Here is a 56,984-nt window from a genome sequence, read left to right as displayed (position 1 = left end):
GCGCCGCTCGGCAGCAGGGCCGGGCGCCCGTGCCGCAGCAGGCCCCCGGGTCCGGTGGGGACCCGCTGCCCGCCGACACCCCGTCCCACGCTCCCGGTGCACCCGCGCGCCCCCGGAGCCAGGAGCAGCGCACCAGCGCCGCGCACGCCGGGCGGGCGGGGCGGTCCCGCAGCGCCCCCGACTCCCGGCCCGTGGTGGAGGCGGAGCTTGCCGCGACCTCGCGGAAGGCCCGGCACGGCGAGTCGTGGGCGGCCCGTGCCACGCGCGGTGTCCGCAGGCTCCTCTCCTCGTCGGCCGCCCGCGAGGTCTCCGAGATCACCCGCACCGCCGAGATGCTCCAGCAGCCCGTGACGACCGGCCGGCAGATCGCCGTCACCTCCATCAGGGGCGGTGCGGGCAAGTCGACCGTCGCCGCACTGCTCGGCACCACGTACGCGCACTACCGGCAGGATCCGGTGCTCCTCGTCGAGGCCGACCCGGCGCTCGGCTCCCTGCCCCTGCGCCTCGGTGCCGAGGCGCTGCGCTGGACCACCGGCGACCTGGCGGACATCGTCGAACCGCAGATGTCCCTGCTCGACGTCACCGGCTATCTCGTCCAGCTCCCCGACAACGCCTGGCTGCTGCCCGGCAGTCAGGGGCGGATCGGCGCGATGCTGGACGCCAGGGCCTACGAGCGGGTGATGGTCTCCCTGCGCCGCTACTTCGGTGTGACGGTCGTCGACTGCGAGACCCTGCCCGCCGAGGTCGCCCGGGTCGCGCTCTCCGCGTCCCAGGCCCGTGTGCTGGCCTCTCCCGCCACGCTGGAGGGCCTCACGAGCACGTACAACGTGCTGACGTGGATGAAGGGACTGCCCCGGCATGTGATCGAGGGCACCGTCGTCGCCGTCACCGCGCAGGTGCCGCACACGGGCATCGACCTCGACCGGGCGGCACAGCGGCTGGAGTCCACCGGCGCCCGGGTCACGGTCCTCCCGTACGACCGGCACCTGGCGGCGGGCGGCGCCATCGACACCGGACTGCTGGCCCGCCCGACACGGCTGGCCGCGACACAGCTCGCGGCGGACGTCTTCCAGCTCTCCCAGAAGCGCCGCTGATCCATGCCGAGCCCGACCGTGAGTGACGGACGCCCATGAGCACCCGCCTGATACACCGCCCGGCCAGGACCACCCGGCCGCCCGCCGACAGTCCCGCGCGCACCATCGAGGCACCGCCCAACCTCCCGGAGGGGAAGGCGGGCAACATCGCGATGTCGCTGCTGCCCGTCGCCGGGGTCATGTCGTCCGTCGTCATGATGACGGTCGTCCGCAACAGCCAGTTCGCCGCACTCGGCGCGATCATCCTCGTCGTCACGGTCCTGGGCTCCCTCGCGCTGCTCTTCTCCCAGCGCGGCAAGGCCCAGCGCACCCGGCGCACCCAGCGCGAGGCCTACCTCGCCTACGTGGAGGACCTGCGGGAGGAACTCTCCGCCGAGGAGCGCGCACGCCGTGAGCGCGCCGACGTGCTGAACCCGCCGCCGCACGCCCTCTACGACATCGTGCGCGATCCCGCACGTCTCTGGGAGCGGCGGCGCGTCGACACGGATTTCCTGCGCGTCCGGGTCGGCACCGGTGAGATGCCCGTGCGCGACCTGCAGATCGCCGATCAGGGATCGTCGGTCCTCACCCCGCCGGACCTGTTCATGCTGAACGAGGCGTCGGCCCTGATGAGCCGCTTCCGCACCGGCACCGAACTCCCGCTCACCGTCCCCCTCGACCGGGTGGGCAACATCAGCGTCATCGGTCCCCGCGAGGACTGCCTGCGCGTGGCCCGCGCCCTGCTGGTGCAGGCCGCCGCGACGCACGCTCCGGACGACGTGGCGATGGCGCTCGCCGTGCCCGGCGAGCGCATCGCCGACTGGGAGTGGGCGAAGTGGCTGCCGCACCTGCTGGACGCCGAACAGCTCGACGGCCCGGTCGCCGCCCGGCGGACAGCGCCCTCCACGCCCCAGCTGGCCCGGCGGCTCGGCCCGGAACTGCGCCGCCGTGCGTCCTACGCGGCCGAGGTGCGCCGGGGACTGGCCGGCCAGGACGCCCTGTCCATGTCGTCCCGGCTCCTGGTCGTGGCCGACGGACACGGGGAGGACGCGGTCGACCTGCCGCGCCCCGACGACGCGGTCGGCCTCCGGGAGATGGGCGTCACCGTCCTGCACCTGCTGGAGCAGCGCGTCCAGGAACCCGGGGACGTCGGTATCAGGCTCACCGTCGAGGGATCCGAGGTGCTCATCGAGGACCTGCGCGGAGCGGAACCGGTCAGCGCCCACGGCACGGTGGACGAGGTGGGTGTCCCGTTCGCCGAGAGCCTGGCCCGGATGCTGTCGCCGCTGCGCCTCTCCGCCGAGTCGCTCGTCGACGCGCCCCTGTCCGGCCCGGTGGACTTCGCCGGGCTGCTCGGGATCGACGACGTGGCACGCCTCGACCTGGCGCGCCTCTGGGCACCGCGCGGCGAACGCGCCTTCCTGCGTGTGCCGATCGGTGTCAGCGACGCGCGCGAACCGGTGCTGCTGGACCTCAAGGAGTCCTCCGAGCTCGGCATGGGTCCGCACGGCCTGTGTGTCGGGGCCACCGGGTCCGGCAAGTCGGAGCTGCTGCGCACCCTCGTGCTCGCCCTGGTGACCACGCATCCGCCGGAGGACCTCGCCCTGGTCCTCATCGACTACAAGGGCGGCGCGACCTTCGCGCCGTTCGCCGAACTGCCGCACGTCGCGGGTGTCATCACCAACCTGGAGAACCAGGCGGGCCTGGTGGAGCGGGTCCACGCCTCCCTGGCCGGTGAGGTGAAGCGCCGCCAGCAGGCGCTGAAGGACGCCGGGAATGTCGCCGACATCGGCGACTACGCCGCGCTGCGCGCCGAGAGGCGCCCCGACCTGGAACCGCTGCCCCACCTGTTCGTCGTCATCGACGAGTTCGGCGAACTCCTCACCGCCAAGCCCGACTTCATCGACCTCTTCCTCTCCATCGGCCGCATCGGGCGCTCCATCGGCGTGCACCTGCTGCTGTCCAGCCAGCGCATCGAGGGAGGCAGGCTCAAGGGCCTGGACACCTACCTCTCCTACCGGCTCGGCCTGCGGACCTTCTCCGCCGACGAGTCGCGCACGGTCCTGGACACCACGGACGCCTTCCACCTGCCGCCGCTGCCCGGTTTCGGCTACCTCAAGGTCGACACGAGTCATTACGCGCGCTTCAAGGCCAGCTACGTGTCGGGGGGTTACCGGGGTCCCGTCGAGCGGGCCGGCGAGGAGGACACCGGACCGCTCGCCCTCCCCTACGAGGCGTTCAACACCCTGTCCGCACCCGACGGTTCCGGTCTCCAGGAGCCCTCGTCGCGCCGCCGGGAGACCGGGCCGACCGAGATGGGTGTCGTCGTCGGGCAGCTGGAGGGCGCGGCCGCGCCGGTGCGGAGCATCTGGCTGCCGCCGCTGCCCGGCGCGATCACCCTGGACAAGGTCGCGGGCCCGCTGGACGCCGGGCCGCGCGGTATGCAGCTCGCCAAGCGGCGCGGGCCGCTCCAGGTGCCGCTCGGTCTGCTCGACGACCCGACGAAGCAGTGGCAGGGCCAGTGGTACCTGGACCTCACGGTGGCGGGCGGCCATGTCGCCGTCATCGGCGGTCCGCAGTCCGGCAAGACGACGCTCCTGCGCACGCTGGTCCTCTCACTCGCGCTGACCCACACCCCCCGGGAAGTGGGCGTCTACGGCCTCGACCTGGTCGGGGGCGGCCTCCAGGCGCTGGCGGGCCTGCCGCATGTCGGCGGGGTCGCGGGCCGTGCGGACCGTGAACGCGCCGGGCGCACGGTCGAGGAGGTGCGGAACATGCTCGGCACACGCGAGCACCTCTTCCGGGAGCACGGCATCGACTCCGTCGAGCAACTGCGCACCCTGCACGCGGCGGGGCGGCTGCCCTCGCTCGCCTCCGCCGAGATCGTGCTCGTCGTCGACGGGTTCGGCGCGCTGCGCGACGACTTCGAGGACCTGGACGAGGCGGTCGTCGACATCCTCAAGCGCGGCGGCGGCTACGGCATCCACGTCGTCGCGGGCATGCTGCGCTGGAACGACGTGCGCATCGCCTCCCAGTCGGCCTTCGGCACCCGTGTCGAGCTGCGGCTGAACGACCCCGGCGAGTCGAGCGTCGACCGCAAGCTCTCCGCGACCCTGTCGCCCGACGAGCACGGCCGTGTGCTCACCGACGGCAAGCTCTTCGCGCAGGCGGCGCTGCCGCGCACGGACGGCCTGGCCGACACCACCGGCCTGGGCGCCGTCCTGGAGCGCACGTCCCGTACGGTCCGGGCCGCGTGGAGCGGGGAGGTGGCGCAGCCGGTGCGCGTGCTGCCGTCCGTCCTGGAGCCGCATCTTCTGCCGGGTCCGGTGACCGAACCCCACCGGGTGCCGATCGGCCTCGACCAGACGGCCCTCGATCCGGTCCTGCTCGATCTGTTCGGCCATGACCAGCACCTGCTCGTCATGGGAGACAGCGAGTGCGGGAAGACGAACCTCCTCAAGAGCGTCGCCGCAGGCCTGATCGACCGCTACGGCGAGGACGAGCTGGTGTTCGCCGTCATGGACCCGCGGCGCAGCCTCCGCGGGACGATCCCCGAGGAGTACCGGGGCGGCTACGCGTACAACGCCAAGCTGTGCGCAGGTCTCTCGGCCGGGATCGCCACCGAGCTGGAGAGGCGGCTGCCGGACGAGGACACGGGCATCGAGGAGCTGGAGCCGGGCAGTTGGGGTGGCGGGCCGCGGATCGTGGTCCTGATCGACGACTACGACGTGCTGACGACGGCCGGCCTGTCGCCGCTCTCCCCGTTCCTGCCGTACATCCCCTCCGCCGTCGACATCGGTCTCCACTTCGTCCTGACCCGGCGGGTCGCGGGCGCCTCGCGGGGCATGTACGAGCCCCTGGTGCAGGGCCTGCGCGAGTCGGGGGCCTCGGCCGTCGTCATGGACGGTGACCGCAGCGAGGGCCAGCTCTTCCCCGGTGTGTACGCGAGCAGGCAGCCCGCGGGCCGCGGTGTGCTCGTGCGCAGGGGACAGCCGAACCGCCTGATCCAGACGGTCCACACACCCGAATGACAGCCGGCACACCGCCACGGACGGCGCAGCCACGGACCACGAAGGACCGGACGACTCCATGACCAAGGACGTCATCGCCCTCACCACCCGCATGCCCGACCCGTGGACCGTGCTCGTGGGGCTGCTCTCCGGAGGCCCCGACAAGCTGGTCGGCACCCACGGCGACGGTGCCGTCGTGCAGCTCTGCGACCCGGAGGGCCGCCCCCTGGTGTCCGTGGAGGCACCGCTGCTGGTCCAGGTGCCGGGTGAGGCGGAGCGCCTTCTCGGGGCCGCGGCACCGCCTGTCCCGTTCTGGTGGACGGAGGCCCGTGCCACCACCGGTGTCGCCGAGGCGGAGCAGCTCGCGGGCACGTTCGCCGCCCGGCTCGCCCACCTCGCCGGAGGCTCCGCCTGGCCCCCGGAGGCCGCCGGCTCGCTCGCCGTGGTGGACACCGGTGGGGTGAGCGTCGCCCCGGTCCCGGCGGCGGCGGTACCCGCCGTCGACGTACTCACGGAGAAGGTCGCCGTCGTCATCCAGGACCGCCCGGTGGTCGCCCTGACGGCGTGGCTGGCGGACGCCTACCGGGCCGCCGTGGAAGCCGGCCTGGGGCTCCAGGTCGTCGCACCGCCCGGGACCACGCTCTCCCCCGCCGCACGCCACATGCTCGGTACCTGGCCGTCCCGCTGGGTCGTCCAGGACGAGCGGGACGGCTACTACGACGGGTTGTCGGGAGCCGTGCTGCGCTGGCAGGACGGCCTGTTCGCGCCGGTCGAGGGGCCCGGCGCGACGGTCGACGAGCCGAACACCCCGGTCGCCACGTCGTACGGGGAGGTGTCGGACACCGGCGAACGGCAGCTGGCGCTGACGTTCCGCTCCATCCACCCCGCCGATGACCGGCTGGTGCTCGGCGGCGGTCTGGAGTCGGTGTGGCGCGAGCTCACCGGCGCGCCCCCGGCGGGCTGGGGGACGGCCGAGCCCGTGAACCTGCCCTGGTCACCTCAGCGCCTCACCGATCTCGCCTTCGAGCGGTCCCCCCGGCCGACGTTGGCCGTGGTCGTCGGCGACCGGGACAGGCCCGGGCTCGCCACCCTGCGCGTCACCCGCACGACGGCGGGCGTCGAGGAGGAGGTGACCCTGGCGTTCGGCTACGGAGCCGACGAGGAGCTGCCGCTGGACGCGCTGCCCCGTGCCGCCGAGGTCCTCGCCACCCGCCACCGGCTCCAGTCGATGCTCGTACAGGTCCGCGGAGCCCGTCGGGATCTCGCGGTGCCGCCGCGTTTCGAAGGGCCCGGCGTCCCGCTGGCCTTCGTCCTGGGCGCCGACGAGGTCCGCGGGCTGCCGGGCGACCGTGCCCGGCGTACTCCCCTGCCCGCGAAGCCCGTTCGGCTGGGCCCGGCGGCCCGTCCCGCGTGGTACTACCCGTTGCCGGGTGACCCGTCGGACCTGTCCGGCTGGCAGGACTACGAGCGGCTGATGCGGCATCTGAAGGGTGCCTGAAGAAGGCTGCCGCGGGAGCGCACCGGCCGGAATGTATTGGCATGGTCACAGTGACCGGATAGCCGATTGCATCGGCGATGTCCGGGTTGATAGACATGGTTGTTCGTACGATTGTTCAGCCTGACGGGGGAATCTGATGAAGTTCGATATGGGGGCATCGGTTCTGACGAACCTGATGTCACGTTCCTCGGAGTCGAGCACCGATCTGGGCACGCTGATCAATCAGCTGATCCAGGCCGCGCAGCCGCTGGAGGGCAAGTTCAACGGCGCGGGCAAGGTGGCGTTCGACTCGTTCAAGACGCGTTCGGACGAGATCACCGCAGCGCTGAACGGTTCGCTGGCCGCACTGCTCGGCGGGCAGTCGGGGATGGACGCCGCGTTCGGCGAGGGTGATCAGGAGCAAAACGAGAACGCGAAGACGCTGATGGCTTCGGCGAACTTCGACGCCGCCCGCTTCTCTGGTCGCGGCTGACCTTCCCGCTTTCTCCTTTCACGATCTTTCAACGGCTTCGGATCTCATTCCACGGGGAGTAATCGGTTATGGCGACGGACAGTGACCGCCGTTCGTACGACACGGGTGCGTCGAACGAGGCGCAGGGCAACATCCAGGCGGTGATCGCCCGGCTGGAGCAGGTGATCGCCGCGCGGGACGCACAGGTGAAGGCGGCGATGCTGGACTTCGCGGCCGACGGGGTGGCGGACGAGTACCACGGCAAGGAACTGCGCTGGAACAAGGCCTCGAACGAGGTCAGGAACATCGTCCAGCTGCTGCGGACGACGCTGGAGAAGAACGACGGCACCGCGCAGCAGACGCTCTCGCGGGCGAAGGCCGCGGTCGACAACATCGGCTGACGCGCTGCGTGCACGGACCGGGAGGAACGTTCCCCCCGGTCCGTGCGAGGCAGTGGAGCGGGTCGGTGGTACATCGGTGGTACGGGGGTGGGGCTTTCATGACGGCGTGGGACATCAAGCCGCAGGGGGTACAGGGCCAGTTGAAGGTCACCGGCACGCATGCGGGTGACCTGGAGAAGGCTCTGAACGCTCTGGTCACGACGATGTCGGAGGCGGCGACGGCGGCGGGGACCGCCGTGCCGGGTTCGGAGGCCTCGGTCCCGCTCCAGGGCCCGGTGCCGGTGGGAGCGGCACCGTTGTCCAAGCCCACGCTGGGACCGGTGGCCTCCGCGCTGAGCCAGTACCTGGAACAGCGCCAGGGCTATCTGAAGTCCATGGCTGAACGTATCCAGGCCGCCGTCCTGGGGGCGGCGAAGGCCACCAACGAATACGTGGCGGGCGACCTGGACGCGGCCAAGCACGCGCAGGACGCGGCCAAGGCCGTGCGGCTGGACCTGCTGCAGGACGCTCCCGGGGGGCGCAAGTGAGCGACGACAAGCCGATACCCCTGGAAGGCATACCGGTCTTCACGGGAAACCTCGCGACACTGGACGTGAAGGTCACCGAGCTGACCTCGGCCGCGGAGACGATCGCGACCACCACCGGTGACGTGCACAGCAGCTTCGGTGGACTCCGGGCCTTCTACCAGGCGCCCGAAGCGGACCAGTTGTTCGCGACCACCAAACCGGTCGAGACCTCCGGGCAGACGCTGAAGTCCGACCTCAAGTCCATCGCCGGGGCACTGGGCACGTATTCGGACGAGGTCTACCCACTGGTCGAGAAGCTCAAGGAGATCAAGCGGGACGCCGGCGCGTTCCTCGTGAAGATCAACGCGGACGACACATGGCGCGAGGACGGCGACCTGGTCGAGGAGAACAACCAGCGCCGCGACGAGATCGCCGAGACCCTGGCGGCGTTCCAGGCGGCGGAGGTCGCCTGCTACAACAAGATCGTCGCGCTGGTCTGCCTCCTGCCCCTGAAGACGAGCGACGGCTCGGACAGCAAGAACCAGTACGGCTACGACGCGGAAACCCTCAAGCACGCCGAGGGCCTCCCCTGGGGCGACCCCGTCGTCGAGTCCGTCCCGGGCTGGCAGGTGTGGGAACACGCCTGGGACTTCACCAAGGGCTTCTTCGTCGACGGAGTCTGGGGCACGATCAAGGGCCTGGGCACCCTGGTCGGTGTCGACGGCTGGGACGCGGCCGGGCAGGCCTGGAAGGGGCTGGCCCAGCTCGCCACCGGTGTCGCGATCAGCCTCAGTCCGGTCACGGCGGTGCAGTACTGGACGGCGAAGGACGAAGACCTCCCCACCTGGCTGCGTGAGTCCCGCACGGCGGTGAAGGAGACCGGCAAGGCGCTGATCGCCTACGACCAGTGGGGCGAGAACCCCTCCCGGGCGGCCGGCGCGGTCACCTTCAACGTCGTCACCACCGTCTTCACCGGCGGCACCGGCGGCGCGGTCGCCGGCGGCGGCAAGGCCGCCCTCGCCGCCAAGGCCCTCTCCGCTGCGGGCAAGGTGGGCCGCTTCGTCGACCCGATGACGTACGTCTTCAAGGGCGCGGGCTTCGGCCTGACCAAGATCGGCGACGTCATGACCGGCCTCAAGGGCCTGGGCACCATCGAGATCCCGCCACTCCCGGACAACGTCTTCACCCTCCCCGAAGGCGCCGTACGCCTGGCCGACGGCACGATCGACCTCCCGGCGGGCGCGGCGATCCCGGAGGGCGCCGTCCGGCTCGCGGACGGCACGGTCAAACTCCCGGAAGGAGTGATCGCCCTCCCGGAAGGCACCCTCAAGAACCCCTTCGACGAAGGCGCCGCCTACGCGGACCGCGCGGGCAACCTCTACGACGAGAGCGGCAACCTCGTCCAACGCGCCGATCAAGCCCGCGTCGAACCCGGCAAAGCCGACTTCGACGCGGACACCCCGGACCACGCCCGGGTGGAGACCCCGGTGCGGCAGCCGGTGCTGGTGGGGGCGGGGGCGCGGGTGGGCGACGAGCTGGGCGATGTCGGCCGGGCTGCGGACGACGCGCAGGGTGGCGAAGCTGTCAACCAAGCGCCCGGCGGCGGTGTCGACAAAAATGGCCTGCCGAGCAACAGCCTTTCCAGCGGTAACGCCGGCGACGGACTGCCCGGTGGGCGAACAGAGACGCCCGGCACAGGTCCTGCGAACAACCAAGACCTGCCCGGCAGCCACGCAGCCGACAATGACCCTACCGGCGACTCCAGGCGCCCCGCGGCACCGAGCACCGGCAGCCTTGACAGCGCAGCCCATACAGGGAACGACGCGATCACTCCGGCTGGCGATAGTGCTGTTACGCCCCAGCCCCTACCGCGTCCTCGCTTCATGCGTGAAGGGCCCAATCCATACGGCCCTCCTGGTTCACTCACCTTGGAGCAGATCGAAGACATCCAGGTTTACCGTGCCAATGAAGAACCAGGCTATTTCGATCACCACTACCGGAAAGACGGCACTCGAAAAAACCTGGAGACCTACGACACGAGCGGGCTCACTCCACCGCAACTCACCCGACTTTCGGAAAATTCCCCCTGGATCCGCGCCAAGGATGCGCCGGCACCGCCCTCTCCCCACTACCTAGATGCCGCTTACGTCAAGGTGAGTGCGGACACCGTCACGAGCGATGCCAGGCTTGCAATTCTTGACGAGGCCGCCCAGAAACGCCATTTCGCCGTGCAATGGGACAACCTTATTACCGACTGGAAAGCGGAAGCCGGAAGGGCTCACGCTAGCCAGCCTACCCACGAATCGGCCGGGCTCTGGGGTGAATCAAAGGGCGCTTACAAGGAATCACACACCGAGATGAGTAAGGCGGCTGAGGCCTTCGGGGAGAAGGTCGCCACACACCACTACATTGCCGAGCGCCACTTGGGCTTCGACCGCCAGCCTCTCCTCGGTCCGAAGAATGGAAATGATCAGTTCGATCAAGTATGGAGACATGACGATGGACGTGTCGTCGTTGTCGAGGCCAAGAGCAGCCCTGGGACAGAGCTCGGTAGGCGCACGCTTTCAAATGGTAGGCAAGTTTCCCAAGGGAGTAGAGAGTACTTCCTTGACATCATGAAAGCTATGTCGAAACGCGGCGAAGACGAAGCCGTTCGTGCTCTGAGGGATGCACTCAGGGACGGAAAGCTGGAATACGTCGTAGTCAAGGGGGAGAAGAACGCGGGCAGGTACACTGGATATCAGTACCGGCGGTTCGACATCACCAAAAGGACTCTTCCGTGATCGAAAATATCACCCGTCACGACATGCCCGGTGGCCCTGATGCCGAAAATTTTGCAGATCGGCTAACCAGGAGCCAAGCAAAGGACATTGATGAGCTTGAAGAGTCAGCAGACCTGATCGACTTCACATTTACAACATCCCTTTTGGCGCTGCACTCCCGTTGCGTCATTGACCCCCGCGCCGCAGCGGTTGAAACATGGGAAGCCGCGGTCAACGCGATGCAGTTGGGATCGGCGCTTTTCGCCGTGACCAGTGCGAGCAATGGGACCGTCGAGTGCCGTATCGATCGAAAGTTGCGGTCCATTCCGGCGCTCGGACCCATGTCAACTGCCGATGCAGGTAACTGGCTGACGGCTTTCTGGCTTGCTGTTATCTGTCGCGAACAGCAGCGGATGACGCAACTTTGCGAGATCCCGTTGGAAACACTTCGGTCACCTGATGGTTCCTACGACGAGTTCGTCTACAACTGGGTAGATGTCCTGCAGACCTACTGGCTGCGGCGCCCGGGACTGGTGGACAAACTAATTGCCACGATCGAGGCGTCGGATCCGTCAGCGACCCGGATCACTCCGCGTGACATGCTGCAAGGTTTGCTTTATCCGCCGATCAACCTCTTTTACCACTTCGTACGCAAGGACGAAGAGGGCTTCAGTCCCGCTCTGGCTGACGCGTTGAAGCTGCACAAGGCTTACTGGACCATGAACGAGGAACGGGATAAGGACATCGACGGAAGTTTCGCTCTGGGTCCGCTCGCCATCGCCTGCCTCGCATACGACGGCGGGTTCACAATCGGAGTCGAATCCGAGTACCTGCCCAAGCACCTCCTCCGGCGCGAATGGCTCGGCGAGTTCCCCACCTGAGTCACGCGAGAGCACGACGAGGTATATGACCGAGGCCTGCAATAGGACCCGAACGATCAGCGTCCGGACCCAGAGGGCCGCGCCCGCATGGAACCCCAGTACAGCAGCCGGTGCTGGTCGGCGCGGGACCACGACACTAAAGCAATATCGGTGACGGCATACGCCTTGAAGACAACCTGAGCGATGTTGGCCGGCCGGGGACGATGTGCCCGCACATGTAACGACCGACCACACCCCCGGCGGTCGAATCCCGGACATCACGCCCACGAACAACCTGGACAACACCCCGCGGCGGCGACCATATCGAAGGGCCCTCAGTTACAGGCCATGGCGACGACCCTGCCAGCACAGGCACCCACATGGACGACCCGGTGCCGGTGGCCGCAATGAGCCACTGACCGTGGGCGTCGGTACACACGCCCGCAGCCCTCTGGTGCAGGCGGCCTGAACGGCGCGGCCTCACGGCTTGGATCATGCGGCGCAGCCGACGCACCGCGGCGAAGCGAATGTCCCACGGCTCATCGGCTAGCGCCAACACGGCGAGTATCAGCACGTCTACGAATACGGCCGTGCCACCGTTAGTCATCTCCAGGTGCCGGCCGTCACCCCTGCGGAGTACGTCACTCACGGAGAGTGGAGAAAGAGGGCCTCAACCGGATTGCCTTACTGGCTCAGCCCCACAACGCCCCACCCCCACCGCGCCGCTTCAGCGATGACTCGGTCCCAGTCCTCCAGCAGGTCGGCAAACTCGCTGAATCGTCGACCTACTCTCCGGGACGGCAGCGTGCTCGATGAAGACCAGCCTCAGCACGCAAGCAGAGGTCCGACCCGAGGACAGGGTCCACGCTGTGCCCAGCAGCCACCGTCCGATCGTTCGTCCTCACACACGTCTGATCAGCGGTGGCTGTGGCCTTCCCCCAGTCAGCAGCCCGAAGAGATCGCATCTGCCAGGTCGCGCTGGTACCAGGTGCCCGGATTTCCTCCGAGGTGGGCTGGATCGACGGGGCCGGCGGGGACGAACCCGGCTTTGATCAGTACCTTTTGGGAGGCGGCATTCCGGCTGACGGTGGCTGCCCGCAGTGTGTGCAACCGGTACTGGACCGCCGCCAGATGGCACAGCTCCCGGACGGTTGTGGTCGCCACGCCTCGGCCGGTGACGTGCTGTGCGACCCGGTAGCCCAGTTCCGCGGTGTGGTTTTCGATGTCGACCAGGTTGAACCTGCCGAGCACCGAGCCGTCCTCGGCGACGAGCACGTGGAAAGCGCAGTTGCCAGTCTCCTGCTCGGCCAGCAAAGCGTTGTGCCGCTCAGGGAACTGATCAAAGAAATCGTCGCCACGGTCGGGAACGGAGGCGGCGAAGTAGGCGCGGTTCGCCAGCTCGAAGGCCAGGACGGCCGGGGCATGGTCGGCATGCAGACGCTGCAACTCAGGCATCGCCCGACTCTACGCAGGTGACGAGACGTTCGGGGGCGAGGCGTGCGACGGCGAAGGCCGTCGCAGGGAGGGCGCGTACGCTGGCGCGGCCTTCGAGTACGTCAAGACCTGAATCCGGCAGGGGGGATCAGTGGCCACGAGCGTGCCCCGGCAGAGCTATCCGACGGCTGAGATGGAGGCGGTCGTTCCTGTCGTGGAGAGGTCCCTGGCCACTTCGCTGCAGACCATCGAGGCCTCGCACGGGACCAGGAGGGCGTCGCTGACGACATCCTTGAACGTGGCGCGCATCCGCTGCGTCGGGGACCCCGCCCTCCCCTCCCCACAGACAAGGCGGAAGCGGGCATCGCCGTGCTCCAGGCGAGCGCCAAGAAGCTTGTCGACGGGCTCGAGACCGACTCAACAGATTTGGGGCGTGCTCAGCGCACCACGCTCACCCTGGCTCAGTCCCATTGCCTGCTGGATCCGCGGGCATCGATCTTCCCGACATGGGACGCCTGGGTCGCCGCGATGCAGGTCAGCTCGGCCGTGTTCGCCGCAGCCACCACGACCGAGCCTCATGTGCGGTGCCGCATCGCGCACGAGGACCGCGCACTCCAGGCCACGGGCCCGCAGCCTTATGTGACACCCGGCTCGTGGACCACCGCCTTCTACCTGGCGGTGATCTGCCGCGAGAAGGACCGGATCACCGCGCTGTGCCAGGTACCGCTCGCCCTGCTTCGGGAGAACGGATCACGCTTCGACGCGTACCACTACGACTGGATCAGCACCCTTCAGGCCTACTGGCTGGGTGGGCCGGATCTGGGCGAGAAACTGGTGGCCGCCGTCGACGGCACCGACCCCGAGACCGCCTCCGACTCGGAGGCGGCGGGCAAACTGATGTACCCGCCGATGGAAATGTTCCACCGCTTCCTCCGTAAGGACCACGCAGGCTTCACCAAGGCACTCACCACCGCCCTCCAGTGGCACAAGGAGTACTGGACCGAGGAAAGCCGCATGTATCAATCCTCCGGCCTCGTCGCTCTGGCCCCCCTGGCCATGGCCTGCATCGCCCACGACGCAGGCATCCCCATCGAAGTCGAGTCCGAGTACCTTCCTGCCGCTCTCCTCGGACGCAACTGGTGGGGTGAGTTCCCCACCTGAGGGATCTGTCCTTGGAGTACCCGGAATCCAGCGCCGGCGCTTGAGCAACCACTCCGGCTTTCACCGCTCGAGCAGCTGCGACTCAGCCGCCTCACCTCGGGTGAACCGGGATACCGTGAAGGCCCCGTCCGGCTTCCGGGCGTTCGCCCTCTCCGGGATTCACCGAGGATGCACGGGGTGCGTGCCTCCTTCGCGCCCCGCTTCACGGCTCGGCTCTCCTGCCCCTGCGCGAGCGCGAGTTCGCGAAGATGCCGCGCGAACGTCACCAGAAACGGATCTCCCATCGCCATGAACGACACCTGGATCACGCGCGCCGAGACCGTCGCCGACGTTCCCGCCGTCCGCGATATCAACCTCGCCGCCTTCCCCACCCCTGCCGAGGCCGATCTCGTCGACGTCCTGCGCAGCGATCCGACCGCCTGGATCAAGGGCCTTTCCCTGGTCGCTGCGGACGACACCGGCCGACCGGTGGGTCACGCCCTGCTGACCCGGTGCCACATCGATGCCACACCGGCTCTGTGCCTGGCTCCGTGCGCCGTCCGTCCGGAGAATCAGCGTGCGGGTGCGGGCACCGCGGCGATCCGTGCCGCCCTGGCCGCAGCCACGTCCTTGGGTGAGCACCATGTGGTCGTCCTCGGGCACCCGGCCTACTATCCGCGGTTCGGGTTCACTCGTGCCGCTGACCACGGCATCGGCCTGACCATCGAGGTCCCCGAAGACGCCCTGATGGCGCTCAGTCTGACGGCCGGCCGTCCGCTGCCCCGCGGGACCGTCCGTTACGCCGCTGCCTTCGGCATCTGACCGGACCCCGCCGCGCAGAGGCACGCCGGTCCGCGCGCGACGCGGTCCTTCGGCGCCTCGGCCGATGCGCGGCATCCGGACATGGATCCGGGTGACTTGGACATACGGACGGGACTGTGGTTCGCACGGTGGCGGGGTTGACCGGCCGGACGCTCGTGATGCGGTCCCGACCGGATCGGCCGGGCATCCGCCCGGCCTTGCGATCACATCATCTATTAGGATGACGTCACGCACGTGACCATGTACCTCGGAGGCGAACATATGGTCCACGTCCCACAGCCCGGAGGCACGACTGCGCCGGCCATCTCCATGCCCGCCGTCGGTGTGGTCCGAGCCGGAGTCTGAGCGAATGCCCCACTCACTGACGCCCCGTGACGAGAGAAACCTCCCCGCGCTCAGCGCGCAGCCCCTGATCCGTCTCGACGCCTACGTGGCGGAGGACGGTTCGACGGTGGTCAACGGCCATCTGCTGACGATGGGCGGCACGCGCCCTCCCAACGAGGCGATCCTCGACGCGATAGCCATGTTCGCCCGCACTCTGGGGACTCCGGTGGCGGCGACCGTCATCGACCGCAGTGTGCGGCAGGTCGCGCGGCTCCGGGTGTATCCCGACGGCTCCAGCGTGACCATCGCCGAGGAGGAGGACCTGCCGCCCGGGCGCGAGCGGACCGTCGCCGAGGAGAAGTCGTTTCCCCCGCTCGCCCGTGTCGAGCGGATCATCCAGCACGCGCAGCGCGAGGAGCTGCACGCCGCGTACGTCCTCGCCGGCGCGCTGCGGGAGCACCTGACGCTGCGCCGGGGCGCGGAGGACGAACTGTCGCTGGAGGCCCGGGCGATCGAGGCGTACATCGCCTATCGCCGCGGCGACTACACGACCTCGACCGGCCTCGCCCTGACCGTCGCACGGATCCGCTGCGGGACCGATCTGCACCGGGCCGTGCCCGAGGTGGCCCGCGCCACCGCGGCGTGGCAGCGGCTCCAGGACGAGTCCCAGGTGGCGACCCGGGGACAGGAACTGCTGCACATGTGGGAGAGGTTGTCCGCGGAGGGCCTGCTCCGGGAGCCGTCCCACCACGCCATGGCCCAGGCCGTCCGGGTCCGGATCGAGCGGGGCCACCCGTACCCGGAGGCCCCGGCCCCGGCCCGGACCCCCGTAGCCGCCCTGGCCGCGGCTCAGAGCCAGATCGCCCCCGAGGACACGCCTCTGGCCCCCACCCGCAGGGGACTGCGGCGCTTCACCAGGCGGGCAGGCCGACGGGCCGGCTGACCCCGTACTGCGCGTAAACCTCCGCGTCCCGGCGGCGGCCGGGGCTGGCACCTCCGCGACGCGGTCCGCGGGCGGTCGCCCCGGCTCTTCGCGACCCGGTGGGCGTCGCACGGTGCTCCACCCACGCGCGGCACCGTGATCCACTGCGCTGCGCCCGCGGGGCCGCACCCGACTGTGATCGGTCGGCGGTCCCGGGTCCGTGTTCCGGCAGCACCGGGCGGGCTCGAACGGCTCCTCGGTGCGCGGGCCCGCCCGGGCACCCGTCGCCGGCTTCAGAAGCGGAACCCGATGACCCCGTGCCCCGGTCGCGTTCCTGCGCGTCGCATCCAGTCGAGGCACTGCGTGACGGCCTCCACGACCTGGGGCTCCAGGGACGCGGCCCGTCCCGATCCGTCGGCCGACCGCTCGGTGGCCTCGTACTGCTTGAGCGCCTCGGCGATCGCCTCGGGCCCCCACTGCCCGCAGGCCGGCGTGTGGGCGTAGGGCAGGGGAGCAGGCGGGGCACCGTGGCCGAACGCGTCCAAGGACACCGCGGTGATTCCCATGGCGCGCAGGCCCTCGTCGACGGTCGACAGCCAGTCGCCGGAGTGCGGAGTGAAGCAGTCGTTGGGCAGGAACGATCCGCTGAGCTCGCAGAGCCGCCGGTAGGCGTAGCCGTACTGGAAGGCGTGGTTGCGGTCCTCGCTGAAGGGTCTGCCGTGGACGACCGCGCGCAGTGCCTCGTCCGCCGTGGGGGCGCCCTCCTCCTCGATCTCGTAGCGGTGGTACTCGTCGTCGCGCACCAGGTCGTCCGCGAATCCGGCGCGCACGCCCGTCAGGAAGTCGTCGTCGCGGCAGCCGATCAGGGCCTGCGTGGCGGCCACGTCGAGCAGGTAGACGCTCAGGGAGGAACTCATGGGGCCACGCTAGGCGATGCTCCGGACCGTCCTGCGGGGTGCGCCGGCCGCGCGCAGAAAACGGGGAGGACGCCCCGCGAGGAGTCTGCTAGACATACGGAGTTCCGCCCACTCGCCAGGACTTGGATGCCATGCCCCGCGCCGTCACGCTCATCCGCTCCACCAGCCTCTCCGACGTGGCCGAGTACGCCTACGCCGCCACCGCCCCCGCCGAAGCCCGGCTGGTCTTCCTCGCCGGTTCGTGCCCGCTGAACGAGGACGGTTCGACGGCGGCGGTGGGCGACTACGCGGGCCAGGCGGCGAAGGCGTTCGAGAACATGCGCACCGCCCTCGCCGACGCGGGCGCCTCGCTGGAGGACGTCATCAGCACGCGGGTGCTGGTCGCGTCCTCGCGGCAGGAGGACCTGGTGACCGCCTGGGGCGTGGTCCGGTCAGGCTTCGGCGAGCACGATGCGCCGAGCACCCTGCTGGGTGTCACGGTCCTCGGATACAGCGACCAGCTCGTGGAGATCGAGGCGGTCGCCGCGGTGCTCGACGCCTGAGAGCCGTCGCCCGCTCAGCCCCCGGGGCCGACCCCCAGAGCCGCGAGGCGTTCGCCCCGGCTCTCCGCGATCCGGTGCACGTCGCGCAGCGACTCGGCCATGCGGGCCACCGCATAGCGGAGTTGCACCACGGTCACCGGGCGGTCGTCGAGCATGTCGGCGGCGTGGCCGAGCAGTTCGGCGGCCATGCCGAGCTGGATGCTCTCGATGGTGTCGGCGACGCGGGAGACGTGCCCCGTACCGTCGCCCAGGACGTAGCAGGGCTTGCCCTCCGGGCCGGCCCACGGCAGCAGGCGCGCCGTGCCGGGAATCCGCCCGGTCACACGATCCGCCCGAGGCCGCACCCCGGGCAGGGCCTGATGTCGATGCCGTACATCGCGAGCCACAGCGGACGCTCCGAGAACGACTCGGACGGCTCACGCTCGGGCGGCGGGGGTACGCGGAATGCCTCCGGGACCGGCTGAAGGAGACGCAGCAGCGCCTCCAGGGTGCGGATGATGCAGTGCAGCACGTCGTCAACTCCGTTGCATGGGTGGGCGATGGCCACGGTCGCGCCTGGGGCCGGGACCTGGCCGTCTGTCGCTGAGTAGCGATCCACTCACAGAGTGGGACGGGCGGGGCTAGGCTCGCCAGGGGGTCGTTGGTGACAGATCATTCGTCACACAGGAGTTGACGTTGAGTAATAGCCATGGGGACTGGTTCAAGGAACAGCGCATGGCCGCAGGACTGACCCAACAGGAGTTGGCCGACGCGGCGGTCATGACCCGTTCGCACATCGCGCACATCGAGGCGGGACGCCGCATCCCGTCGAAGGAGGACGCGCGACGCCTGGACAAGGCCCTGAACACGGGGAACGTGCTGAGCAGCTTCCTGCCGGAGGACGACGGCACGATCGCCGACTACTTCGAAGCGGCCCGGCAACTCGAACGCCAGGCAACGATGATCCGCGAATACGCCCTGACGTTCATGCCCGGCATCCTGCAGACGGAACGCTACGCCCGGGCGGTTCTCAGCACCGCGTTCCCTCCCAGGAGTGAAGCAGAGTGTGACAGGCACGTTGTCACACGCCTGGAGCGGGCACAGATCCTCACCGACTCAGTGACGCCCGTGGTCTGGGCACTGCTGGACGAGGCGACACTACGACGCCCGGCCGGCAGCCCGGAGATCATGGTCGAACAGATCAGGCACGTGGTCCACCTGGGAGAGTGCGGCCGGGTACGCGTACACGTTCTGCCGCTGGGTGTCGGCATCCACCCCATCAGCCAGGGCATGGTCTCGCTCATGTCCTTCGAGGATCAGCCACCTGTCGCGTACAGCGAGGGCCTGTCGACGGGGAAGATTCACGAATCGCCGGCCGTTGTCGCCCGGTTGCAAGACATCTACGCTCTCGCACTGAGCGACGCACTTCCACAGAGAGAGTCACTCGCCATGTTGCGAGCGGCGGCTAAGGACTATGGGCATGAGGATTGAACGCGCGATCCCGGACGGGTCCGTGCTGCACGGATGGCGCAGGTCGACGCACAGCGGTCCGGAATCAGGCAGCTGCCTGGAGGTCCTGGACGGCCATCCCTCAGGCGTCCCCGTCCGCGATTCCAAGTCGCCGCAGGGCCCGGTCCTGTTGATACCGGCCGCAGGCTGGTCGTCCTTCGTCGCCGCCGTCAAGGCCGGGCACCTCTCCGCCTGACCGGGGGCGACGACTCCGTACCGAAGACGTACGCCACAGGCGTCGACGACCCGCAGTCCACGACGGACCGACAGCGGGCAAGCAGGCTGCCTGCCGGAGCACGCACACCCCGGGGAACGGCCCATCCTCGTGCCCCACGACGCACAGCCCCCGGACGCAAGGCCCCCGCACGGTGGACTGCTCCCCGGCCATGGCCGAACGGGTCGAAGGCACCTACGCTCTCACCGTGGCCGAACACACCCTCCCCGACGCCTCCACACTCACCGGCTGGCGCAAGTCCTCCTACAGCAACAGCGAGGGCGGCAGCTGTATGGAAATCCTGGACGGCCACCCCTCCGGCGTCCCCGTCCGCGACTCCAAGACCCCCCACGGCCCCGCGCTGATCGTCCCGACCACCGGCTGGTCCGCCTTCGTCTCCGCAGTCAGGTCCGGGCACTTCTCCGCCTGAGCGGGGGTGACGGCTCCGCACCGAAGACGTACGCCTGGCGGAGCAGGCGCGCCCCGGGGATCCACCCGCCCTCGCGGCCCCGCCACGCACAGCCCGCGGACACAAGGCCCCGCACGCCCTCCCCGGACACAAGGCCCCCGGACGGCCGCGCGCACCCCCACCCCCAGGCTCCCGCACGCCCGCGCACCCCACGCCCGAAATGTCCGGCTCTCCAGCATGCGCAACCAGGGGTTGACCATTCCTCCAACCGCCCCTAAGTTTCTCGCAACCCGCTGGTACATCGATTAACCACTCTGGTTAACGTCCTGGTTGGAGACATCCCGCTGTGCGCTCACCTCTGAGTCGGCGCGGTTTCCTTGCCGCTGGTTCCGGCCTCGCCGCCGCCACCGCGCTGCCCGCAATGTCCGGCTGTTCCACGCTCGCCTCGGCCGATTCCGACCCCGGCACCCTGCTCGTCCACACCCAGCTCGGCACCACCGCGCCGGGCTCGCCCACGTACACCGCCGTCGTGAAGGACTTCGAGGAGGAGAACCCGGGGCTCCGGGTCAAGAACCTCGTCAACGGCGACGATCTCCCCCAGGTGTACGAGACCTCGCGGCTGGCCCGTAAGGAGCCGGACGTGGTCATGGTCAACCTGTACGACAAGACGCTGGCCTGGACCGAGGTCGGGGCCACCGTCGACGTCAAGGGGTACCTCGACGACTGGGGGCTGCGGGAGCGTGTCCTGCCCGCCGCGCTCACCGAGTGGACCGACGACGAGGGCAGGATCCGCGCCTTCCCCTACTTCGCCGCCAACTGGCCGGTCGCCTTCAACACCCATCTGCTCGACCGCGCCGGTGTCGGCGCGATCCCCACCACCGGGGACCAGCTCATCGGTGCCGCGCGGAAGCTGCGGGCCAAGGGCATCGCACCGGTGACCGTCGGCGGCAACGACTGGACGGGGCAGAAGCTGCTCGCCCAGATCATCCAGACCTTCCTCACCCCGGAGGAGGCCCGGCAGGTCTACACGACCGGGGACTTCAGCGGCAGCCGGGGCGCCCGCGCGGGCATCGACTACTTCGTGGCGCTGCGGGACGCCGGTGTCTTCGCCGACAAGGCGCAGGGCCTGACCTCCGACACGATGACCACGCAGTACAACACGGAGGCGGCGGCGATCCAGTCCGCGATGTCCTCCGCCCTGGCGAAGGTGCCGGCCCGGGCGGCCGGGCACACCGAGGTCGGCGGCTGGCCGCTCGCGCCGGGTGCCGCCCACGGGAAGCCGACGATCCTGCGGTCGTACACCCTCATCGGCTTCTGGATCAGCCCCAACGGGGTGAAGAAGCTGTCCTCGGTCGAGAAGTTCCTGCGGTTCATGTACCGCCCCGAGGTGGTGTCCCGCTTCATCACCGAGAGCGGCCGGGACATGGCGCTCGTGACCGACACGGTCAGCAAGGACTTCCCGCTGGTGGCCGAGGCCCAGCGGCTCGGCGACCGGGTCGGCCAGGCGCTCCTGCCCGATCTCTACGTCCCGCCGACCGCGACCCAGCCGCTGATCACCGCGACCAGCACCGCCTTCACCCGGGGCACGAGCGCCGCATCCGTGCGCTCCGCCCTGGAATCCGCCTACCGCACGGCCTGACCGCGCGCCCGAGCCTTTGCGAGTCCTCCTATGACGTTGCTCTCGTCCGCCCCGGGCGGCGCCTCGGTCCGCGGGCCGGCCGACCCCTCGCCGTCCGCCGCCACCACCACGAAGTCCCGCACGCAGGGCGGGGTGATCCTCGCCGTACCCGCGCTGGTCTGGTACCTGGTCTTCATGGTCGGCCCGCTGGTCGCCATCTTCGTCATCGCGGCCCTGCACTGGCCGGGCATGCTCCAGCCGGTGTCCTTCGCCGGTACCGGCAACGTCAGCGCGGTCCTGGACGACCCGGTCTTCTGGGACGCGGTGCGGAACACCGCCGTACAGCTCGTCGTGGCGCTGCCGCTGATGATCGTCGGCGCGTACATGCTCGGGTACTACGTCGCGCAGAAGCCGCCGGGACACCGGGTCCTGCGATACCTGCTCTTCATCCCGGGGCTGATCTCCACCCCCGCGAAGGCGATGGTGTTCTACGCGGTCCTGTCGCCGGACGGCCTGCTCAACGGTGCGCTGGACTCGGTGGGCCTCGGCTCGCTCACCGACGCCTGGCTCGCCTCGCCGTCCACCGCGCTCGCCTCGCTCATCGTCGTCGACGTGTGGAGCGGCATCGGGTTCACCGCCGTGCTGTTCGCGGCCCGGCTGGGCAGCGTGCCGGACGAGATCGGGGAGGCGGCGCAGCTCGACGGGGCCGGGCACTGGCGTGCCATGTGGCGCATCCACTTCCCCGTGATCCGGGACTTCGTCGGGGTCGTGACGATGCTGCAGTTCCTGTGGACGCTCTTCGGTTCGGCGCAGAACGTGCTGCTGCTCACCCAGGGCGGCCCGGGGAGCTCGTCGACGACGTTGTCCTTCCTCGTCTACCAGAAGGCGTTCATCGCGGCCGATCTCGGCTACAGCCAGACGGTCGGGGTGGTCCTGTTCCTGGTGGGCCTCGCCGGACTGCTGACCATCCGTCGCGTCTTCCGCCAGAACTACTGATCGGAGCAGGTCCCATGAAGTTCGGAAGGTCCTGGCTGCCGGCGCACCTCTTCGCCTGGCTGTACATGGTGCTGCTGGTCGTCCCCCTGTACTACCTGCTGGTCTCGGCGTTCAAGACGAACGACCAGATCTTCGGGAGTCCGTTCTCCCTGCCCACCTCCTTCTCCACGGCCAACTTCACCGAGTCGTTCTCCTCCGCGCACCTCGGTCCGGCCGTCCTCAACTCGATGCTCGTGACCGCGCTGGCGCTGGTCCTCACCCTGGGGCTCGCGATACCGGCGGCCTTCGCCATCGCCCGTACCGAGGGCCGCCTCGGGGCCCTGGTGGAGCGGGTGTTCTCGCTGGGCTTCCTGGTCCCGACCTTCGCCGCGCTCTTCCCGACGTTCCTGCTGGCGGCGGCCACCGGGCTGTTCCACACCCGGGCGTTCATGGTGCTGTTCCTGCCGGCGACGGCGATGCCGCTGTCGGTGGTGATCCTGGTCCAGTTCATGCGGACGATCCCGCGCGAGATGGAGGAGGCGGCGCGCATGGACGGGGCGTCGACGTTCGCCGTCCTGCGGCACGTCTACACGCCGATGTGCATGCCGGGCATCGCGACGATCCTGCTGCTGAACTTCCTGACCTTCTGGAACGAGTACCTCTACTCGCTGGTCATCATCGGCCCCGACCCCGACCAGCGGACCGTGCAGGTCGCCCTCCCCACGCTCAAGTCCCTGACGGGGACGGACTACGGCATCCTTACGGCGGGCACGGTCCTGACCCTGATCCCGGTCTGGGTGGTCTACACCGTGCTCCAGAAGCGGATGCAGCAGGCTCTCGTCAGCGGGGCGGTGAAGATGTGAACAAGCGTCTGGAGGGTCGTACGGTCGTACGCCCCACGATCAAGGCCGTGGCCGCCGCCGCGGGGGTGTCGACCGCGGCGGTCTCCCAGGCGGTCAACGGCACCGGCCGGATCTCGGAGGCCACCCGCCGCCGGGTCCTGGACGCGGCCACGGAGCTCGGCTGGTCCCCCAGCGCCTCCGCGACCGCGCTGCGCCGGGCCAGGACCCGCACGATCGCGCTCGTCGTCCGGCGGCCGACCGACGTGCTGGGCTCCGACCCGCACTTCAGCGAGCTGATCACCGGTCTGGAGGGCGAGCTCGCCCCGCGCGGCTACGGTCTGCTGCTCCACCTGGTCGCCGACATGGCGCAGGAGAGCGCGCTGTACGAGCGCCTGGCCGCCGAGGGCCGCATAGACGGCGCGGTGCTGACCGACGCCCGCGCCGACGACCCGCGCCCCGAGCTGCTGCGCGGCCTCGGGCTGCCCGCCGTGCTGCTGGGCGCCCCGGACACCGGATCGCCGGTGCCCCGGGTGGGCCTCGGGCAGCAGGGGGCGGGTGTCCGGGAGGCGGTGGCGCACCTGCTGGAGCTCGGCCACCGGCGCGTCGCGTACGTCGCCGGTCCGGCCGAACTGCTGCACACCCGGCTCCGGTTGGACGCCTTCGAGGAGGCGCTGGCCGGGGCGGGGCTGGGCCCCGTCGCCGTCCGGCACAGCGACTTCACGGAGCGGGCGGCCGTCGACGTCACCGAGGAGCTGCTCGCCCTGCCCGACCGGCCGACCGCCCTCGTCTTCCCCAACGACTCCATGGCCGTCTGCGGCATCGGCACCGCCCAGCGCGCCGGGCTCCGGGTGCCCGCCGACCTCTCCGTCACCGGGTACGACAACCTGTCGCTCGGCCGCTGGGTCCACCCCCGGCTGACCACCGTCGACCAGCAGGTGCAGCGGGTCGGCGCGGCCGCCGCCCGGACCCTGCTGGCCGGCTGCGGCGAGGACGTGCCGCCGCCCGTGCTCGACGGCCGTCCGCGTCTGGTCGTACGCGAGTCGACGGGCCCCGTGCCGTCCCCGGCCTGAACCGCCGCACCACCACCGCACCCCCCGCACAGCGAAGAGGACCTGTAGAACCATGCGACGCCACAGTGCCCAGCTCACCCACGACTCCGCCGTCCTCCCGTGGCTCGGCGCCAACTTCTGGTCCCGCACGGGCGGTCCCCTGATGTGGCGGAACTACGAGCCGGAGACGGTGCGCCAGGAGCTGGCCGTGCTCCGTGAGCACGGCCTGAACATGACCCGGTCCTTCTTCTACTGGCCCGACTTCCACCCGGAGCCCGGCCGCGTCGACGAAGAGCTCTGCGACCGCTTCCGCGACTTCCTGGACGCCCACCACGAGCTGGGCATGGGCACGGTCCCCACCTTCATCGTCGGGCACATGTCGGGCGAGAACTGGGACCCGGCCTGGCGCGGTGACCGGGATCTGTACGAGGACGTGTGGCTGGTCGGCCGGCAGGCGTGGTTCGTCTCCCAGATGACCCGGCGCTTCAAGGACCACCCGGCGGTCACGGGCTGGCTGATCACCAACGAGATGCCCGGCTACGGCCGGATCTACCAGGTGGACCCGCCCTCCAGCGACGTCGTCACCGCCTGGGCGCAGTTCATGTGCGACGCGGTGCGCGCGGCGGGCGGCACCCAGCCGGTGTCGCTCGGCGACGGCGCCTGGGGCATCGAGGTGACCGGCCGCGACAACGGTTTCTCGCTGCGGGAGACCGCCGAGTACGTCGACTTCGTGGGGCCGCACGTCTACCGCTCGGACACGGACCGGCCGCGCCAGCACTACCGCGCGGCCTTCGAGTGCGAACTCGCCGCCGTCACCGGCCAGCCGGTGATCCTGGAGGAGTTCGGGCTGTCCACCGACACCGTCTCGGCGGCGAACGCGGGGATCTTCTACCGGCAGACGCTGCACAACTCGCTGCTCGGCGGGGCGACCGGCTGGATGGCGTGGAACAACACGGACTACGACAACCTGTGGGAGCAGTCGCCGTACGACCACCACCCCTTCGAGATGCACTTCGGGATCACCGACGGCGCCGGGCGCCCCAAGGAGCCGCTGCGTGAGCTGGCCTCCTTCGCGAAGGTGCTGGAGCAGGTCGACTTCCCGCGGTGCCGCCGCACCGACGCGGACGCCGCTCTCGTGGTGCCCGCCTTCCTGGAGCGCGGCTACCCCTACAGCCGGCCGGCGGACCGTCCGCTGATCTTCACCTCGCTGCACCAGGGGTACGTGGCGGCGCGGGGCGCCGACCTGCCGGTGGCGTTCGCCCGCGAGGCGGACGGGCTGCCGGAGGACGCCTCGCTGTACCTGCTGCCCTCGACGCGCCAGCTGACCACCCGCACCCGCCGTGCGCTGGAGCGCAGGGCCCGGGAGGGGGCGACGGTCTACCTGTCGTTCTGCTCGGGCGAGTACCCGACGACCCGGGGCCCGTGGTTCCACGACCTGGACGGGCTGTTCGGGGTGGAGCTCCAGCTGTCCTACGGGGTCGCGGAGCCGATCGAGGACGACGTCCTGGAGATGACGTTCGCCGAGGACTTCGGGTCGATCGCGGCGGGCGAGGTGCTGACGTTCCCGGTCGCGGGCAACGAGGACAGCCGCGCCTATCTGCCGGTCGTCCCGGACGGCGCCCGGGTCGTCGCGACGGACGCGCACGGCCGTCCGGCGCTGCTGCTCCACGGGACGGGCGCGGGCCGCACGGTCCTGGCGACGTATCCGCTGGAGCACATGGCGGCGCGCACCGCGCGGGCCAATCCGGAGCAGACCCACCGGCTGTACGCGGCGCTGGCCGAACTCGCGGGTGCGGCACGCCCGGTGACGGTCGACACTCCGTACGTCAGCGCCGACACGCTGGTGCACGAGGACGGCACGCGGTTCCTGTGGCTGGTGAGCCAGTCCGGCGAGGAGCTGACGGTGCGCCCGGCGGCGGACGGGGAGCTGCGCGAGCCGGCCGGCGGGGACCCGGTGACGGACGTGACCCTGGCCCCGTACGGGGTGCGTGTGCTCGAACTGCGCTGACCGCTCCGCCCCTTCCCGATCTGTGAGGTGAACCGCCCATGTCCGAGCCCCTGTTCCGTGATCCGGGGATGCCCGTCGCCGACCGGGTCCGGGATCTGCTGTCCCGGATGACGCTCACCGAGAAGGTGGGCCAGGTGAACCAGCGGATGTACGGGTGGGACGCGTACGAGCGCACCGCGTCGGGGCACCGGCTGACGGAGGGGTTCCGGGCGGAGGTGGCGCGCTTCGACGGGATGGGCGCGCTGTACGGGCTCCAGCGCGCCGATCCCTGGTCCGGGGTGACGGCCGAAACGGGGATCGGTGCCGCGGACGGGGCGCGGGTCTCCGACGCGGTGCAGCGGCACGCCGTCGAGAACACCCGGCTCGGTATCCCCGTCCTGCTGGTCGAGGAGATGCCGCACGGGCTCCAGGCGCTGGACGGGACCCTGCTGCCGGTCAATCTGGCGGTGGGCGCCACCTGGAACCCGGAGCTCTACGAGGAGGCGGCGGCCCTCGCGGCGGCGCAGCTGCGGGCGCGCGGCGGTCATGTCGCGCTGGTCTCCGCGCTCGACCTGGTGCGGGACCCGCGCTGGGGCCGTGCGGAGGAGTGCTTCGGCGAGGACCCGTACCTCTCGGCCCGCTTCACCGAGGCGCTGGTGCGCGGGGTGCAGGGTCCGGCCGGGGAGCACATCGGGCCGGACCGTGCGGCGGTGGTGCTGAAGCACTTCGCGGGGCAGGGGGCCACGGTCGGGGGGCGCAACAGCGCGGCCACCGAGCTGGGCGGCCGGGAGCTGCACGAGATCCACCTCCCGGCGGCGCTGGCGGGGGTGCGGGCCGGGGCGGCGGGCCTGATGGCGGCGTACAACGAGTTCGACGGCGTCCCGTGCGCGGCGAGCCACCGGCTGCTGACCGGGATCCTGCGGGAGCGGTGGGGATTCGAGGGGCTGGTGATGGCCGACGGGCTGGCGGTCGACCGGCTGGTGCGGCTGACGGGCGATCCGGTGGCGGCGGGGGCGATGGCGCTGCGGGCGGGGACGGACCTCGGCCTGTGGGACTCCTGCTACCCGCGGCTCGCGGAGGCGGTCGGCCGGGGGCTGGTCGAGGAGGCGGCGCTGGACAGGGCGGTGGGCCGGGTCCTCGCGCTGAAGTTCCGCCTCGGGCTCTTCGAGCGCCCGTACGCCGGCGGGCAGGCTCCGGATCCCGGCCGGCTGGAGCGGCTGAGCGAGCGGGTCGCCCGGGAGTGCGTCACCCTCCTCGCACACGACGGGGTGACGCTGCCGTTCGCGGGGCGTCCGGGCGGGACCGTCGCGGTCATCGGGCCGAACGCCGATTCCGTGCCGCAGCAGATCGGCGACTACACCGCGCCGCAGCGGCCCGGCACGGGCGGCAGTGTGCTCGCCGGGGTCCGGGCCGCGGCGCCGGAGGGCACCGGGGTCGGGTACGCCCGCGGCTGCGACCTCGTCGGCGGGGACCGGTCCGGGCTGCCGGAGGCGGTGGCGCTGGCCGCCGGGGCCGATGCGGCGGTGCTGGTGCTCGGCGGATCGAGCGCGCGGGAGCCGGACACGCGTTTCGACGCCAACGGGGCGGCCGTCGTCGCGTCCGGGAACCCGGTGGGGATGACCTGCGGCGAGGGTGTCGACCTGGCCGGACTGGGCCTGCCGGAGGGCCAGTCGGCGCTGCTGGACGCCGTCGCCGCGACCGGCACCCCGGTGGTCGTGGTGCTGGTCCAGGGCCGGCCGCACGCGCTGCCCGACCTCACCGGACGGGCCGCGGCGGTGCTGAGTGCCTGGTACCCGGGCCCGTGGGGCGGGAGGGCGGTCGCCGACGTGCTGTTCGGCGCGGCCGGACCGCAGGGCCGGCTGCCGGTCTCGGTGCCCCGCTCGGCGGCCCAGCTGCCGGTCTTCTACAACGCGAAGGACCACGGCTACCGGGGGTACGTCGACCAGCCCGCCACCGCCCGCCATCCGTTCGGCCACGGGCTGTCCTACACGACGGTGGAGTACGGGGAGCCCCGGCTGTCCCGGACGGAGGTGGGGGCCGCCGTGTTCACGGGGGCCGGCGCGTCCGCTCCGGTGACCTGTGCGGTGCGGGTGTCGAACACCGGCGGCCGGCCGGTGCGGGAGACCGTGCAGCTCTACGTGCGCCGGGTGCGCGGCGGGACCTCGTGGCCCCGGACACGCGAGCTGCGCGGTTTCGTCCGGGTGGAGCTGGCGCCCGGCGAGAGCGCCGAGGTCGTCCTCCCGGTCGGCGCGGACACGCTCGCCTCGTTCTCGTCCGCCGGGGTGTGGGAGGTGGAGCCGGGGGAGTTCGCGGTCGGGACCGGGCCGTCCTCGGACCGCACCCGGGAGGCCCGGCTGACGGTGGAACCCGCGGGCGCGCCCCCGGCGGCGGGGCGGGCGGCCGGCCCGTCCTGACGGCGGGGCCGCGCGGGGCCGCCGTCACCGCACGCGGCCGGAGCCGCCGTCCCCCTCGTCCTCGTCGTCGTCGCCCGGGACGTGCACGTCGAAGACGTTGATGTTGATCTCGACGACCTCGAGACCGGTCATCGTCTCCACCGCGTCCGTGACGTTCGTCCTGACCCGGCCGGCGAGTTCACGGATCGGCACGCCGTACTCCACCTCGATGTCGACGTCGATCGCCGTCTGCTTCTCCCCCACCTCCACCTTGACGGACCGCCCCGCCCCGGAGGACCCGGACACCCGGCTGGTGACCGCTCCCAGGGCCTTCGATGCCCCCCTGCCCACCGAGTGCACCCCGTCCGTGTCCCGGATGGCGATGCCCGCGATGGTGGAGACCACGGTGTCGGCGATGGTGGTCGTGCCGCGTCCGTCGCTTCCCGCGCTTGCGTCCACTTCAACCATGACTGCCTCGCAGTGAGTCGGAACCACGGGCCGGCCCGTGTCCGCCGGCCCTCCTCCCACTGTGCGCCCGGCCTCCACCCGCCGCCATCGGGATGACCCGGCGCCGCGCGACGGGCCCCGTGCCGCCGGGCCGTCCCGCTCCCCCGCGCCGCCGGGCGTGCTGCGCATCACCCTGGACAGCCCCGTGACCGCCGGGTAACTTTTGACCGGGACTGAGCAAGCGCTTAGCCACTGCGACCGAAGCCGAAGCTGACACCAGGAGGCACCCGTGCGCCGTACGGTTTACAACGAGGACCACGAGGCGTTCCGGGAGACCATCCGCGCCTTCATCGAGGCCGAGGTCGTCCCCGTCTACGACGAGTGGTTCGCGGCCGGCCAGGCGCCTCGTGACTTCTACTACAAGCTCGCCGAGCTGGGCATCTTCGGCATCGAGGTGCCCGAGGAGTACGGCGGCGCCGGCGAGGAGTCCTTCAAGTTCGAGGCCGTGCTGTACGAGGAGACCGCCCGCGCGGGCGTCTCCTTCGGCGGGTCCGGCGTGCACGTCCTGCTCTGCCTGCCCTACCTCAAGGCCTATGCCACCGAGGAGCAGAAGAAGCGCTGGCTGCCGGACTTCGTCTCCGGCCGGTCGATGTACGCGATAGCCATGACCGAGCCGGGCACCGGCTCCGACCTGGCCGGCATGAAGACCACCGCCAAGCTCTCCGAGGACGGCACGCACTACGTCCTCAACGGCGCCAAGACCTTCATCACCGGCGGTGTGCACGCCGACAAGGTCATCGTCTGCGCCCGCACCGACGCCCCGAAGGCCGACGACCGCCGGCACGGCATCTCGCTCCTGGTGGTCGACACCAAGTCCGAGGGCTACTCGGTCGGCCGCAAGCTCGACAAGCTGGGCCTGAAGGTCTCCGACACCGCCGAACTGGCCTTCGTGGACGTCAAGGTGCCCGTCGAGGACCTGCTGGGCGAGGAGAACAAGGGCTTCTCCTACCTCGGCCAGAACCTCCCCCAGGAGCGCCTGGGCATCGCCGTCGGCGCGTACGCGCAGGCCGCCGCCGCCGTGCGGTTCGCCCAGCAGTACACCCAGGACCGCACCGTCTTCGGCAAGAGCGTCGCGTCCTTCCAGAACACCAAGTTCGAACTGGCCGCCTGCAAGGCCGAGGTCGACGCGGCCGAGGCCGTGTGCGACCGCGCGATCGAGGCCCTGGACGCCGGTGAGCTCACCGCCGCCGAGGCCGCCTCGGCGAAGCTGTTCTGCACGGAGGTCGCGCACCGGGTGATCGACCGCTGCCTCCAGCTGCACGGCGGCTACGGCTTCATGAACGAGTACCCGATCGCCCGCCTGTACTCGGACAACCGGGTCAACCGCATCTACGGCGGCACCAGCGAGGTCATGAAGTCGATCATCGCCAAGTCCATGGGTCTCTGAGAGCGGCTGCGTCCCCCTCCATGAGCGCGGCACTGGACTCCCTGCTCGATCTGCTCGACCTGGAGCGGATCGAGCAGGACATCTTCCGGGGCACGAGCCGTTCGGCGGTCGTGCCCCGCGTGTTCGGCGGCCAGGTCGCGGCCCAGGCCCTGGTCGCCGCCGGGCGCACGGTCCCCGGGGACCGGGGCGCCCACTCCCTGCACGCGTACTTCCTGCGGCCCGGGGACCCGGGCGCGCCGATCGTCTACAGCGTGGACCGGATCCGCGACGGGCGGTCCTTCACCACCCGCCGGGTCGTCGCCGTCCAGCACGGCAAGCCGGTCTTCCACCTCTCGGCGTCGTTCCAGGTCCACGAGGAGGGCATGGACCACCAGGCGGTCATGCCGGCCGCGCCGGACCCGGAGACCCTGCCGACGGCGGCGCAGATGCTGCCGCGCCACGCACACCGCTTCACCGACCCGCGCACGGTGGACCGGCTGCTGGAGGCGCGGGCCGCCGTCGACCTGCGGTACGTCGACGCGCCGCCGTTCGCCACCGCCGGTGAGCCGCGCGAGCCCCGCTCCCAGGTGTGGTTCCGGACGCACGGCAAGCTGGCGGACGATCCGCTGCTGCACGTCTGCCTGGCGACGTACGTCTCCGACATGACGCTGCTCGACTCGGTGCTGCTCGCCCACGGGCGGGGCGGCTGGGCGGTCGGGGACGTGGTGGGCGCCAGCCTGGACCACGCGATGTGGTTCCACCGCCCCTTCCGCGCCGACGAGTGGCTGCTGTACGACCAGGAGTCGCCGTCCGCCTCGGGCGGGCGCGGTCTCGGGCAGGCCAGGATCTGGACGGCGGACGGCCGGCTGGCCCTCACCGTCATCCAGGAGGGCCTGGTCCGGATCCCGAGGGACTGAGGCGCGTCAGGCCTGTTCGGCGGGGAGCAGCCCGGCGGCGTCGAGCAGGTAGTCGGTCATCGGGTCGTAGAACCGCGGGTCGGCGACGTGGTCGTCCAGCGGCACGGTGACCTGGAGGGTGCCCTCCGCCTCGCCCAGGAACAGCGCGGGGTCGTTGCAGTCCGCGTAGCCGATCGCGTCGATGCCGCGCTGTCCGGCGCACCCGGCCCAGCCGTGATCGGCGACGACCAGGTCGGGGCGCGGCCGGCCCTCGCGCTCCAGGCCGTCGAGGATGGCGGCCATCGGGACCGGTGAGTGCGTGTGCCAGAGGGTCGCCCCGCGCTCCAGCACGGCGACGTCGGCGAACTGGAAGACCATGCCCTCGTCCGCCATCAGCCCTCCCGGGATCCGGACGATCTCGCATCCGGCGGCCCGCAGCGCGTGCGCGGTCCGGCGGTGCACGTCGAGCAGCCCTCCGGGGTGGCCGGTCGCGAGCAGCACCCGCTCGCCGTCCGCCGCGGCCTTGCGCAGCCGGGCCGCCATCCGGTCGAGGGCGTCGACCGTCAGTTCGGGGTCGATGGTGTCCTGCCCCTGCCGGTGCCCGGGGTCGTCGTTGACCCCGCATCTCTCCGCCATCACGGCCAGCACGTCCTGCTCGTCGCGCCAGCGGTCGCCCAGCTCCAGGCCCAGCCAGAAGTACCGGTTGCCGTTGGCGAGCTCGCGGTAGTGGGAGAGGTTGTTGTCGCGGGGCGTGGCGACGTCGCCCGCGATGCGGGTGCGGACGAGGTGCTCGACGAGGGCGGCGCGGCTGGGTATGGGCATGCCCCCATTGTGCCGTCGGTCACCCGGTGTGTGCCCGGCGTCTCGTACGGCGGGATCCCGGCGGGGCGCACCCGCCCGGACCTGCGCCGGTCCGCGGTCGGCGCCCCTGCGGCTACGGGGTGGCCGCCGCCGCGAAGGCGCCGCGGGCGAGGCGGTGCAGCAGGGCGGCCGTGGCCGTGCGGTCCGGGAGGGCCTCGGGGCGGGTCAGGTGCGGGGTGGAGTTCAGCAGGCCGAACACGGCGTGGACGGTGACCCGGGCCTCGTTCTCCGCGAGGGCCGGGTAGAGGGCGCGTACGGCGTCGACCCAGACCTCCACGTACTGCCGCTGGAGCTGGCGGACGCGCTTGCGGTCGGTGTCGCGCAGGCGGTCCAGCTCGCGGTCGTGGAGGGTGATCAGCGGGCGGTCGTCCAGGGCGAAGTCGATGTGTCCCTCGATGAGGGCGTCCAGGAGCGCGTCCGGGGAGCCGTCCCCGGAGGCGCCGTCCTCGGCGACGCGCAGCCTGCCGCCGGCCAGCAGGCGCTCGCTGATGCCGACGAGCAGCTCGGCGAGCATCGCGTCCTTGCCGGGGAAGTGGCGGTAGAGACCGGGGCCGCTGATGCCCACGGCGGCCCCTATCTCGTCGACCCCGACACCGTGGAAGCCGCGCTCGGCGAAGAGGCGGGCCGCCTCCCTGAGGATCTGCTCGCGGCGGGTGGGTGCCGCGACGCGGGCGGCGGCATGGGTGCTCATGAGGATTCATTCTAGACAGGCGGGTTAGCGCTCGTTAACCTGAGCGTCCACGCGTTAACGCTCATTAACTCCCGTTCATCTCATCCGATCACTGCGGTACGGGCAAGGGGGCTCGACAGGATGCAGCAGGCACCGGTCCTGGTGAGTGCGGCCGATCCCGCCTCGGAGGCCTGGCAGGCCAACGAGGCGGCGCATCACGCGCTCGCCGAGGAGCTGCGCACGCGGCTCGCCACGGCACGGCTCGGCGGGGGTGAGAAGGCCCGCGCCCGGCATGTGGCGCGCGGCAAGCTGCTGCCCCGCGAGCGGGTGGACAGCCTGCTCGACCCCGGCTCGCCCTTCCTGGAGCTGGCGCCGCTCGCCGCCGAGGGCCTGTACGGGGGCGCGGCACCGGCCGCCGGGGTGATCGCGGGGATCGGCCGGGTCAGCGGCCGGGAGTGCGTGATCGTCGCCAACGACGCGACCGTCAAGGGCGGCACGTACTACCCGATGACGGTGAAGAAGCACCTCCGCGCCCAGGAGGTGGCGCTGGAGAACCGGCTGCCGTGCCTCTACCTGGTGGACTCGGGGGGCGCGTTCCTCCCGATGCAGGACGAGGTCTTCCCGGACCGCGAGCACTTCGGGCGGATCTTCTACAACCAGGCCCGGATGTCCGGGGCGGGCATCCCGCAGATCGCGGCGGTGCTGGGCTCCTGCACGGCGGGCGGGGCGTACGTCCCGGCGATGAGCGACGAGGCCGTCATCGTCCGGAACCAGGGCACGATCTTCCTGGGCGGCCCGCCGCTGGTGAAGGCGGCCACCGGTGAGGTCGTGACGGCGGAGGAGCTGGGCGGCGGCGAGGTGCACGCGCGCACCTCGGGCGTCACCGACCACCTCGCCGAGGACGACGCGCACGCGCTGCGGATCGTGCGGAACATCGTCGCGACCCTCCCGGAGCGCGGCCCGCTCCCCTGGTCGGTGGAGCCCGCCGAGGAGCCGAAGGCCGATCCGGCCGGGCTGTACGGCGCGGTGCCCGTCGACTCGCGCACGCCCTACGACGTGCGGGAGGTCATCGCCCGGGTGGTGGACGGTTCGCGGTTCGCCGAGTTCAAGGCGGAGTACGGCCAGACGCTGATCACCGGCTTCGCCCGCATCCACGGCCACCCCGTCGGCATCGTCGCCAACAACGGCATCCTGTTCTCGGAGTCCGCCCAGAAGGGCGCCCACTTCATCGAGCTGTGCGACCAGCGCGGCATCCCGCTGGTGTTCCTCCAGAACATCTCCGGCTTCATGGTGGGCCGGGACTACGAGGCCGGCGGCATCGCCAAGCACGGCGCCAAGATGGTGACGGCCGTGGCGTGCACGCGGGTGCCGAAGCTGACGGTCGTCGTCGGCGGCTCCTACGGCGCGGGGAACTACTCCATGTGCGGCCGGGCCTATTCGCCGCGGTTCCTGTGGATGTGGCCGAACGCCAAGATCTCGGTGATGGGCGGCGAGCAGGCCGCCTCCGTGCTGGCGACCGTCAAGCGGGACCAGATCGAGGGCCGCGGCGAGGAGTGGCCGGCCGCGGAGGAGGAGGCCTTCAAGGATCCGGTCCGCGCACAGTACGAACAGCAGGGCAACGCGTACTACGCCACCGCCCGGCTGTGGGACGACGGTGTGATCGACCCGACCGAGACCCGGCAGGTGCTGGGGCTCGCCCTGACCGCGTGTGCCAACGCCCCGCTGGGTGAGCCCGGCTTCGGCGTCTTCCGGATGTGATGTGAGGACTTCCATGTTCAGCACTGTTCTGGTCGCCAACCGCGGCGAGATCGCGGTCCGGGTCATCCGGACGCTGCGCGAGCTCGGGGTGCGGTCGGTGGCCGTCTTCAGCGACGCCGACGCGGACGCCCGGCACGTCCGGGAGGCGGACACGGCGGTACGCATCGGGCCCGCCCCCGCCGCAGAGAGCTATCTGTCGGTGGAGCGGCTGCTGGACGCCGCCCGGCGCACCGGCGCGGAGGCCGTCCATCCGGGATACGGATTCCTCGCGGAGAACGCGGGCTTCGCGCAGGCGTGCGCGGAGGCGGGGCTGGTCTTCATCGGCCCGCCCGCCCCGGCGATCTCGCTGATGGGCGACAAGATCCGCGCCAAGGAGACCGTCGCCGCGGCGGGGGTCCCGGTGGTGCCCGGCTCCTCGGGGAGCGGGCTCACCGACGCCCAGCTGGGCGCGGCGGCACGGGAGATCGGGATGCCGGTCCTCCTGAAGCCGTCGGCGGGCGGCGGCGGCAAGGGCATGCGGCTGGTGCGCGAGGAGGCGCTGCTGGCCGACGAGATCGCGGCGGCCCGGCGTGAGGCGCGTGCCTCCTTCGGTGACGACACGCTCCTGGTGGAGCGGTGGATCGACCGGCCGCGCCACATCGAGATCCAGGTCCTGGCCGACGCACACGGCACCGTGGTCCACCTCGGCGAGCGGGAGTGCTCGCTCCAGCGGCGCCACCAGAAGATCATCGAGGAGGCCCCCTCGGTCCTGCTCGACGAGCGGACCCGGGCCGCGATGGGCGAGGCGGCCGTGCAGGCGGCGCGGTCCTGCGGGTACGTCGGCGCGGGGACGGTGGAGTTCATCGTCCCGGGCAACGACCCCTCCTCGTACTACTTCATGGAGATGAACACCCGCCTCCAGGTCGAGCACCCGGTCACCGAGCTGGTCACCGGTCTCGACCTGGTCGCGTGGCAGCTGCGGGTCGCCTCGGGCGACCGGCTGCCGTACGCACAGGACGACATCACCCTCACCGGGCACGCCGTCGAGGCCCGGCTCTGCGCGGAGGACCCGGCGCGCGGCTTCCTGCCGTCCGGCGGCACGGTGCTGGCCCTGCACGAGCCGCAGGGCGGCGGGCTGCGGACGGACTCCGGGCTCAGCGAGGGCGTGCCGGTCGGCAGCACCTACGACCCGATGCTCTCGAAGGTCATCGCGTACGGCCCGGACCGCCCCACGGCGCTGCGCAGGCTCCGCGCAGCGCTGGCGGACACGGTGGTGCTGGGCGTGCCGACGAACGCGGGCTTCCTGCGGCGGCTGCTGGCGCACCCGGCGGTGGCCGCGGGCGACCTGGACACCGGCCTGGTGGAGCGGGAGGCGGACGGTCTGGTGCCGGTCGGGGTGCCGGAGGAGGTGTACGCGGTGGCGGCACTGCTGCGGCAGCGGGCTCCCGCACCCATCGCGGGCTGGGTCGATCCGTTCTCGGTGCCGAGCGGCTGGCGGCTGGGCGGCACGCCCGCGGAGACCTTCCACCACTTCCGGGTGCCGGGGCACGACCCGGTGCGGGTGGGCGTCCGTGCGGGCACCGGGGGCTCGGCCGGGCTGACGTTCGGCCACGCCGGGGACCGGGAGGAGCCGGCGGACGCCTGCGGGCCGGTGCCGCCGCTGCCCGGCGCCGAGCGGGCCCGGCTCGTCGAGGAGTCCGGGGCCCGGGTCGTCGTCGAGCTCGACGGCCTGACCCACGCGTTCAGCCGGGCCTCGTCGGCGGACGGGGTCTGGCTCGGACGGGACGGCGACACCTGGCACGTCCAGGACCACGATCCGGTGGAGGCGGCGCTCGGCGGCGCCGGCCGTTCCGGCGCGGACACGCTCGCCGCGCCGATGCCCGGCACCGTCACGGTGGTGAAGGTCGCGGTCGGGGACGAGGTCGCGGCGGGCCAGAGCCTGCTGGTCGTCGAGGCGATGAAGATGGAGCACGTCATCTCCGCCCCGCACGCCGGCACCGTCACCGAGCTGGACGTCACCGCGGGCGCCACGGTCGCCATGGACCAGATCCTGGCCGTGGTGGCCCCGAAGGAGGAGTCGTGACCGGCACCGCACTGCCCATGACGGTGCCCGCACCGGGTCTCCCGGACCGGGTCCGCATCCACGAGGTCGGCGCACGCGACGGACTGCAGAACGAGAAGACCGTCGTACCGACCGAGGTGAAGGCGGAGTTCGTCCGCCGGCTGGCGGAGGCGGGGCTCTCCACGATCGAGGCGACCAGCTTCGTGCACCCCGAGTGGGTGCCCCAGCTCGCGGACGCGGAGCGGCTGTTCCCGATGCTCGGCGAGGTCGCCGACGTCGGGGACGTGGCCCTCCCCGTCCTCGTGCCGAACGAACGCGGTCTGGACCGGGCGCTCGCGCTCGGCGCCCGCCGGATCGCCGTCTTCGGCTCGGCCACCGAGACGTTCGCCGCGCGCAACCTCAACCGCACGGTGGCCGGTTCGCTGGCCATGTTCGAGCCGGTGGTGGCCCGCGCCAAGGACGCCGGGCTGCACGTGCGCGGCTATCTGTCGATGTGTTTCGGCGACCCGTGGGAGGGCGCCGTGCCCGTCGCCCAGGTCGTCCGGGTCGCGCGGGGCCTGAGGGACCTCGGCTGCGACGAGCTCTCCCTCGGCGACACGATCGGCGTGGCCACACCGGGCCATGTGGGAGAGCTGCTCCGCGGGCTGAACGACGCGGGGGTGGACACCGGCGTCCTCGGGGTGCACTTCCACGACACGTACGGCCAGGCGCTCTCCAACACCCTGGCCGCGCTCCAGCACGGCGTGACGACGGTGGACGCGTCGGCGGGCGGCCTCGGCGGCTGCCCGTACGCGAAGAGCGCGACCGGCAATCTCGCCACCGAGGATCTCGTGTGGATGCTCGACGGCCTCGGTGTGCACACCGGGGTCGATCTCGGCGCACTCACCGCCACGAGCCTGTGGATGGCCGAACAGCTGGGCCGCCCGAGCCCGTCCCGTACCGTCCGCGCGCTGTCCCACAAGGAGTGAAGGACCCCATGCCTCTCGATCACCGGCTGACCGCCGAACACGAGGAACTGCGCCGCACCGTCGAGGAGTTCGCACACGATGTGATCGCCCCGAAGATCGGCGACCTCTACGAGCGCCACGAGTTCCCCTACGAGATCGTGCGGGAGATGGGCCGGATGGGCCTGTTCGGGCTGCCGTTCCCGGAGGAGTACGGCGGCATGGGCGGCGACTACCTGGCCCTCGGGATCGCCCTGGAGGAGCTGGCCCGGGTCGACTCCTCGGTGGCGATCACGCTGGAGGCCGGTGTCTCGCTCGGCGCCATGCCGGTCCACCGGTTCGGGACCGAGGAGCAGAAGCGGCGGTGGCTGCCGAGGCTCTGCGCGGGCGAGGCGCTGGGCGCGTTCGGGCTGACGGAGCCGGACGGCGGTTCGGACGCCGGCGGCACGCGGACGACGGCGGTGCTGGACGAGGCGGCCGGCGAGTGGGTCATCAACGGGTCGAAGTGCTTCATCACCAACTCCGGTACGGACATCACGGAGCTGGTGACGGTGACCGCGGTCACCGGCCGCAAGGAGAACGGCGCCCCGCGCATCTCCGCGATCATCGTGCCGTCCGGCACCCCCGGCTTCACGGTGGCCGCCCCGTACTCCAAGGTCGGGTGGAACTCCTCGGACACCCGTGAGCTGTCCTTCTCCGACGTCCGCGTCCCGGCGGCGAACCTGCTCGGCGAGGAGGGCCGCGGGTACGCGCAGTTCCTGCGGATCCTGGACGAGGGCCGGATCGCCATCTCGGCGCTGTCGACGGGCCTGGCCCAGGGCTGCGTCGACGAGTCGCTGAAGTACGCGAGGGAGCGGCACGCATTCGGGAAGCCGATCGGCGCCAACCAGGCCATCCAGTTCAAGATCGCGGACATGGAGACCCGGGCGCACATGGCCCGGATCGGCTGGCGGGACGCGGCCTCGCGGCTCGTGGCGGGCGAGCCGTTCAAGAAGGAGGCGGCCATCGCGAAGCTGTACTCCTCGACGGTGGCGGTGGACAACGCCCGTGACGCGACGCAGATCCACGGCGGGTACGGCTTCATGAACGAGTACCCGGTGGCCCGGATGTGGCGGGACTCCAAGATCCTGGAGATCGGCGAGGGCACCAGCGAGGTCCAGCGGATGCTCATCGCCCGGGAACTGGGCATGGACGCCTGACGGCCGGCCGCACCGCACGGTGCGGGACCGCCGGCCCGGCCGGCACGGTCACGACACCGCGAGAGCCGTCCTCCCCACGCGGGGAGGGCGGCTCTCGCCGTGTGCCGGGCACGGCTCGGACGGCCCGCGGCGGCGTACGGAAGCGGACGCACCCCGGCCCTCCCCTCGGTGACGTGCGGGTTCCGGTGGCGGGGCGCGTGGCGGAAAGCGCACAGCGACGGGCCGCGGCCGACGGCCGGCGGCGGCCGGACCGGGCTGGTGGGCGGCGGCCGAACCAGACCGTATCCATTTCAACCAAACCGCACAGTCGGTTACGCACGTCAGGTCACGGACCGCACACCGTCCGCTCCGGCAGGCGTGCGCTCCGCGCACACCGTCCGGGGCCCGGGAGCCGGCGTCCGCCCCGTCCGACGACGGCCGCCGGGCCCGCGCCACGACGGCGCGAGGACCGGGCGCCGCCCCGCCGCAGAGCGTCCCGCACCGGATGATCCGCAGGTGGGCGCCTGTTCGGCCGCCCGCCACGGGCACCGGACCGGGCCTTACGGCGACGGGCCGGAGCGCCCCGCCGAGCCCCGAACCGCCCCCCTTCACCGACGGAAGCCCCGTACGCGCACCGGGGGAGGTCTCCGCCACTCTGGCCGGAACCGCCTGCGGACCGGCCGGGGAACCGACCATCTGCGCACAGCTCGGCATGGCCGGTTTCCGGATCGTCGGGACGAGGGCGACCGGGGGTCACCCCTGCCTTTGTCGCCACCGGTGCACGGTGCGCCTCCGCCCCCGGCGGCACGGACGAGGGGCGGCCGGACGGGCGGCGGACGGGCACGGCGGGCGGCCCGAACGGGCGACGACCGGAGGCCGCGGACGACCCGAACGGGCAACGGGCGGGGCGCCGGGCGAGGGCCCCCGGGCCGTCGAACAGACGAAGCCGAAGAAGTGCATAAGCCGCATTCCACGCGCACCTCACCCCTTCGAGGAGATTCCTGCCCGATATCGGGCAGATTTCTTGCGTAACGACGCCGGTCCCCGCACTATCGACGAGTGCTCGAACACCGCCCCGCGCATGACGACCTCATCGATCACCTCGTACGCTCCACCGCGCTCCAACGCGGCGAGGCGGCCCGGGTGATCCTCGACGTGCTGGCGTACTTCGACGAGACGACCGAGGACTTCGTCCGCCGCCGCCACCGCGAACTGCAGTCGGGCGGCCTGGTGAACACGGAGATCTTCGAGCGGATCGCGGCCGAACTGCCGCACCGCGCGGTGGCGCCGCAGGAGCTCTCGCTCCGCCAGCTGCGCCGCATCGTCTACGGCTGAGCGGGACGGCCGGGCACCGGACTTGTGTACGTCGATGGAGGGGCAGAATCCATGTGCGGGATCGTCGGTTACATCGGGAAGCGTGACGTGGCTCCGCTGCTGCTGGAGGGCTTGCAGCGGCTGGAGTACCGGGGTTACGACTCCGCGGGCATCGTCATCACCGGCAAGGCGCCGGCCGGAAAGCCGGGCGCCCTGAAGATGGTCAAGGCCAAGGGCCGGGTCCGCGAGCTGGAGGCCCGGGTGCCCAAGCGCTTCGCGGGCACCACGGGCATCGCCCACACCCGCTGGGCCACCCACGGCGCCCCGAGCGACGAGAACGCGCACCCGCACCTGGACGCGGACGCCAAGGTCGCCGTCGTCCACAACGGCATCATCGACAACGCCTCCGAGATCCGCGCGAAGCTGGTCGCCGACGGGGTCGAGTTCCTCTCCGAGACCGACACCGAGGTCCTCGTCCACCTGATCGCCCGTGCGCAGGCGCTCACGCTGGAGGAGAAGGTCCGCGAGGCGCTGAAGTCCGTCGAGGGCACGTACGGCATCGCCGTCCTGCACGCCGACTTCAACGACCGCATCGTCGTCGCCCGCAACGGCTCCCCCGTCGTGCTCGGCATCGGCGAGAAGGAGATGTTCGTCGCCTCCGACGTGGCCGCCCTGGTGGCGCACACCCGGCAGATCGTCACCCTCGACGACGGCGAGATGGCCACCCTGAAGGCCGACGACTTCCGCACCTACACCACCGAGGGCTCGACCACGACGGCCACGCCCACGACCGTGGAGTGGGAGGCCGAGTCCTACGACATGGGCGGCCACGACACGTACATGCACAAGGAGATCTCCGAGCAGGCCGACGCCGTGGACCGCGTGCTGCGCGGCCGCATCGACGACCGCTTCTCGACGGTGCACCTGGGCGGTCTGAACCTGGACGCCCGCGAGGCCCGCGGGGTCCGCCGGATCAAGATCCTGGGCTGCGGCACGTCGTACCACGCGGGCATGATCGGCGCCGGGCTCATCGAGGAGCTCGCCCGCATCCCCGCGGACGCGGAGCCCGCCTCCGAGTTCCGCTACCGCAACCCGGTGGTGGACCCCGACACCCTGTACGTCGCCGTCTCGCAGTCCGGCGAGACCTACGACGTGCTGGCGGCGGTGCAGGAGCTCAAGCGCAAGGGCGCCCGCGTCCTGGGCGTCGTGAACGTCGTCGGCTCGGCGATCGCCCGCGAGGCGGACGGCGGCATGTACGTCCACGCCGGCCCCGAGGTCTGCGTCGTCTCCACCAAGTGCTTCACCAACACCGTCGTCGCCTTCGCGCTGCTCGCCCTGCACCTGGGCCGCATCCGCGACCTGTCGGTCTCCGACGGCAAGCGGATCATCGAGGGCCTGCGCAGGCTGCCCGAGCAGATCAGCCGGATCCTGGAGTCCGAGGACGAGATCAAGAAGCTCGCCGAGGAGTACGCGGGCGCCCAGTCGATGATGTTCATCGGCCGCGTCCGGGGCTACCCCGTCGCCCTGGAGGCCTCCCTGAAGCTCAAGGAGATCTCCTACATCCACGCCGAGGCCTACCCGGCCTCCGAGCTCAAGCACGGCCCGCTCGCGCTCATCGAGCCCGCGCTCCCGACCGTCGCGATCGTCCCGGACGACGACCTCCTGGAGAAGAACCGCGCGGCGCTGGAGGAGATCAAGGCCCGCAGCGGCCGCATCCTCGCCGTCGCCCACCGCGAGCAGGAGAAGGCCGACCACACGATCGTCGTCCCGAAGAACGAGGACGAGCTGGACCCGATCCTCATGGGCATCCCGCTGCAGCTCCTCGCCTACCACACGGCGCTCGCCATGGGCCGTGACATCGACAAGCCGCGCAACCTGGCGAAGTCCGTCACCGTCGAGTAGCGGGCGGGCGTCCGTCCGCCGCGGGACGGCACCGCGAAGGCCCCTGACGCTCCGTCAGGGGCCTTCGCGGGCTCAGGGGATGACGATGACCGGGCGCTGCGCCCGACGCGCCAGGCGGCCGGCCACGGACCCGAAGATCCGGCCGACGATGCCGTGCGTGGAACCGACGACGATCGCGTCGGCCGAATACTCCCGGCCGACCTCCTCCAGCTCGTGGCAGATGTCCCCGCCGCGCTCCACGAGGACCCAGGGCACCTCGGTGAGGTAGTCCGCGCAGGCCAGCTCCAGGCCGAGGACCTCGGTGCGGTGGTCGGGCACGTCGACGAACACCGGGGGCTCGCAGCCCGCCCAGACCGTGGTCGGCAGCCGGTTGGCCACATGGACGATGATCAGGCCGGAGCCGTGCCGGTGCGCCATGCCGATGGCGTACGCGAGGGCGCGCTCGCTGGACGTGGAGCCGTCGAAGCCGACGACGACGCCGTGCCGGAAGGCGGGATCGCAGGAAGGGCGCGACTCTCCGACCGTCTGCGGTTCCGACCCGGGGTCGGCTACCTGCTTGCGGTCTGCGGGTTCAGGGATTTCGTGACCGGCCATCGGTGTCTCGGCGAAGAGAGTCCTCGTGAGGAGGGAGCGGTTGGGAGGTGTGCCTGCGAGCGGTGGAGCGGTGTCCGGGAACCATCTTCCCGAGCCCCTACCCCCAAGAGTACGGCGCCATTCCTCCACGGGCCCGGCCCTCGCACGGCGCACACGGCGCGCACGGCGCTGGAGGGAGCATGCCGGAGACCGCCCCGGTATGGCAATGCCGCTTGCGTCGTACATCCAGCTGGTGAAGTCTGCGACGCGTTCGCGTCACACCCGTCGGCCGGCCCTCCCCGCCTTCCCGTCGCAGAACGGCCGAATGCGCCACCACCCCTCCGGCCCGGGGCGTCACACCCCGCCATCGCGCAACTGCGCATCGTCGACCCTCGGGGTCCGGGCGGCCCCGAGAGGCCCCTGAGGCGCACGGATGCTCCTGAGGGCAGGGGGCGTACGCCGGTCTCATGACTGGAATGCGCGCACGCAACCATCGGTTTTCAGCCAACTTCATCCTCACCCCGTTCCCTTGCCGCCACCGGGTCCGGCCCGCGTGCCAGCAGGAAGGAATAGACCGCGCGGTACGCTTTGACCCCACGGGGACGCGCCATGATCACGATGCGCACTTCCCTGAGGGGCTCACGAGTGAAACGCTTCGTGAGCGAACGCTTCGCGCCAAGTTGCCTTGTCGACATAGTGCCGGTGGGGGAACGTGTCACGTCGGCGTCACGGAACGCAGTAGATTCGATCATGAGTCGAGGACTGGGACCCGTACGAGACCGAGGGGAAACGTGCAGGAGCGACAGGCCCGTAGGGACCAGGAAGACGCGAACACCGAGGGGGGCTTAGCGTCATGAGCCAGGACTCCGCCACCGCAACGGAGGCCGCCCGGAAACTGACCGGACGGCGACGCCGGGAAGTCGTAGCCGTACTGCTGTTCAGCGGCGGCCCTATCTTCGAGAGCTCCATTCCGCTCTCGGTTTTCGGGATCGACCGGCAGGACGCGGGCGTTCCGCGCTACCGCCTGCTGGTCTGCGGGGGCGAGGAAGGACCGCTGCGCACCACCGGCGGGCTCGAACTCAGCGCACCGTACGGCCTGGAGGCGATCAGCAGGGCCGGCACCGTCGTGGTGCCCGCCTGGCGGTCCATCACCTCCCCGCCGCCCGCAGAGGCACTGGACGCGCTGCGCCGCGCCCATGAGGAGGGTGCCCGCATCGTCGGCCTCTGCACGGGGGCCTTCGTCCTCGCCGCGGCCGGCCTGCTGGACGGCCGCCCGGCCACCACGCACTGGATGTACGCACCGACGCTGGCCAAGCGCTATCCGTCGGTGCACGTCGATCCGCGTGAGCTGTTCGTCGACGACGGCGACGTGCTCACCTCGGCCGGGACGGCGGCCGGAATCGATCTGTGCCTCCACATAGTCCGTACCGACCACGGCACCGAGGCGGCGGGGGCACTGGCCCGCAGGCTCGTCGTACCGCCGCGGCGCAGTGGCGGTCAGGAGCGCTACCTCGACAGATCTTTACCGGAGGAGATCGGCTCCGACCCGCTCGCGGAGGTCGTGGCCTGGGCGCTGGAGCACCTCCACGAGCAGTTCGACGTGGAGACGCTGGCCGCGCGCGCGTACATGAGCCGGCGGACCTTCGACCGCAGGTTCCGCTCGCTCACGGGCAGCGCGCCGCTCCAGTGGCTCATCACCCAGCGCGTGCTCCAGGCGCAGCGGCTGCTGGAGACGTCCGACTACTCGGTGGACGAGGTCGCGGGCCGCTGCGGCTTCCGCTCGCCGGTCGCGCTGCGCGGGCACTTCCGCCGCCAGCTGGGCTCCTCCCCCGCCGCGTACCGGGCCGCCTACCGGGCGCGCCGTCCGCAGGGCGGTGTGCTGGAGAGCGTCACCGCGGCGATCGACACGTCGGTGCCCCTCCAGGGCACGGCATCGGGTCGGCGCCCCGCGGCGGCCTCCCCGGGCCCGGTCCCGGTCGCCGCGGCGACCGGTCCGGGCGGTGTCGCGGAGCGCGTGGGAGCGGTTTCCGAGGCGTACGTTCCCGGTCGCCCGGCCCTGCCGGGACAGCGCAGCGCCCCGTAGGGTGGAGTCCATGAACGATCGCATGGTGTGGATCGACTGCGAGATGACCGGGCTCTCGCTGACGGACGACGCACTCATCGAGGTGGCCGCGCTGGTCACCGACTCGGAACTGAACGTGCTCGGTGAAGGGGTGGACATCGTGATCCGCCCGCCGGACGCGGCCCTGGAGACCATGCCCGAGGTGGTGCGGCAGATGCACACCGCCTCGGGCCTCCTCGACGAGCTGGCCGGGGGCACGACCCTGGCCGACGCCGAGGAGCGGGTCCTGGCCTACATCCGCGAACACGTGAAGGAGCCGGGCAAGGCCCCGCTCTGCGGGAACTCGGTCGGTACCGACCGGGGCTTCCTGGCGCGGGACATGGCGTCGCTGGAGGGCTACCTCCACTACCGGATCGTCGATGTGTCCTCGGTCAAGGAGCTCTCGCGCCGCTGGTACCCGAGGGCGTACTTCAACAGCCCGGAGAAGAACGGCAACCACCGGGCGCTGGCCGACATCCGTGACTCGATCACGGAGCTGCGCTACTACCGGGACGCGGTCTTCGTGCCGCAGCCCGGCCCGGACTCCGCCAGCGCCAAGGAGATCGCGGCGCGCCACACGGCTGCCGCCGGACAGCAGTAGAAGACCGCTGGTCACGGGCGCTTCGGGGCCCGTGCACCCGACCCGAAGAACACGGGCGCGAGCACCCGCTCGGACCCTGTACACTTTTTCTCGGCCGGTCGGTGAAACGACCGGGCGACATGGTGGGTATAGCTCAGCTGGCAGAGCACCTGGTTGTGGTCCAGGATGTCGCGGGTTCAAGTCCCGTTACTCACCCTTGATGATCAAGGCCCGACCTGCGAAAACAGGTCGGGCCTTCGTCGTGTCCGAACGTCTGGGAACACGAGCGGAACACCACGGACCTGACCCGCGAGGGCGTCGTCGGCGGGCGTCCGGGCGTGGGCGAGCCGCGCGGACCGCGCAGCCGCCACTGCGGCCATCGGCGCCACCGGCGAGGACGTCCGGGGGTACGGCCCGGGGCTGGGGAGGGACGGGATCGAGCAGGTCCGGGCGGAGTGCGCCACCCCTCGGGCATCCCGGTGCGGACCGGTTCGGGCCGACCGTGACGGACCGGCGGCAGCAGGTCCGGCTCCCCGACCGGCACGCGGTGATCGAGCCCGTCCGGCGGTAGCGGTGACGCGGGCACAGCTGCCGCTGGGCCGCCGCGCCCTGTACCGCCCCTCGTCGGCCGGGGAGCCCGAACCACCCGTCTCGGCAGGGGTGTTCGGGTCCGCCGTTCACCCGTGGCCGGCGTCCGGGTCGTCGGGGCCGTCCGTGGCCGTCTCCGGTTTCGTGTGGAGGATCTCGCGGGCCTGTTCCGCGGCCCGGGTCGTGCTCTCGTTGATGAAGTCGAGGAAGCGGGCGACGTTCTCCAGGCGGACGGCCGCCGGGGTGCCGGGGCCGAGCACGCCGACGCCCTGCCGTGCGGTCTCCACGACCTGGACGAGGGCCTGGGCGCTGGAGATCGTCGCCTGGTACCAGATGTCGTCGTCGACGACGTACCGCTCGCGGCGCCGCTCGTCGCGCTCCCTGCGGACGAGGCCCTGGCTCTCCAGGAAGGCGATGGCCTTGGACACGGACGCCGGGCTGACCTGGAGGCGCTGGACCAGCTCGGAGGCGGTGAGACTGCCCGAGTCGGTGAGGTAGAGGCAGGCCATCACCCGGGCCATCATGCGGGGCGTGCCCGACGCCATGATGACGGTGGTGAAGACCTCTTCGTACGCCTTCACCGCCTCGGCGTCCCGTCCGTGCGGCTGCGGGAAGGCCTCCGCACCCCGGGGTGCGGCGCGCCTGCGGCGGTGGGCGCGCTGCTCGGTGGCGCGGTGCGCGAGGTCGGCGCGGTAGGAGGCGGGGCCGCCGTTGCGCATCACCTCGCGTGTGACCGTCGAGGTCGGGCGGTCCAGGCGTCGGGCGATCTCCGCGTAGGCGAGGCCGTCGCCCAGTCCCAGCGCGATCTGCTGACGTTCCTGCTGACTGAGTCGGCCTCCCGGCATCGCGGTCTCCCCTTCGTGCGGTCCGTGGTGCCCCCACCCTAGCGATCACCTTCATTCCGTTGCAACGAAGAGCGCCGGTGTTGTTGCATCTAGCTCTGCCTCGTTGCAACGAGCAATCCGCATTCACCTGCAATGAAGCTCTCCATACGCAACAAGCGTGTCGCCTATTCCGCGAACGCAACGTAGCGTTTTTTGCATCCGAAACATACCCTCACGGGACTCGTCCGGCTCGTCGCCGGCCCGGAGCGCGAGGTGCGCGCCCGCGGTCTCGTCGAGTTCGTGCACCGGGCCCCGGGCGCTGCCCGCCCGCGCCGCGACTGGACACGAGGAGCCGCCGCCCGTGGTGGCGCAGCGCCCCGCGCTCGCTCCCGCGGCCGTCGACGCCGCGCCGATACGCCTCCCGCCGCGCTCTGCGCTCGCCGTGCCGCCGAGCCCCGGTCACCACCGGTCGTACCAGGGTTCGCACCGGACTTGCCCTTGACGTCGACGTCAACTTCTACGCTTCGGGAGCCGGCCGTCCACGCCGGTGAACCGACCATGACGGAGCAGGACCTCATGAGCACTGACGACACCACCCCCGACGGCCTCGTCCCCGCCGCCGTCCTCGCCTCGGCCACACCGGTCGCGGTCTACGGATACGCCCGGGCCAGGGCGGGCGAGGAGAGCCGGATGCTGGGCGCGATAGAGGCGATCATCGGCCTCACCCGCGCGGAGGACGGATGCGAGCAGTACGTGGTGCACACCACGCCGGACCAGCCGGGCGCCTTCGCCTTCTACGAGCGCTGGTCCTCCGGCGCCCACCTGCTGGCGCACCTCTCGCAGCCGTTCATGCAGACGTACTTCGCCGCCGTCGCGGACCTGGTCGAAGGAGAGCTGGAGGCCCACTGGCTGCACCCTCTCTCCTGACCGCCCCCCCTGCCCGCCGGCCCCGCACGGCCCCGCCCGACCGGTCGTGTCCGGCACGCGCAGGCCGCGCCGGACGCGGCCTGCGGGCAGCGGTACGGCTGCCGGCAGGTCCTCGCCGCGGGCCACCCGTCGCCCAGCAGACCGGCCGGCATGACGGGCCGTATGCCGGGCACCCGCTTCCATGGCCCTGCCGCGCAGTCCCCCGACGCGGCAGGGCCGCTGCGCGAGCTCAGTGGGCCGTCTCCACCCCGCCTCCGGCGCGACGCGCTCCGCGCACGTCGAGCTGGGCGATGACGAGGGCGTGGAAACGGTCCACCGCCTCGTCGACACTGCGGATGAAACCGGTCTCCGCGCTGCCGCGTCCGGTGCCCATCCCCTTGAACAGGGAGAGGCGGAAACCCGCGATCTCCCCGCCGTCCTTGGGGAGGAGGTCGCCGGGCTCGGGGCGCAGGCGCTCCAGGGTGCCGCGCGGGCCCGCCCCGTCGCCTTCGAGGAGCGTCTCGATGTGCAGGTCGGCGGGCGCGGAGGAGAGCTGCCGGATCAGCCGTTTGGCCCGGCTCAGCGGATAGCCCTGCCCGGAGGCCGGCACCTCGATCGACGTGCGCAGCTTGCCCGTGCGCAGGTCCGCGGCGAGGGCCAGGTTCCCGGACGTCCCCTCGATGCGGAGCTCGGCGTCCAGCCTCCCCCGGGTGCAGAGCCGGTCGGCGAGAGCGGCGCGGCGGGCGCGGGGGTCGGTCCCTCGTCTGGTCCGCTGCACGGGAAGGACCTTGTGTCCGAGCTCGCCGCCGAGCCGCAGGCACACCTGCCGCACGAGACGTTCCCAGCTCTCGATGACCTCGGTGGCCCGCGGGTCGCCCTGGCAGAGCGTCTCGTCGTCGATCCCCCTGCGGACGGGCACCCACGCGGAGCCCATGTTCTGGAATCCGTGGCAGCCCGAGTGCTCGTGCTGGAGGTAGTGCAGGAGTTCCTGGAGCAGCCACGCGTGGGTGGCGCTGCCCACGCCCTCGTGCCGGATCAGCATCTGGGCCTGGTGGGCGACCTCGGCCCACGAGAGGTGCCAGAGCGCGACCTTGTGCTTGCGCCGGCCGTCGATCCGGACGTCGACGAGGGGGCTGCCTTCGAGGGCGACGTCGTTGGACAGGGTGATCACGGCCTCGTAGCCGCGCCGGGCGGCGATGTCCATGTACGCCTGCACCTGGTCGGGCTTGAGGGCGTTGCCGTTGGTCTTCGTCTCGACCAGGGCGGTCCAGAGTTTGCCCGCGCGCTCGACCCGGATCACCCCGTCCGGCCGGCGGGGGGATTCGCCGTGCGGCAGGGACACCTCGGTGAACGTCTCCATCCGCCCGGCGGGCGCGCCGAATCCGGCCGTGAGCCGCCGGCCGAACTCGGGGACCTGGGTCATCACCGACAGCAGCACGGATGTCGCACGGGTCTCGCGTTCGCGGTCGTTCCGGAGCGCGGAGAGGGGGAACAGGCGGGCCGTGCGCCAGGAGTCGTTCTCCGCCAGCGACTTCTTCGCGGTCCTCGGGAGGGTGACCTTCTTGCGGGCGGTGCGCGGCCGGGTGCGCCTCTTCGGCTCGGGGGGCGGCGGTGCGCAGTCCCCGCCCGCTCCCGGGGTCCGCTGGGCCGGGACGACCGGCTCCCGGACCGCGCCCTGCGGTGCCTGCCGTGCGGACTCGTCCCCCGGCACGCCCTCCTCGGGCTCCTCCTCGTCGTCGATGTCGACGCCGAAGTCCCTGGCCAGTCCGCCCAGGCCGGAGGCGTACCCCTGTCCGACGGCACGGAACCTCCACGCGCCGGCGCGGCGGTAGAGCTCTCCGAAGATGAAGGCGCTCACGGCGCCCGCGTCCTCGACGGAGAACTGGACGAGGTGGTCGCCCGAGCTGTCCGCCAGTCTCAGGCGGAGGTCGTTCAGATCCCCGAAACTGGATCCGCCGTAACGGCTCGCGGCCACCACGATCCGCCCGACCTCCGGGGGCACCGCGTCGAGATCGAACCCGATCCGGTCCTCGTCGCCGTCGGCCGTGGGGCTCTTCCCCAGCAACTGGACGCTGCCGTCGCCGGCGACCGGGTTGTTGTAGAAGCAGAAGTCGGAGTCGCTGCGGACCTTGCCGTCGCCGTCGAGCAGCAGGACGGAGACGTCCGCGTCGCCCTCGCCGGTCGGGCTGCTCCACCCGAGGCTCATCACCACGGACCCGACGTCGTCGCTGAGCGCGGCCAGCCCGACGTTCTCCCCTTTGACCATGTTCTGCATGCAGCCCCCCAGACGCGCTGCCGCACCGGTGCGCACGCGCGGCAGATCACTCCATGGCGTCATGCGGTGCGTCACCCATGCGCCGAATTCCGGGAACCCTATCGGCCGGGCGGGCGCAGTGTGGAGGAGTTGTGAAAAATCAGCCTGCCCGGTGAACACGCGCCACAGCGCACCGCCGCACGCCCCCCGCGCGGCGCGGGCGCCCCGGCTCAGGAGGACTCGCGGACCACCAGCTCCGTGGGCAGCACGATCCTCGGGCGCTCCTGCGCGCCGTCGCCCGTCGCACGGTTCGCGATCTCCTGGAGCAGTACACGGGTCATCGTGCGGCCCATCTCCTCGATCGGCTGGCGCACGCTGGTGAGGGGCGGGTCCATGTGGCGGGCGACCGCGGAGTCGTCGAAGCCGATCAGGGCCACGTCGTCCGGGATGCGCCGGCCGGACTCGCGCAGGACGTGGCGGGCGCCCGCCGCCATCACGTCCGAGGCGGCGAAGACCGCGTCCACGTCGGGGCGGCGTTCCAGCAGTTCACGCATCGCGCGGGCCCCGCCCTCCTCGCTGAAGTCGGCGGGGGCGATCAGCCGTTCGTCCGGGTCGAGGCCGGCGGCGGCGACGGCCTTGCGGTAGCCGTCCAGGCGCCGCTGGGCCCCGTAGACGTCGAGGCGGCCGGTGATCGTGGCGATGGTGCGGCGGCCCCGGGCGATGAAGTGGTCGACGGCCGCGCGGGCGCCCTCGAAGTTGTCGGAGTCCACGGAGGGCAGCGTCTCCGCCGCGTGCCTGCGGCCGCTGATCACGGCGGGCATGCCGAGCTGTTCGAGCAGGTCGGGCAGCGGGTCGTCCGCGTGGACGGAGACCAGGAGGACGCCGTCGACCCGGTGCGCGGTCAGGTACTGGGCCAGCCGGCGGCGCTCGCGGTCGTTGCCCGCGAGGGTGAGCAGCAGCTGCATCTCGGTGTCGGCGAGGGCGGCCCCGACGCCGCGCACGATGTCGGAGAAGTACGGCTCGGCGAAGAACCGGGTCTCCGACTCGGGCACCACGAGGGCGATCGCGTCGGTGCGGTTGCCGGCCAGCGCGCGGGCCGCGCGGTTGGGCACGTACCCCAGCTCGGCGACGGCCGCTTCGACGGCCTCCCGGGTCTGGGCGCTGACCCGGGGCGAGCCGTTGATGACGCGCGAGGCCGTGCCCCGGCCCACGCCGGCCCGGGCCGCTACCTCTTCGAGCGTGGGCCGCCCGCCACTCCGTACTCGCGCTGCCGCCATGGCTGCCTCCCGTTCGCGGTCAATTTCTCACAGCGGGATGGGCAAACCAAGTCCCGCCGTCCGATCCCCCGGTGCTGGTCAGGACCGGCGGTCCGGGGCGGCGCCACCCTTTTGGGAGCGCTCCCAAGCGTACGGGGCGGGGTCGGCGGCGGGCAGGCGGGGCCGGGCGCGCACGGACAGCGGGACCCGGCGGTGTGCCGGGTCCCGCTGGGTGTCCGCGTGCCGTCCGGGGTCAGACGGTGCCGGCCGGGGGCAGAGCGTGACGGCGGATCACGTCGGCGTACCAGTGGGCGCTCGCCTTGGGGATGCGGCGCTGCGTGGCGTAGTCGACGTACACGGCGCCGAAGCGCTTCGCATAGCCGTAGGCCCACTCGAAGTTGTCCATCAGCGACCAGAGGAAGTAGCCGCGGACGTCAGCGCCGTCGGCGACGGCACGCTGCACGGCGTCGAGGTGGCCGTGCAGGTAGGCGATGCGCTCGGGGTCCTCCACGGTGCCCTCGGGCGAGACGTGGTCGTCGAACGCCGCGCCGTTCTCGGTGACCATGAGCGGCAGTCCGGGGTGGTCCCGGTGGGTGTCCATGAGGAGGTGGTAGAGCCCGTCGGGGTCGATCGACCAGTCCATCGCGGTGCGCTCCTTCCCCTCGGCGAGGTGGAAGGCGACGTGCTCGGAACCGGGCCACGGGGAGTGGTCGCTGGTGCCGTGGGCGTCGCTGCGCGCGTAGTCGGCCCCCTGCACCGGGGTGGAGACCAGCGTCGGCGTGTAGTAGTTGATGCCGAGGGCGTCGACCGGACGGGAGATGGTGGCGAGGTCGCCGTCCTTGACCAGCTTCGACCAGTCCACCAGGTGCGAGGTGTCGGTGATCAGGTCCTCGGGGTACTCCCCCCGCAGCATCGGGCCGGTGAAGACGCGGTTGCCGACCGCGTCGATGCGGCGGGCGGCGTCCGCGTCGGCCTCGCTGCCGGTGAGCGGGCGGACCTGGTGGAGGTTGAGGGTGACCGAGGTCTGCGCGGCGGCGGGGAGGCGGTCGCGCAGCACCTCGATCGCCCGGCCGTGGGCGAGGTTGAGGTGGTGGGCCGCCCGCAGCGCCGCCGCGGGCTCGGTGCGGCCGGGTGCGTGCACGCCGGAGCCGTAACCGAGATAGGCCGAGCACCAGGGCTCGTTGAGGGTGGTCCACATGCCGACGCGGTCGCCGAGGGCGCCGGACACGATCGCGGCGTAGTCGGCGAAGCGGTCGGCGGTGACGCGCTCGGGCCAGCCGCCGGCGTTCTCCAGCTCCTGGGGCAGGTCCCAGTGGTAGAGGGTGGCGACCGGCATGATGCCGGCGTCCAGCAGCTCGTCGACGAGCTTGCGGTAGAAGTCCAGGCCGCGCTCGACGGCCGGGCCGCGGCCGGTGGGCTGGACCCGTGACCAGGAGACGGAGAAGCGGTACGCCTTGAGGCCGAGCCGCTTCATGAGGGCGACGTCGTCGCGGTAGCGGTGGTAGTGGTCGGCGGCGATGTCACCGGTGTCGCCGTTGCGGACCTTGCCGGGCGTCCGGCTGAAGGTGTCCCAGATGGACGGTGTGCGGCCGTCCTCGGCGGCGGCGCCCTCGACCTGGTAGGAGGCGGTCGCCGCGCCCCAGACGAAGCCCGTGGGGAACGGCGTCCCGGGAGCCTGCTGGGGGGTGGTGTCGGGTCGTACGGCAGTCATGCGGGAGCGCTCCCAGGGGTGGAGGGACAGGGACGGTACGTGTGGGGGCCCCGGATCCGTACGGCCCGTGGTCAGGTACGGGCCGTACGGATCGGGGCCGGACCGGGGGCGGAGCGGCGGGCCGGCTCCGGGATCGGACCGGAACGCCGGGGGCGGACACGGCCGCGGACCGTGGTCAGCCCTTGACGGCGCCGGACATGATCCCCCCGACGATCTGCTTGCCGAAGATCACGAAGACGACGAGCAGCGGCAGGGTGCTGATCAGCGCACCGGCCATGACGATGCTCTGGTCCGGGACGTAGGACGCGCTCAGCTGGCCGAGGGCCACCTGGAGCGTGGGGTCCTGCTGGTTCAGTGCGAGGTAGGGCCAGAAGAAGTCGTTCCACGCCTGGACGAAGGTGAGCATGCCGAGCACCATCATCGCCGGTCGGGCGACCGGCAGCACGACGCTCCACACGATGCGGAGGTTGTTCGCCCCGTCCATCCGGCCCGCCTCGATGAGCTCGTAGGGCAGCGCCTCCAGGAGGTACTGGCGCATGAAGAACACACCGAACGCGCTCACCAGGGTCGGGAAGATCACCGACTCCAGCTGACCGCCCCAGCCGATGTCCGACATCATCATGAACAGCGGGACGACGCTGAGCTGCGGGGGGATGGTCAGCGTGGCGATGACCGCGGTCATCAGCGCGCCGCGGCCCCTGAAGCGCATCTTGGCGAAGGCGTAACCGGCCAGGGTGCAGAAGAGCAGGGTCGCCGCGGTGATGCTGGCGGACACGATGACCGTGTTGACGATCGCCTTGCCGAGGTTGGCCTGCTCCCAGGCCGCCTGGAGGTTGTTGAGGAGGTTGCCGCCCGGGAGGAGGGGCGGCGGGGTGTCCAGCACCTCGTCCTGGGTGCGGGAGGCGGTGACGAGCGTCCAGTACAGCGGGAACAGCGAGCCGATGCCGACGACGGCGAGCGCGACGTAGGCGAAGGGGCCCGCGTGGTGCTGGCGGCCGGCTCCGGGCTTGAAGCGGCGCCGGCCGGGACGCACGTCGCGGACGGCGGGCCCCGGGACGCGGTGCCGGTCCGGAGCGGTGGCGGTGCTGGTGGTGGTGGTCATGGATATCGCTCCCGGTCAGGCCGCGGTCTTGCGCACGAGGCGCCCGACGAGCCAGTTGATCGCGGCAATGAGCAGCAGCAGGACGAGCATCGCCCAGGCGACCGCGGCGGCCGGACCGAGGTGTCCGAGGTTCCAGCCGTAGTTGTAGAGGTAGATGCTGAGGGTCTCGTACTGGTGCTCGGTGCCGCCCTGGGCTCCGATCTGGCCGCCTTCGAGCAGGAGGGGCTCACCGAAGAGCTGCATCGATCCGATGGTCGAGATGACGATCGTGAAGAGGATCGTCGGCCGGAGCGCCGGGATCGTCACGTTGCGGAACTGCTGCCAGCGCGAGGCCCCGTCGAGCGAGGCCGCCTCGTAGAGGTCGGAGGGGACCGCCTGCATCGCGGCGAGGTAGATCAGCGTGTTGTAGCCGGTCCAGCGCCAGATCACGATGACGGCGATGGCGATGTTGGACGACCAGTGGCCGTTGGCCCAGTTCGTCCCGCCGCCGCCGAAGAAGCCGAGGACCCAGTTCAGCAGGCCGCCGTCGGCCCGGAAGACCAGGGCGAAGACGAGGGCGGCGGAGGCCACCGAGGTGGCGTACGGCGTGAGGATGACGGTGCGCCAGAAGGTGCTGGCCCGCAGCTTGTAGTTCAGCAGGTGGGCGAGGCCCAGCGCGATCATCAGCTGCGGCACGGTCGAGATGACGCCGATGACGAAGGTGTTGGTCACCGCGGTCCAGAACTCCGCGTCCTGGAGGATGTTGCCGAAGTTCTCCCAGCCGACCCATTCCATCTGGTCGAGGTTGGTCATCTCCACCCGGTGGAGGGCGATCCAGCCGGTGTAGACGAGCGGGTAGAGCCCGAAGGCCCCGAAGACGAGGAAGAACGGCGCGATGTAGGCGTACGGCGACGCCTTGTCGTCGAAGCGCCAGAGCCGGCTGCGCCACGCCTGGCGGCCGGGGGTCATGGGCTTCGGGGCGCGCCGGCCGGGGCGGGTGCCCGGTGCGCCCCGGGTGGGGGTGGTGGTGGCCACAGGTGGGAGTCCTTCCCTGGGGTGTGCCGACACCGCAGGGGCGGGCCGGATCCCGGTCCGGGTCCGGCGGAGGTGTCGGAGAGGTGCACGGTGCCGGTCGCGGGACCGGCACCGGTGCGGGCCGGCCGGGACGCGTGGAAGCCGTCCCGGGGCCCGCACCGGAGAGGATCAGCCGATCACCTTGTCGATGGCCTCGGTCGCCGCCTTCCAGGCGTCGTCCGGCTTGGTGCCGCGCTGCTCCATGTTGTTGATCTGCGTGGAGATGGTGTCCTTGATGACGCCGTCCTTCGGGCCGAGCACCGCCGCGGGGATGACCTGGGCCTCCTCGGCGTAGATCTCACCGATCGGGGCGTTGTTGAAGTACTCCAGCTCGGCGGTCTTCACCTCGGGGAGGTCGTAGGCGCCCTTGTTGGACGGGAAGAGGCCGGCCGCCTTGAACACGGCGGCCTGCTGCTCGGGCGCGGTCAGCCACTTGACGAGCTCACCGGCCTCCTTGACGTGCTTGCCCTTGGCGGGCACGGAGAGGAAGGAACCGCCCCAGTTGGCCGCGGTCTGCCCGGGGGTGCGGGCGATGTCCCACTTGCCCTTGAACTCGTCACCGGCGTAGGTGGAGATCTGCGCCGCCATCCACGCGGGGCAGGCCACCGTCGCGATGCTGCCCTTGCGCAGGGCCGCCTGCCACGGCGGGCTGAACTGGGCCAGGCCCTGGGTCAGCTTCTTGTCGACCGCCTCGGTGGCGAGCTTCCAGCCCGCCTTGACGCCGGCGCTCTCCTTGTAGATCGCGTCGCCGTCCTTGGAGTAGTACTGCTCCGAGTCGGAGCTGACCACGCCGTTGTACATGGCGCTGGCGGAGTCCATGAAGAAACTGCCCGCGGGGGCCTTCTTCTTGTACTCCTCACCGAGGGCGAGGTAGTCCTCCCAGCCGCCGGCGAGCTTCTCGGCGACCTCGGCGCGGTCGGCCGGCAGACCGGCCTGCTCGAACAGGTCACGCCGGTAGCAGATCGACATGGGGCCGATGTCGGTGCCGGCGCCGATCACCTTGCCGTCGTCGGTGCTCGCCTGCAGCGCCTTCCAGTTCACCCACTGGCCGGGGTCGATCACCTTGGAGAGGTCGGTGAAGGCGTCCGCCTTGGTGTCGACGAGCTCCTTCACCCGGCCGACCTCGATGCCCTGCACGTCGGCCAGCCCGCTGCCGGTGTTGAGCTGCTGGAGGAACTTGGGGTAGTAGACCTTCTCCTCGGCGGTGACGTTCTCCTTGACCGTGATGTTCGGGTGGAGCTCGTGGTACTTCGCGAAGAGCCCCGCCTCCTTGTAGCCGAACTGGCCGAAGTCGGCCACGGTCAGGGTGATGTTCCCGTCGGCGTCGGCCTCGCCGGAGTCCGAGCCCGAGTCGCCGCAGCCGGTCAGCAGCAGGGCGGCGGCCGTGAGGCCCGTGGTGGCGATGACGGCGGTTCTGCGGCTTCGACCTGCGACGGTGCGGGTGATGCGCATTCCACTACTCCTTGTTCCGGGGTGGGACTGGCGTTCGATCTGCTCGGTCTGCGCGCGGGTGTCGCGCACACCGGTGGTACGGAGAGGCCATGGGCGGTGCCGACCCCGTACGAGCGAAAAACCTCGTTCGATATGGGAGCGCTCCCATGCGCTGATGCCGGAAGGTTGCTGCCTCAAGGGGGTGGGTGTCAAGAGTTGAAGACGCTTCTGTTGCCCGAGCGTGTCCTGCAAGTCACGGGACCGTGTCCGGCCGAGGGCTTGCCTTTGTTTCCCCGTCCTGCATGCGCCCTGCGGTGCCACGTCAATGTCCGCAGCTCACAGCCGTGTTGGGCGCGAAACGGCCGATGCGGACCCGGCCGGGAGCGGTTCGGGGCGCGGGCCTCCGGGGCCGGGGCGGCCCGGGCCCCTGCGGCACCTCCGCCCGGGAGGTGCCCGCCGGAAGATGAACGGGCCGGGGGGTCGCGGAGGGGCGGAGGGGGGCCATGGGGCGTTCGCGTGTTCTTTCCCCGA

The 56,984-nt window shown here is 71.4% G+C and carries 47 protein-coding genes and 1 tRNA gene (1 of these 48 running past the window's edge); 33 read left to right on the top strand and 15 right to left on the bottom strand.

The window, feature by feature from the left end:
• From ABZ172_RS23745 to ABZ172_RS23710, 8 genes are all read left to right on the top strand, one after another.
• Positions 1-1,094, top strand: the 3' portion of a protein-coding gene (locus ABZ172_RS23745) for a MinD/ParA family protein (protein WP_356886159.1). It extends 49 nt beyond the left edge of the window; only the last 1,094 of its 1,143 coding nucleotides appear in the window; the start codon falls outside the window, past its left edge; the stop codon is at positions 1,092-1,094.
• 35 nt (positions 1,095-1,129) lie between these two features.
• Entirely contained in the window at positions 1,130-5,104 is a 3,975-nt protein-coding gene (gene eccCa, locus ABZ172_RS23740; protein WP_356886157.1) for a type VII secretion protein EccCa, read from the top strand.
• A gap of 58 nt (positions 5,105-5,162) precedes the next feature.
• The gene (locus ABZ172_RS23735) at positions 5,163-6,581 is read left to right on the top strand and encodes a DUF6177 family protein (RefSeq protein ID WP_356886155.1); all 1,419 of its coding nucleotides are present in this window, start codon (positions 5,163-5,165) and stop codon (positions 6,579-6,581) included.
• A gap of 136 nt (positions 6,582-6,717) precedes the next feature.
• Positions 6,718-7,053 carry a hypothetical protein gene (locus ABZ172_RS23730; protein ID WP_356886153.1) on the top strand — a complete coding sequence of 112 codons (336 nt, stop codon included), beginning with the start codon at positions 6,718-6,720 and terminating at the stop codon, positions 7,051-7,053.
• 68 nt (positions 7,054-7,121) lie between these two features.
• Positions 7,122-7,433 (top strand): pore-forming ESAT-6 family protein, encoded by a 312-nt coding sequence (locus ABZ172_RS23725; RefSeq protein ID WP_356886151.1) that lies wholly within the window; start codon positions 7,122-7,124, stop codon positions 7,431-7,433.
• A gap of 98 nt (positions 7,434-7,531) precedes the next feature.
• Positions 7,532-7,960 carry a DUF6507 family protein gene (locus ABZ172_RS23720; RefSeq protein ID WP_356886149.1) on the top strand — a complete coding sequence of 143 codons (429 nt, stop codon included), beginning with the start codon at positions 7,532-7,534 and terminating at the stop codon, positions 7,958-7,960.
• Complete coding sequence (locus tag ABZ172_RS23715; protein WP_356886147.1) at positions 7,957-10,722, top strand: hypothetical protein; 2,766 nt, start codon at positions 7,957-7,959, stop codon at positions 10,720-10,722. The genes ABZ172_RS23720 and ABZ172_RS23715 overlap by 4 nt, the downstream gene beginning before the upstream one ends.
• Entirely contained in the window at positions 10,719-11,582 is an 864-nt protein-coding gene (locus ABZ172_RS23710; RefSeq protein ID WP_356886145.1) for an immunity 49 family protein, read from the top strand. Before ABZ172_RS23715 ends, ABZ172_RS23710 begins: the two co-directional genes overlap by 4 nt.
• A gap of 921 nt (positions 11,583-12,503) precedes the next feature.
• On the opposite strand, the gene ABZ172_RS23705 is transcribed toward ABZ172_RS23710, so the two are convergent.
• A complete protein-coding gene (locus ABZ172_RS23705) occupies positions 12,504-13,016 on the bottom strand; it encodes a GNAT family N-acetyltransferase (RefSeq protein ID WP_356886143.1) in 513 nt (170 codons plus the stop codon).
• A gap of 348 nt (positions 13,017-13,364) precedes the next feature.
• Here ABZ172_RS23705 and ABZ172_RS23700 point away from each other — a divergent pair, with 348 nt between their 5' ends.
• The 3 genes from ABZ172_RS23700 to ABZ172_RS23690 all read left to right on the top strand — a co-directional run bounded on the left by ABZ172_RS23700 (position 13,365) and on the right by ABZ172_RS23690 (position 16,224).
• Positions 13,365-14,156 (top strand): immunity 49 family protein, encoded by a 792-nt coding sequence (locus ABZ172_RS23700; RefSeq protein ID WP_356886141.1) that lies wholly within the window; start codon positions 13,365-13,367, stop codon positions 14,154-14,156.
• Between the two features lie 288 nt (positions 14,157-14,444).
• Positions 14,445-14,957 carry an N-acetyltransferase gene (locus ABZ172_RS23695; RefSeq protein ID WP_356886139.1) on the top strand — a complete coding sequence of 171 codons (513 nt, stop codon included), beginning with the start codon at positions 14,445-14,447 and terminating at the stop codon, positions 14,955-14,957.
• A 349-nt stretch (positions 14,958-15,306) separates the two neighbouring features.
• Positions 15,307-16,224, top strand: a complete 918-nt coding sequence (locus ABZ172_RS23690) for a hypothetical protein (protein ID WP_356886137.1) — start codon at positions 15,307-15,309, stop codon at positions 16,222-16,224.
• 272 nt (positions 16,225-16,496) lie between these two features.
• Here ABZ172_RS23690 and ABZ172_RS23685 read toward each other — a convergent pair whose 3' ends face one another.
• On the bottom strand, positions 16,497-17,120 hold the full coding sequence (locus ABZ172_RS23685; RefSeq protein ID WP_356886135.1) for a hypothetical protein: 624 nt from the start codon (positions 17,118-17,120) through the stop codon (positions 16,497-16,499).
• 131 nt (positions 17,121-17,251) lie between these two features.
• Between ABZ172_RS23685 and ABZ172_RS23680 the strand changes: the two genes are divergently transcribed.
• Complete coding sequence (locus tag ABZ172_RS23680; RefSeq protein WP_356886133.1) at positions 17,252-17,662, top strand: Rid family hydrolase; 411 nt, start codon at positions 17,252-17,254, stop codon at positions 17,660-17,662.
• 14 nt (positions 17,663-17,676) lie between these two features.
• Here the strand turns inward: ABZ172_RS23680 and ABZ172_RS23675 are convergent, their stop codons facing one another.
• Together ABZ172_RS23675 and ABZ172_RS23670 are read right to left on the bottom strand one after the other, a co-directional pair.
• Positions 17,677-17,985: a hypothetical protein gene (locus ABZ172_RS23675; RefSeq protein ID WP_356886131.1), complete on the bottom strand. Its 309-nt coding sequence runs from the start codon at positions 17,983-17,985 to the stop codon at positions 17,677-17,679.
• A complete protein-coding gene (locus ABZ172_RS23670) occupies positions 17,982-18,173 on the bottom strand; it encodes a hypothetical protein (protein WP_356886129.1) in 192 nt (63 codons plus the stop codon). Before ABZ172_RS23670 ends, ABZ172_RS23675 begins: the two co-directional genes overlap by 4 nt.
• A 164-nt stretch (positions 18,174-18,337) precedes the next feature.
• Here ABZ172_RS23670 and ABZ172_RS23665 point away from each other — a divergent pair, with 164 nt between their 5' ends.
• The 9 genes from ABZ172_RS23665 to ABZ172_RS23625 all read left to right on the top strand — a co-directional run bounded on the left by ABZ172_RS23665 (position 18,338) and on the right by ABZ172_RS23625 (position 28,658).
• Positions 18,338-19,132 carry a helix-turn-helix transcriptional regulator gene (locus tag ABZ172_RS23665; protein ID WP_356886127.1) on the top strand — a complete coding sequence of 265 codons (795 nt, stop codon included), beginning with the start codon at positions 18,338-18,340 and terminating at the stop codon, positions 19,130-19,132.
• A complete protein-coding gene (locus tag ABZ172_RS23660; protein WP_356886125.1) occupies positions 19,122-19,346 on the top strand; it encodes a DUF397 domain-containing protein in 225 nt (74 codons plus the stop codon). The genes ABZ172_RS23665 and ABZ172_RS23660 overlap by 11 nt, the downstream gene beginning before the upstream one ends.
• A gap of 226 nt (positions 19,347-19,572) precedes the next feature.
• Positions 19,573-19,794 carry a DUF397 domain-containing protein gene (locus ABZ172_RS23655; protein WP_356886123.1) on the top strand — a complete coding sequence of 74 codons (222 nt, stop codon included), beginning with the start codon at positions 19,573-19,575 and terminating at the stop codon, positions 19,792-19,794.
• Positions 19,795-20,119: 325 nt separating this feature from the next.
• Entirely contained in the window at positions 20,120-21,412 is a 1,293-nt protein-coding gene (locus tag ABZ172_RS23650; RefSeq protein ID WP_356886121.1) for an ABC transporter substrate-binding protein, read from the top strand.
• Positions 21,413-21,442: 30 nt separating this feature from the next.
• A complete protein-coding gene (locus ABZ172_RS23645) occupies positions 21,443-22,387 on the top strand; it encodes a sugar ABC transporter permease (RefSeq protein ID WP_356886119.1) in 945 nt (314 codons plus the stop codon).
• 14 nt (positions 22,388-22,401) lie between these two features.
• Positions 22,402-23,229 carry a carbohydrate ABC transporter permease gene (locus tag ABZ172_RS23640; protein ID WP_356886117.1) on the top strand — a complete coding sequence of 276 codons (828 nt, stop codon included), beginning with the start codon at positions 22,402-22,404 and terminating at the stop codon, positions 23,227-23,229.
• Positions 23,226-24,278 (top strand): LacI family DNA-binding transcriptional regulator, encoded by a 1,053-nt coding sequence (locus ABZ172_RS23635; RefSeq protein WP_356886115.1) that lies wholly within the window; start codon positions 23,226-23,228, stop codon positions 24,276-24,278. The genes ABZ172_RS23640 and ABZ172_RS23635 overlap by 4 nt, the downstream gene beginning before the upstream one ends.
• A 52-nt stretch (positions 24,279-24,330) precedes the next feature.
• The gene (locus ABZ172_RS23630) at positions 24,331-26,265 is read left to right on the top strand and encodes a cellulase family glycosylhydrolase (protein WP_356886113.1); all 1,935 of its coding nucleotides are present in this window, start codon (positions 24,331-24,333) and stop codon (positions 26,263-26,265) included.
• 38 nt (positions 26,266-26,303) lie between these two features.
• A complete protein-coding gene (locus tag ABZ172_RS23625; protein ID WP_356886111.1) occupies positions 26,304-28,658 on the top strand; it encodes a glycoside hydrolase family 3 N-terminal domain-containing protein in 2,355 nt (784 codons plus the stop codon).
• Between the two features lie 24 nt (positions 28,659-28,682).
• On the opposite strand, the gene ABZ172_RS23620 is transcribed toward ABZ172_RS23625, so the two are convergent.
• Positions 28,683-29,105 (bottom strand): Asp23/Gls24 family envelope stress response protein, encoded by a 423-nt coding sequence (locus ABZ172_RS23620; protein WP_356886109.1) that lies wholly within the window; start codon positions 29,103-29,105, stop codon positions 28,683-28,685.
• Positions 29,106-29,373: 268 nt separating this feature from the next.
• Between ABZ172_RS23620 and ABZ172_RS23615 the strand changes: the two genes are divergently transcribed.
• Both ABZ172_RS23615 and ABZ172_RS23610 read left to right on the top strand, forming a co-directional pair.
• The gene (locus tag ABZ172_RS23615; protein ID WP_356886107.1) at positions 29,374-30,531 is read left to right on the top strand and encodes an acyl-CoA dehydrogenase family protein; all 1,158 of its coding nucleotides are present in this window, start codon (positions 29,374-29,376) and stop codon (positions 30,529-30,531) included.
• 20 nt (positions 30,532-30,551) lie between these two features.
• Positions 30,552-31,427: an acyl-CoA thioesterase II gene (locus ABZ172_RS23610; RefSeq protein ID WP_356886106.1), complete on the top strand. Its 876-nt coding sequence runs from the start codon at positions 30,552-30,554 to the stop codon at positions 31,425-31,427.
• A 6-nt stretch (positions 31,428-31,433) separates the two neighbouring features.
• On the opposite strand, the gene ABZ172_RS23605 is transcribed toward ABZ172_RS23610, so the two are convergent.
• Positions 31,434-32,228: a phosphatase gene (locus ABZ172_RS23605; RefSeq protein WP_356886104.1), complete on the bottom strand. Its 795-nt coding sequence runs from the start codon at positions 32,226-32,228 to the stop codon at positions 31,434-31,436.
• Between the two features lie 112 nt (positions 32,229-32,340).
• Positions 32,341-32,958, bottom strand: a complete 618-nt coding sequence (locus ABZ172_RS23600) for a TetR/AcrR family transcriptional regulator (protein ID WP_356886102.1) — start codon at positions 32,956-32,958, stop codon at positions 32,341-32,343.
• 120 nt (positions 32,959-33,078) lie between these two features.
• Here ABZ172_RS23600 and ABZ172_RS23595 point away from each other — a divergent pair, with 120 nt between their 5' ends.
• The 6 genes from ABZ172_RS23595 (at position 33,079) to glmS (ending at position 42,074) form a co-directional block, all read left to right on the top strand.
• The gene (locus tag ABZ172_RS23595; RefSeq protein ID WP_356886100.1) at positions 33,079-34,695 is read left to right on the top strand and encodes a carboxyl transferase domain-containing protein; all 1,617 of its coding nucleotides are present in this window, start codon (positions 33,079-33,081) and stop codon (positions 34,693-34,695) included.
• Between the two features lie 13 nt (positions 34,696-34,708).
• Positions 34,709-36,757: a biotin carboxylase N-terminal domain-containing protein gene (locus ABZ172_RS23590; protein WP_356886099.1), complete on the top strand. Its 2,049-nt coding sequence runs from the start codon at positions 34,709-34,711 to the stop codon at positions 36,755-36,757.
• A 17-nt stretch (positions 36,758-36,774) separates the two neighbouring features.
• Positions 36,775-37,704, top strand: a complete 930-nt coding sequence (locus tag ABZ172_RS23585; protein WP_356886179.1) for a hydroxymethylglutaryl-CoA lyase — start codon at positions 36,775-36,777, stop codon at positions 37,702-37,704.
• 8 nt (positions 37,705-37,712) lie between these two features.
• Positions 37,713-38,879: an acyl-CoA dehydrogenase family protein gene (locus ABZ172_RS23580; RefSeq protein ID WP_356886097.1), complete on the top strand. Its 1,167-nt coding sequence runs from the start codon at positions 37,713-37,715 to the stop codon at positions 38,877-38,879.
• A gap of 1,038 nt (positions 38,880-39,917) precedes the next feature.
• Positions 39,918-40,193, top strand: a complete 276-nt coding sequence (locus ABZ172_RS23575) for a hypothetical protein (protein WP_356886095.1) — start codon at positions 39,918-39,920, stop codon at positions 40,191-40,193.
• A gap of 51 nt (positions 40,194-40,244) precedes the next feature.
• Positions 40,245-42,074, top strand: a complete 1,830-nt coding sequence (gene glmS, locus ABZ172_RS23570) for a glutamine--fructose-6-phosphate transaminase (isomerizing) (protein ID WP_356886094.1) — start codon at positions 40,245-40,247, stop codon at positions 42,072-42,074.
• Between the two features lie 72 nt (positions 42,075-42,146).
• Here glmS and ABZ172_RS23565 read toward each other — a convergent pair whose 3' ends face one another.
• Positions 42,147-42,668, bottom strand: coding sequence for a universal stress protein (locus ABZ172_RS23565; RefSeq protein WP_356886093.1), 522 nt, complete (start codon positions 42,666-42,668; stop codon positions 42,147-42,149).
• A gap of 832 nt (positions 42,669-43,500) precedes the next feature.
• Between ABZ172_RS23565 and ABZ172_RS23560 the strand changes: the two genes are divergently transcribed.
• From ABZ172_RS23560 to ABZ172_RS23550, 3 genes are all read left to right on the top strand, one after another.
• Positions 43,501-44,730 carry a helix-turn-helix domain-containing protein gene (locus tag ABZ172_RS23560; RefSeq protein ID WP_356886091.1) on the top strand — a complete coding sequence of 410 codons (1,230 nt, stop codon included), beginning with the start codon at positions 43,501-43,503 and terminating at the stop codon, positions 44,728-44,730.
• 10 nt (positions 44,731-44,740) lie between these two features.
• Positions 44,741-45,349, top strand: coding sequence for an oligoribonuclease (orn, locus tag ABZ172_RS23555; protein ID WP_356886090.1), 609 nt, complete (start codon positions 44,741-44,743; stop codon positions 45,347-45,349).
• A gap of 122 nt (positions 45,350-45,471) precedes the next feature.
• A tRNA-His gene (locus ABZ172_RS23550) sits at positions 45,472-45,544 on the top strand.
• 461 nt (positions 45,545-46,005) lie between these two features.
• Here ABZ172_RS23550 and ABZ172_RS23545 read toward each other — a convergent pair.
• Positions 46,006-46,761 (bottom strand): helix-turn-helix domain-containing protein, encoded by a 756-nt coding sequence (locus tag ABZ172_RS23545; protein ID WP_356886088.1) that lies wholly within the window; start codon positions 46,759-46,761, stop codon positions 46,006-46,008.
• A 555-nt stretch (positions 46,762-47,316) separates the two neighbouring features.
• Between ABZ172_RS23545 and ABZ172_RS23540 the strand changes: the two genes are divergently transcribed.
• Entirely contained in the window at positions 47,317-47,667 is a 351-nt protein-coding gene (locus ABZ172_RS23540; protein ID WP_356886086.1) for a putative quinol monooxygenase, read from the top strand.
• Positions 47,668-47,896: 229 nt separating this feature from the next.
• Here ABZ172_RS23540 and ABZ172_RS23535 read toward each other — a convergent pair whose 3' ends face one another.
• From ABZ172_RS23535 to ABZ172_RS23510, 6 genes are all read right to left on the bottom strand, one after another.
• Positions 47,897-49,921: a TerD family protein gene (locus ABZ172_RS23535; RefSeq protein WP_356886177.1), complete on the bottom strand. Its 2,025-nt coding sequence runs from the start codon at positions 49,919-49,921 to the stop codon at positions 47,897-47,899.
• 209 nt (positions 49,922-50,130) lie between these two features.
• Positions 50,131-51,177, bottom strand: coding sequence for a LacI family DNA-binding transcriptional regulator (locus ABZ172_RS23530; protein WP_356886084.1), 1,047 nt, complete (start codon positions 51,175-51,177; stop codon positions 50,131-50,133).
• 232 nt (positions 51,178-51,409) lie between these two features.
• On the bottom strand, positions 51,410-52,867 hold the full coding sequence (locus ABZ172_RS23525; protein ID WP_356886082.1) for a GH1 family beta-glucosidase: 1,458 nt from the start codon (positions 52,865-52,867) through the stop codon (positions 51,410-51,412).
• A gap of 175 nt (positions 52,868-53,042) precedes the next feature.
• Positions 53,043-53,969 carry a carbohydrate ABC transporter permease gene (locus ABZ172_RS23520; protein WP_356886080.1) on the bottom strand — a complete coding sequence of 309 codons (927 nt, stop codon included), beginning with the start codon at positions 53,967-53,969 and terminating at the stop codon, positions 53,043-53,045.
• Positions 53,970-53,984: 15 nt separating this feature from the next.
• Positions 53,985-54,917: a sugar ABC transporter permease gene (locus ABZ172_RS23515; protein WP_356886175.1), complete on the bottom strand. Its 933-nt coding sequence runs from the start codon at positions 54,915-54,917 to the stop codon at positions 53,985-53,987.
• 234 nt (positions 54,918-55,151) lie between these two features.
• Positions 55,152-56,474: an ABC transporter substrate-binding protein gene (locus ABZ172_RS23510; protein WP_356886078.1), complete on the bottom strand. Its 1,323-nt coding sequence runs from the start codon at positions 56,472-56,474 to the stop codon at positions 55,152-55,154.
• Positions 56,475-56,984 lie beyond the last annotated feature (510 nt).

This window comes from Streptomyces sp. NPDC006296, assembly GCF_040613235.1.
In the GTDB taxonomy this organism is placed as follows: Bacteria; Actinomycetota; Actinomycetes; order Streptomycetales; family Streptomycetaceae; genus Streptomyces.
The sequence above is the reverse complement of the archived record's forward strand: the minus strand, read 5'-3'. Positions and strand labels throughout refer to the sequence as shown.

What these genes read in the sequence shown, in the direction of transcription:
- eccCa (WP_356886157.1), top strand. Translation starts at nt 1,130, where the DNA reads ATGAGCACCCGCCTGATACACCGCCCGGCCAGGACCACCCGGCCGCCC.
- ABZ172_RS23735 (WP_356886155.1), top strand. Translation starts at nt 5,163, where the DNA reads ATGACCAAGGACGTCATCGCCCTCACCACCCGCATGCCCGACCCGTGG.
- ABZ172_RS23730 (WP_356886153.1), top strand. Translation starts at nt 6,718, where the DNA reads ATGAAGTTCGATATGGGGGCATCGGTTCTGACGAACCTGATGTCACGT.
- ABZ172_RS23725 (WP_356886151.1), top strand. Translation starts at nt 7,122, where the DNA reads ATGGCGACGGACAGTGACCGCCGTTCGTACGACACGGGTGCGTCGAAC.
- ABZ172_RS23720 (WP_356886149.1), top strand. Translation starts at nt 7,532, where the DNA reads ATGACGGCGTGGGACATCAAGCCGCAGGGGGTACAGGGCCAGTTGAAG.
- ABZ172_RS23705 (WP_356886143.1), bottom strand. Translation starts at nt 13,016, where the DNA reads ATGCCTGAGTTGCAGCGTCTGCATGCCGACCATGCCCCGGCCGTCCTG.
- ABZ172_RS23695 (WP_356886139.1), top strand. Translation starts at nt 14,445, where the DNA reads ATGAACGACACCTGGATCACGCGCGCCGAGACCGTCGCCGACGTTCCC.
- ABZ172_RS23690 (WP_356886137.1), top strand. Translation starts at nt 15,307, where the DNA reads ATGCCCCACTCACTGACGCCCCGTGACGAGAGAAACCTCCCCGCGCTC.
- ABZ172_RS23685 (WP_356886135.1), bottom strand. Translation starts at nt 17,120, where the DNA reads ATGAGTTCCTCCCTGAGCGTCTACCTGCTCGACGTGGCCGCCACGCAG.
- ABZ172_RS23680 (WP_356886133.1), top strand. Translation starts at nt 17,252, where the DNA reads ATGCCCCGCGCCGTCACGCTCATCCGCTCCACCAGCCTCTCCGACGTG.
- ABZ172_RS23660 (WP_356886125.1), top strand. Translation starts at nt 19,122, where the DNA reads ATGAGGATTGAACGCGCGATCCCGGACGGGTCCGTGCTGCACGGATGG.
- ABZ172_RS23645 (WP_356886119.1), top strand. Translation starts at nt 21,443, where the DNA reads ATGACGTTGCTCTCGTCCGCCCCGGGCGGCGCCTCGGTCCGCGGGCCG.
- ABZ172_RS23640 (WP_356886117.1), top strand. Translation starts at nt 22,402, where the DNA reads ATGAAGTTCGGAAGGTCCTGGCTGCCGGCGCACCTCTTCGCCTGGCTG.
- ABZ172_RS23630 (WP_356886113.1), top strand. Translation starts at nt 24,331, where the DNA reads ATGCGACGCCACAGTGCCCAGCTCACCCACGACTCCGCCGTCCTCCCG.
- ABZ172_RS23625 (WP_356886111.1), top strand. Translation starts at nt 26,304, where the DNA reads ATGTCCGAGCCCCTGTTCCGTGATCCGGGGATGCCCGTCGCCGACCGG.
- ABZ172_RS23620 (WP_356886109.1), bottom strand. Translation starts at nt 29,105, where the DNA reads ATGGTTGAAGTGGACGCAAGCGCGGGAAGCGACGGACGCGGCACGACC.
- ABZ172_RS23610 (WP_356886106.1), top strand. Translation starts at nt 30,552, where the DNA reads ATGAGCGCGGCACTGGACTCCCTGCTCGATCTGCTCGACCTGGAGCGG.
- ABZ172_RS23605 (WP_356886104.1), bottom strand. Translation starts at nt 32,228, where the DNA reads ATGCCCATACCCAGCCGCGCCGCCCTCGTCGAGCACCTCGTCCGCACC.
- ABZ172_RS23600 (WP_356886102.1), bottom strand. Translation starts at nt 32,958, where the DNA reads ATGAGCACCCATGCCGCCGCCCGCGTCGCGGCACCCACCCGCCGCGAG.
- ABZ172_RS23595 (WP_356886100.1), top strand. Translation starts at nt 33,079, where the DNA reads ATGCAGCAGGCACCGGTCCTGGTGAGTGCGGCCGATCCCGCCTCGGAG.
- ABZ172_RS23590 (WP_356886099.1), top strand. Translation starts at nt 34,709, where the DNA reads ATGTTCAGCACTGTTCTGGTCGCCAACCGCGGCGAGATCGCGGTCCGG.
- ABZ172_RS23585 (WP_356886179.1), top strand. Translation starts at nt 36,775, where the DNA reads ATGACGGTGCCCGCACCGGGTCTCCCGGACCGGGTCCGCATCCACGAG.
- ABZ172_RS23580 (WP_356886097.1), top strand. Translation starts at nt 37,713, where the DNA reads ATGCCTCTCGATCACCGGCTGACCGCCGAACACGAGGAACTGCGCCGC.
- glmS (WP_356886094.1), top strand. Translation starts at nt 40,245, where the DNA reads ATGTGCGGGATCGTCGGTTACATCGGGAAGCGTGACGTGGCTCCGCTG.
- ABZ172_RS23565 (WP_356886093.1), bottom strand. Translation starts at nt 42,668, where the DNA reads ATGGCCGGTCACGAAATCCCTGAACCCGCAGACCGCAAGCAGGTAGCC.
- ABZ172_RS23560 (WP_356886091.1), top strand. Translation starts at nt 43,501, where the DNA reads ATGAGCCAGGACTCCGCCACCGCAACGGAGGCCGCCCGGAAACTGACC.
- orn (WP_356886090.1), top strand. Translation starts at nt 44,741, where the DNA reads ATGAACGATCGCATGGTGTGGATCGACTGCGAGATGACCGGGCTCTCG.
- ABZ172_RS23545 (WP_356886088.1), bottom strand. Translation starts at nt 46,761, where the DNA reads ATGCCGGGAGGCCGACTCAGTCAGCAGGAACGTCAGCAGATCGCGCTG.
- ABZ172_RS23540 (WP_356886086.1), top strand. Translation starts at nt 47,317, where the DNA reads ATGAGCACTGACGACACCACCCCCGACGGCCTCGTCCCCGCCGCCGTC.
- ABZ172_RS23535 (WP_356886177.1), bottom strand. Translation starts at nt 49,921, where the DNA reads ATGCAGAACATGGTCAAAGGGGAGAACGTCGGGCTGGCCGCGCTCAGC.
- ABZ172_RS23530 (WP_356886084.1), bottom strand. Translation starts at nt 51,177, where the DNA reads ATGGCGGCAGCGCGAGTACGGAGTGGCGGGCGGCCCACGCTCGAAGAG.
- ABZ172_RS23525 (WP_356886082.1), bottom strand. Translation starts at nt 52,867, where the DNA reads ATGACTGCCGTACGACCCGACACCACCCCCCAGCAGGCTCCCGGGACG.
- ABZ172_RS23520 (WP_356886080.1), bottom strand. Translation starts at nt 53,969, where the DNA reads ATGACCACCACCACCAGCACCGCCACCGCTCCGGACCGGCACCGCGTC.
- ABZ172_RS23515 (WP_356886175.1), bottom strand. Translation starts at nt 54,917, where the DNA reads ATGACCCCCGGCCGCCAGGCGTGGCGCAGCCGGCTCTGGCGCTTCGAC.
- ABZ172_RS23510 (WP_356886078.1), bottom strand. Translation starts at nt 56,474, where the DNA reads ATGCGCATCACCCGCACCGTCGCAGGTCGAAGCCGCAGAACCGCCGTC.